The sequence below is a fragment of the uncultured Campylobacter sp. genome (assembly GCF_938045625.1).
Lineage (GTDB): Bacteria > Campylobacterota > Campylobacteria > Campylobacterales > Campylobacteraceae > Campylobacter_A.
Window position 1 is genome coordinate 1 of record NZ_CALIAV010000086.1, and the last position, 41,873, is coordinate 41,873.

The following is a 41,873-nucleotide window of genomic DNA, read 5'->3' on the forward strand; positions in this document are numbered from 1 at the left end:
TTAAGCCGACGAAGGCAAGACGAGGCGCTAAATTTAGGCTCGATTTTTTAGGCTTAAATTTAAAGATTAACATCTTTGTAAGTCATAGTTAAGTAAAATCGGCCTTTAAATTTAACTCGGGAAAGGGAAAAATGCAGGCGGATAAGTGGATATTTTACTCTTGCGTCGCGCTCATTGCTATAGGTATCGTTTTTTCACTATCCTTGCCCGTTTTTACCGTGCTTCTTTTTAACTACGAGCCTTATCATTTTTTTATCAGACAGCTTGTCGTGGGAGCGATCGGGATATTTTTGATGTGGGGTATTTCGCGGCTTGACCCTGATAAATCCATGGTCTGGATCGGCTTTTGTCTGTTTGGCTTTTGCGCTATCGCGATGGGAGCTATGCACGCGCTACCTAGTTCGCTGGTTACCGATGCGGGCGGAGCCAAGCGCTGGATACGCTTGCCGGGCTTTTCTCTAGCGCCTGTTGAGTTTTTTAAGATCGGTTTCGTTTACTTTTTGGCATGGAGTTTTGCACGCAAGATCGACGGTAGCAAAAAGAGCCTAAAGCAGGAATTTAAGCTCATTTTGCCTTATATGTTTTTGTTTTTGATAGCCGTTTATCTCATCGCCATCCTTCAAAACGACCTCGGCCAAGTCGTCGTTTTGGCGCTCACGCTCATCGTTATGATGCTTTTTGCCGGTACTAGCAAGCGGCTTTTCGTCATCGGTATGGCGGGTGCTTCAGTGCTTGCTTTTGTAGCTATTTTTACGTCAGAACACCGAATTTTACGTATAAAATCATGGTGGGGCACGGTGCAAAACATGGTTCTTTCGCTAATGCCGGAAAATATGGCAAATATGTTTCGCGTCGAGGGCGTACCTGAGCCATATCAGATCTCACATTCGCTAAATGCCATAAAGCACGGCGGATTTTTCGGCGAAGGACTTGGAGCGGGCGTTTTTAAGCTCGGATTTTTGAGCGAAGTGCACACGGACTTCGTACTTGCCGGTATAGCCGAGGAAGTCGGGGTGCTGGGGATACTTATTATCACGTCGCTTCTTTTGATTTTGCTTTTCCGCATCTTTCGCGTCTCCTCAAGGAGCGAAAACAAGGTCTATCACCTCTTTACGCTCGGCGTCGGACTTCTCATCTCGTTTTCGTTTATCATGAACTCATACGGCATCACCTCGATCACGCCCATAAAAGGCATCGCCGTACCGTTTCTAAGCTACGGCGGCAGCTCGATCCTAGCGCTTTGCATAGGGGTCGGCATGGTGCTGATGGTGAGTAAAAAAGTAAAAGATTGAGCTTAAATTTGACTTGCGGCATGATAAAGCAAATTTGAGCATTCCAAATTTAACGGCAAGGAGTAAAATTTGACGTCTGAAAATTTAAAAGACAAACAAATTTCGGCTGAAATTTCGCCGTCAAATTTGACTAGCGTCGAAGCTCAAAACAAAACCAAAAGCGGTGCTATCGTTATCTGCGGCGGCGGTACGGGCGGACATCTAGCCGTCGCAAAAGCTCTGAACGAGGAGCTGGTTTCGCGCGGATGTAGGACGATATTTGTAGGCTCAAGCAGCGGACAGGATAAGATGTGGTTTGAAAACGACGCCGCATTTAGCGAGAAATTTTTCTTGCCTAGCAGCGGAGTCGTAAACAAAAAGGGGCTAGGCAAGCTTTTTTCGCTTTTTAATATCCTAAATTTAGCCTTTAAATGCCGCAAAATTTTTAAGACCCAAGGCGTAAAAGCCGTCGTGAGCGTAGGCGGATACAGCGCGGCGCCTGCGGCATTTGCGGCGATTATATCGCGCATGCCGCTTTTTATCCATGAGCAAAACGCCGTGATCGGCAACCTAAACAAGCTCTTAAAACCGCTTGCAAAAGGCTTTTTTAGCTCGTATTTTAAGCCTGTTTTTAGCTATCCCGTCGCGGAGAGATTTTTTAGCGCGGCTAGGCTTCGCAGCGAGCTAAAAACGGTCATATTTTTAGGCGGTTCGCAGGGTGCGGCGGCGATAAATTCGTTAGCTTTAAAGCTGGCTCCCGTTTTTAAAGAAAAAGGCGTAAAAATCATCCATCAATGCGGCAAAAACGCGCTTGAGAGCTTGCAAGAGGAGTATAAAAAGCTTGCTCTTGGCAGCGATGAGCTTGAGCTTTTTGACTTTGATCCTAAAATAGAGCTTAAGATGAGCCGCGCCGATCTGGCGATAAGCCGCGCAGGGGCGGGTACGCTGTGGGAGCTCACGGCAAATGCGTTGCCTAGCGTATTCGTGCCTTATCCTTACGCCGCAAACAATCATCAAGTTTTTAACGCTAAATTCCTCGTGGATCAAAATTTGGCCAAATTTTGCTTTCAACAAGGCGGCGAAATCGATGCGAATGAGGTGCTAAATTTGATAAACGAGATAGATATAGCGCGAATTTCAAGTAAGCTTTCCAAGCAGATAGATAACGGCGGTGCACGGAAAATAGCGGATGAAATTTTAAAAGATATTTAAAATTTACGGCAGAGCGTTAATTTTAAATATCTTTGTACTTTGTAAATTTTAAAATTAGTTTATAAAATCGTCTTTATTCTCGCAGTTTGTAAACTAGATAATGATACACGAGTTCACTTGTCTTTAGGCTCTGATTGCTAAATATCGGCCCAATCATTGCTGCAATCTTATCGCAAACGCTGATTATCTCGGCTAAAAGTAGCTGATCGCCTCTGCTTTTTGCTAAAAAAACAGAGTAAAATAAAATTTATACGCCATCTTAAACTCGCCCAAAATCACATTTGAGATGATACTAGCCTGCATTTTTAGTAGCTTATCTAGTCTTGATTGCGCTTTGAGAAGTACCGCAAGCTGCGTTTTGACGGCACGCAGACGAGTAGCGCGTCATTATTAAAGAAGCTTCGTCTTTTGTATTTTTGCATGATGGCGCTTTGAGCTTGCAAAAGCTCGGTTATATCCTTGATATTTTTCGCAGCGACTTGGAGTTTGTGATTCGCCGCCGTGCTTATGCCGTTTTTCTCGCTTTTTAGCGATATCTCTAGCAGGATCTGCGAGAGATAGGCGCTGACGTTAGCATAATAATCCTCGTTGTCAAAAACGGCCGAAAAATATCCGCTAGCCTTTGTCCCTCGCTCTTTGACGGCGCTTGCTAGAGCGCTAAACTGCGCGGCGCTCATGATCGCTTCTTGCGGTTTGATGTCCATTTTTTCAAGCTCGTTAAGCTCGTTTTTTAGCTTAATTATATCGCCTGAGATAGGATGCTGCCTCATATCTGTCCTCGCTGAAGTTTATGTACCAACTCGTCGTAGCTGACGCCGGCGCCGGCTAAAATTTGTCCCAGTAGCTTGCCCGAAGCCTCCATGCCGCCGCCTTTTTCGGCCTCAAGTAGTTGCTTATATACGCCTTCGATAAATTTTACGCCATCCGGGTTTGGCTTGCGGCGAACGGAGTAGTAGCCGATGATCTCGCCGTTAGCATCTAGCGAAGCTGTAATGTTAGCAAATACCCAGTAAAAGCCGCCGTCAAAGCTCTTGTTTTTAACGAACGCAAATATCTCTTGTTTTGCCTTGATACGCTCCCACAGTAGCTTAAACACGATGCGCGGCATATCAGGGTGTCTGATGATGTTGTGTGGCTTGTGCAAAAGCTGATCTTGCGCCGCGCCGACGATCTTTAAAAACGGCTGATTGCAGTAGGTTATCTTGCCCTTGACGTCGGTTTTTGATACGATAAAATCTTCTTCTTTTACGAAATGTTCCTTACTTTCGCTCACTTTATACCTTAAATTTTTTGGTAATTATAACCAAATATTACGCAAATGTAGCTTACTCGTTTTTTCAGCTTAGATGGCAAACGTCTGCTAAATCAAATTTGACGCCGTAAATTTAAAGGATATGGCGAGTGGATTTTGGAGTGCAAATTTGAGCTTAAATTTAAAAAAGCTCGGCGACAAATTTAACTCAGCCGCCGAATCGAAAATAAAATTTAAGCCCCAAAAGGCTTAAATTTAGATCGCTTTTAGCAAGATTTTAGTTAGCTTTTTGCTAAATGCCGACGGATCGTCGATCGCGACGCCTTCGTTTAGCTTGGCCATATCTAAAAGTAGCTCGGCCGCATCGCAGATCATCGCCTCGTTTTGAGATAGCTTTTCAAAGAGCTCGTGCTTTGGGTTTATCTCCAGTATCGGCAAAATTTTGCCCGCATTGTGCCCCATCTGCTTTAGCATCATCTGCGTAGCGTAGTCGGGATCGTTTTTATCATAGACGATGACGGCGGCGCTTTCGCTTAGACGTGAGCTTAGCTTCACGTCCTTGACCTCGTCTTTTAGGATCTCTTTCATCTTGGCTAGCAGCGCGGCGAATTTACCCTCGTCGGCTTCGCTTTTTTCGGGCTTGATCTCTGCGTCGATATCGGTGTGATTTACCGCTTTTATCGGCGTTTTGTCGTAGTCTTGAACCATCGGCATAACGATAGAGTCTATCTCCTCGTCCATGATGAGCACTTCTATTCCTTCAGCCTTAAAGCTCTCTAAAAGCGGCGAATTTCTTAGCATCGTTTCGTTGTTTCCGCTGATGTAGTAGATCGATTTTTGTCCCTCTTTCATCGCCTCTTTGTACTCTTTTAGGCTGATTAGCCCGTCGCGTTTGCTTGATTTAAAGAGGCAAAGGTCTAAAATTTGCTCCTTTTCGCTGCTAAATCCGTAAAGCCCCTCTTTGATCACCTTGCCGAATATTTTATAAAATTTGATGTATTTTTCCCTATCTTTTTCTTTTAGCTTGGCTAGTTCGCCCAGGATTTTCTTGACGCTTTGCTCCTTGACGCTGCGCATTATGCTGTTTTCTTGCAGGATTTCGCGGCTGACGTTTAGCGGCAGATCCTCTACGTCGATGATACCTCGGACGAATCTAAGATAAGGCGGCAGCATCTCTTTGGCATCGTCGCTGATAAATACGCTTTTGACGTATAGCTTCACGCCGCTTTGATAATCCACGCGAAATAGATCAAACGGCTCGCTAGCCGGTACGAAAAATAGGGTAGTGTACTCGATCTTGCCCTCGGCTTTTGTGTGAACGTAGAGTAGCGGATCTTCGCTATCGTGCGAGATTTGCTTATAAAAGTCATTGTAGTCGGCCTCTTTTAGCGCGCTTTTGCTCATTTTCCAAAGCGCCGAGGCCTTATTTATCTGCACGTTTTTGGTCTCGTACGAGCCTTCTTTTTCGCCTTCTTTAGGCGCTACGTACTCTTCTTTATCCGCAAATATCGGATACGGAATGTGGTTGGAGTATTTTTTGACGATGTTTTCTATGCGGTAGGGCTCGGCAAACTCGTCATCTTTTAGATAAAGCGTGATCGAGGTGCCGTGACCTTCTTTTTGCGCAGAGGAGATTTCGTAAGTTTTAGCGTCCGAACTCCACATAAAGGCCTCTTCGCCAACCGCCTTTTTGCTCACGACCTCGATCTTATCCGCGACCATAAACGCCGAATAAAACCCGACGCCAAACTGTCCGATGAGCGCGCTATCTTTTTTAGCTTGACCGCTTAGTTTGTCCAAAAAGCCCTTCGTACCGCTTCTAGCGATGGTGCCGAGGTTATTTATCAGCTCATTTTTGTCCATGCCAATGCCGTTATCGCTGATCGTTAGCGTCTTTTTGTCCTTATCTATTTTGATATCGATTCGCGGAGAGTAGCTTAGACTTTTGTATGCGTCGTCCGTGAGGCATAAGTAGTTTAGCTTATCTAGCGCGTCGCTTGCGTTTGAGATGAGCTCGCGCAAAAATATCTCTTTGTTCGAGTAAAGCGAGTGTATCATCAAATTTAACAGCTCGTTTACTTCGGTTTGAAATTCAAATTTTTCGCTCATTTTTTCGTCCTTTGTTTTTAAAATTTTTAGCAGATTATAGCACAAGGTGCTAAGAATATCTTTAAACTTGATACGATTACTATCAACTAATCTAAAATTTGTTTCTCAAATTTGAGTGCTTTTTCTATCCGCTTAAAGTAGATTTTGCCCGTGTTGTACATTTTGGCGTTAAATATAAAAGGCTTAAAAAGTCGGTCGCAATACTCGCCCAGCTCGTCGTTTACGCGGCGCGGGTTTTGCCGTAAAAAATCTAAAATTTGTTTATCTGCTCGCTTGTGGCATTTTCGTCGTAGAAAATCCTAAAATCAGGCACGGATTTTGGTTGCCGGCAAACCTTGACCGCTTCATCTTGCTCTAGCGCAAAAAGCAGCACAAATAAAAAGAAGTAGGGCGAGCGGCAAAAATCGTAAAGAAATTTTCATCGTTTTTATCCTTTTGATTTACATCCGCCGCGATCAAATTTGAGCCTTTTAAAGCACAAATTTAAAATGGTTTCACACCACATGCTCGCCGCGCTATACTATTTAACTTCGTTTATCAGTCTTAGACTCTCTTTTGCGTCGTAATGCATCGCCTGTTTTTTGAGATTTTCGCACGAAGTTCGTAGCTTTTCATCTTTGCAAACGCCGTTTTTTAGCAGAAATTTAACCATATCCTCGCTGTCTAAGATCGCGGCTAGTTTTGTAAAAATTTCCAGCTCTTTGGTATCAAATTCGCTAAGCGGTTTAAATTTTAAAAGCTCCTCAAGGTAGCGCATTTTATCGCGGTAAAACTCTATAAATTTTGCGGTTTTTGTAAACTGCCTTATTTTTGGATCAAGTGGAGCGTTTGCGATCGGCGAAGCGCCGTTTTGACCCATAAAAATAGCTATCCCGCCAGCCACGCAAAGCATCGTTTCTTTGTCGCCGCGCGCGCCTTTGCTAAGAAGGTGGCTAAAAATCTCAAACGCTTCGGCACTGCAAGCCGTGCGCAAAAGTTCGGGCGAGCCAATATCCGCGCCGTTTGCCACGAGTAGGTCGATGAGGCGTATCGACTCTTTTTGATCAAATTTATATTTGCCGTCAGGGTTTATGCCAAGTGCAATAACCGCGTCAATAGGCGTGAAAATCATAAATTTGTAGTTTAGATCCGGCTTAAATTTGAGTGTCTTTTTTATACGTTCAAAGTCAAATTTGCCCGTTTTTATGATTTTTACGTTGTAGATAAACGGCGAAAAAAGACGGTCGTTAAATTCGCCAAATTCATCATTTACTCGGTGCGGGTTTTGCGATAAAAAATCTAAAATTTGATCGAGCCCTGCGTCTATTTGTTTGTTCGTAGCATTTTCATCGAAAAAGATCTCAATGTATGGCTCAGGCAAATTTGAAGCGAACAAAATTTGAGTTAAAAGCATAAAGATGGCGGCGAGCTTTTTCATAAATGCTCCTAAATTTACGGCTTTTACGAGGCGGTCAAATTTGGCTAGCGGATTTAAGGGCTAAATTTGCTAGCGGTAAATTTGACTCAATTTAAGGTTAAATTTACGCACGAGGCAAATTTGCGGTAAAAACAGGCGTTTTAGACCGCCGCTTTTTGCCTCTCGTTGTCGAGCGTTTCTTGCATTTTAGCTCTTGCGTTTTCTAGCCACTCAGGGTCGGCGGTGTCGATGATATCTAGGCAGATGATTTTGATTTTGCCGTTTTTAAAGCTAAAATTTTTCACGTCCATGATGTCTGAGCCCACGATCACGATGGGCTGGATTTTTAGATTTAGCTTGTCGGCGATGATTTTTGCGCCGCCTTTAAACGGCAAAAGTTCCTTTGAGTGCGAGCGCGTTCCCTCGGGGAAAATCGCCAGTACGCGCCCTTGTTCGACGCGGTCTTGTGCGTCTTTTACGAGCTTGATGAGGGAGCGTTTATTCTCGCGCTCGACCGAGATCATCTGCGGCACGTGGATGATTTGACCGATCACTGGTAGATCGGCGATCTCTTTTTTAGCGATCCAGCAGAGATTTTTAGGATAAATTTCTTCTAAAACGACGATATCTAGCATGCTTTGGTGATTCATGATGATCATATTCGCCCGCTCGTCGAAGTTGCCGACGACTTCGAGTGAATAAAAGCCAAAAAGCCGCTGGCTCCTACCCCAAATTTTTCTCACGCCGTGAATGTGCTTTTTAAAAAGCCACATAAAAAACACGACCAAAAGTATACTGATGAGAAACTCGACCGCGAAATACGCGGCCTTTATCCTAGAAAATATCATCTTTTTTTACCCAGCCTATCTTGCTGTCGTCTAGTAAAATTTTGACGTAGTCTCCGCGCTCGCCGAGGATCTCGATCTTTTCCTCCGCTTTTGAGGTATAAAATACGCTCGAGTTTTGCGTAGGCAAAATTTTTACGTTTATATTTTGCCTTAGCGTCGCGCCGCCAAACGGGTTATAGCTATAAAGGATATAAGCTCCAAGGCCGACCACGACGACGAGGAATATCGCGTCACGCTTAAACAAAAACGTAATCAAAAATATACCAAAAAGCGCGTAAACTCCGATATTTTTGTAAATTTCAAATTTGCTTTGCTTTGGATTTAATCCGATTTGCGTGCTGATCTCGTCATCCTCGACGACGACCGGGAGCGAAAAGCTCACGAAATCTTTTTTAGCGAGGCTAAAGTAGTTAAAATCTATCGAGGTTTTTTCAGGCGAAAATATCGCGAAATAATATCCGCTTTGTGCGTCAAATTCGCCGCTCGTGGAGTCCACGCCTTGCTTGATGATATCCTTATCCTCGATGAAAAAGTCCGCGATGTTGCCTTTTTGCGCGTTTACTTCGACGATCATGATGAGATTTTTATCGTCGAATTTATTGGTTTTATATTTTTTGACTTCGAGATTTTGAGCGACGACGTGATTGTATTTCTCGCCGCTTTTTAGCGCTACGATTTTAGGTAGCGAAAGCGTCAAATTTGCCGTCTGGAAAAACTCGCCGTTACGCTTTAAATTTACAGTGATTTTTGGACTTTTTACGGCCTCGGCGGAGGCCTCGGCGTAAATTTGAGCTTTATAAACCCCTTTGCCGTCGTTGTCCCAGCGTAAATTTGAGCTTAGCCATTTTAGATTTTCGGTTTCTGGCAAGATAGTTTGCAAATCAACCGCGATATTATCCTGGATATCGACCGAGAGCGTAAAGCTAAAAATTTGTCCGACGTAGACTTGCTTTGGCGCGTTTAGAGCCTTGATGATGATATCGTTTGGCTGCACGCGCTCGTAGAGCTGGCTGTCTTTTAAATTTAGCTCTGGCTCGTTGGTTGGCGCGATATTTTGCGGGATAGGTTGGCGTAGATGCGTGCCGCCTTGGTTGCTTACGGTTTGGCTTTGCGCTACGGGGGTTCTGTTTTGAGTAGCCGTACTTTGCGTCTGGCTTGGAGTTCTGTTTTGTGCGCTCGGCGCTCTGTTTTGTAAATTTGGCTTTTGTGTTGGCATTTGCGGAGCGGGCTTGATCACTTTTTGACTTTGCTCGTCGCCCATCATATCAAACACGCTAGGCTCAGTGGCCCCGCAAGCTAAAACAAATATAGTAAAAAAGGCTAAAAAGGGCTTTAGCAAACTAGCCCTTTTAGCATCTTTAGTCCATCATCCGTGCCTAAAAACTTCTCGCAGGCGCGCTCTGGGTGAGGCATGAGGCCGAATATCTTTTTGTTCTTATCGCAAATTCCGGCTACCTCGTCGACCGAACCGTTTGGATTTAGTTCTGCGCCGTTTGCGTCGCAGTATTTTAGCAGCACCTGATCGTTGTCGTAGAGGTCTTTTAGAGTCGCTTCGTCGGCGTAAAAGTTACCCTCGCCGTGAGCGATCGGGATATTTACGATCTCGCCGACGCTCAAATTTGATAGAAATTTATTTGCGTTTGAGATCACTTTTAGGTGGTGATATTTTGAGATGAAGCTTAAATTTTCGTTTCGTCTCATCGCGCCTGCAAGCAGTTTTAGCTCGCACAGCATCTGAAAGCCGTTGCAAATACCAAGCACGTATCCACCTTTTTGGGCGTGTTTTACGACCGCGTTCATCGCGGGGCTAAATTTAGCGATAGCTGCCGTGCGCAAGTAGTCGCCGTAGCTAAATCCGCCCGGAAGCACGATAAGATCGGCATTTATTTCGCTTTCTTTATGCCAGATTATCTGTGTCTGGCAACCCAAAAGCTCAAAGGCGTACTTTGTATCTTGCTCGCAGTTCGTGCCTGGAAACAAAACGATGGCGACTTTCATTTTGCGCTCTCGCATTTATCGTTCAAATTTATCTCGTAGTCCTCTATGACGGTGTTTGCGAGTAGCTCTTCGCACATTTTGGTGAGCTCTTTGCGCGCTTCGTCTTTGCTTGCGGCGTTTATATCAAGTACGATTTGTTTACCTATTCGCACGCCGCTTACGTTATTAAATCCAAGCGAGCCGAGTGCGTGTTCGACAGCCTTTCCTTGCGGGTCTAAAACGCCGTTTTTTAGGGATACGTTGATGATAGCTTTCATTTTAAACCTTAGATAAAATTCTTTTTAAAACTTCTTCGTAGGCGACTTTTACGTTGCCAAGATCCTGGCGAAATCTATCTTTGTCGAGCTTTTCATTCGTAGTAGCGTCCCAAAAGCGGCAACTATCTGGGCTGATCTCGTCTGCTAGCACGATATTTCCGTCTTTATCGATGCCAAATTCCACTTTAAAATCAACCAGTTTCAAATTTCTATCTGCGAAAAATTTAAACAAGATAGCGTTTATCTCGCGCCCCATGTGTTTTAGCCTATCAAGGTCGTTTTCGCTCTTGACTAAGCCCATGATTAGGCAGTGCTCGTCGTTTACGATCGGATCGTGTAGGTCGTCGTTTTTGTAGTAAAACTCCACTAAAGGAAACGGCAAAACCGTACCTTCTTTTATAGCTAGGCGTTTTGTTAGCGAGCCGGTGGCGATATTTCTCACGACCACTTCAAGAGGGATGATTTCGCATTTTTTCACGAGCTGCTCGGTGTCGCTTAGGGTTTCGACCAGGTGAGTTGGGATGCCTTTTCCTTTTAAAAGATGAAAAAGCTGCGTCGAAATTTTATTATTCAGCGCGCCTTTGCCCGCTTCATTACCTCTTTTTTGCGCATCAAAGGCGGTTAGATCGTCTTTAAATTCCGCTATGAGCAGGTCCGCATTGTCCGTTGCGAACATCTTTTTTCCCTTGCCTTCGTAGATCAGCTCTTTTTTTTGCATTTTTGTACTCCTTATTTTAGCTGTAAAATTTTGATCGCGTCAATCGCCGATTTTAGTTGTATATCGTCGTTTACGTTAGCCTCGGTTATTATAGCTTTATTATCTGTGATTTTTGTAGTGTTTTTGTCGCTATTTGCGTCTATTTTACTCAGTTCGTTGGTTAGGTGTTTTTTTAGTTCACTCTCTTTTATAGAAAACGCATTCTCGTCCTGCTGCGGTACCTTGCCTGGAAATACGACGATATCAGGCTCAACGCCCGTTGCTTGGATAGTGCGGCCGCTAGGCAGGTAGTAGCGAGCTATCGTTAGGCGGATAGCCTCTTTGTCATCGACTGGTAGGATGATTTGTACGCTGCCTTTACCAAATGTCTTTTCACCGATAACGACGGCTCGTTTATGGTCTTGCAACGAACCGCTTACGATCTCACTCGCGCTCGCGCTTCCGCCATTAACTAGTACCACAAGCGGTAAATTTGTGATTTTATTTGCTCTCGCGGCTTTAAATTCGCTGTTTTCGCTCTCGTTTCTGCCTTTTTGAGATACGATCACGCCGCTATCTATAAATAAATTCGTTAGCCCGACCGCTTGGTTTAAAAGTCCGCCCGGGTTATTTCGAAGGTCTAGTACGATACCTTCTGCTTTTGGATATTTTTTGATAAATTCCTCGGCCTTTTCGGTTACGTGCTTGTCAAAATTTGTCACGCGAAGATAGAGGATGTTGTCTTTTTCAATCATCTTTGCGTAAACAGACTCAACCGATATGATGTCGCGTACGAGCTTGACGTCAAACGGCTTTTGCTCGCCTTTTCTCACGATGGTTATCGTGATAGGCGTCTTTGGCTTACCGCGCATTTTATTTACAGCTTCATCTATAGTAGTGCCTAGAGTCGCGTTGCCGTCGATGCGCAGGATGATGTCGCCGCTTTTTATACCGGCTTTATCAGCAGGCGTATTTTCGATAGGCGAGATGACCGTTAGTGCGCCGTCTTTCATACCGACGGTTATACCAAGGCCGCCAAATTCGCCGTTTGTCTGCACTTGCATATCTTTAAACGCCTTTTCGTTTAAAAATCCCGAATGCGCGTCAAGGTTGTTTAAAAGCCCCTCTATGGCCTTATCCACGATCTCTTTAAACTGCAAATCATCAACATAATATTTTTCGATAGTAGAAATGGTTTTTGTAAGTTTTGAGAGCGATTGCAGTTTAGAATTTGATCCGTCCTCGGTGGCTTTAGCATTTAAATTTGCGCTAAAAACCGCTCCGAAAATCATCGCACCCGCAACGCTCGAAAACAAAAACGTCTTTTTTTTATTCAAAGTTAATCTCCTGCCTTTTGAGTGGGGGTATTTTAGTTAAATTTGCCTAAAAATAGGATAAAAGAATTAATAAAATTTAATTTTATTTTGTAAGTATTTATATTAAATAACTTAGATAACTTGACAATAATCGACTAAAGTTATATAATACGGTCAATATAAACTAAAGGAGAAAAAATGGCGAATTTAGGCGAAAATTTAACCGCACAAATGCAAGAGCTGGTAGAAAAGGGCGTCGCGCTAGCGATACACGCGAAAAATCCGCAAACCTTTCCGCTTCATTTGCTTTGGGCGCTAGTCGCAGATAGCGGCTCGCTACTAAACCAAGTCTTTAATAAAATGAACGTGAGCAAAGACGCGGTGGAGCTTGAAGTAAAAAGCAAAGCTGCACAGCTACCCACAAGCTCAAACGTCAGCAAAGAAAACGTGCAAATTTCAAAAGAGCTCATAAACTCGCTTGAAAGCGCAAAAGCCCTGATGGTGAGCCTGGGGGACAGCTATATCGCGGTGGATACGTGGATTATCTCGGCGCTTGAGTTGCCTGAGATCAAACAAATTTTAGGCAAATTTACAGATGTTTTAGAAATCCGCAAAAATTTAGAAAGCATAAGAGCAGGGCGCAAGATAGATAGTCAAACAGGCGACGAGACGCTAGACAGCTTGGAGAAGTACGGCATCGATCTCACCGCAAAGGCGCTAAATAAGGAGCTAGACCCAGTCATCGGGCGCGACGAAGAGATCACGCGCATGATGCAAATTTTAATAAGAAAAAGCAAAAATAATCCTATTTTATTAGGCGAGCCTGGCGTGGGTAAAACAGCTATCGTCGAGGGTCTCGCGCAAAAAATCGTGGCAAAAGACGTGCCTACAAGCCTGGCAAACAAGCGAGTGATCGCACTTGATATGAGCGCGCTGATCGCGGGCGCGAAATACCGCGGCGAGTTTGAGGACAGGTTAAAAGCCGTCATAAACGAGGTAAAAAGCGCGGGAAATATCATTCTTTTTATCGACGAGATCCACACTATCGTGGGTGCTGGAGCCAGCGAAGGCAGCATGGACGCGGCAAACATCCTAAAACCCGCGCTTGCTAGAGGCGAGTTGCATGCCGTGGGCGCAACGACGCTAAAAGAGTACCGCAAGTATTTCGAAAAGGACGCCGCGCTGCAACGCCGCTTTCAGCCAATCGACGTAAAAGAGCCTAGCGTAAACGAAGCGCTTCAAATTTTACGCGGTATAAAAGAGCGCCTCGAGGTGCACCACGGCGTGACGATCACCGATAGCGCGCTAGTTGCGGCGGCAAAGCTAAGCGACCGCTACATCTCAAACCGCTTTTTGCCCGATAAAGCCATCGATCTCATCGACGAGGCTGCAGCCGAGCTAAAAATGCAAATAGAAAGCGAGCCGTACGAGCTAGCCCGCATCAAGCGCGAGATCGTGACGCTGCAAGTCGAAAAAGAGGCGCTAAAAATGGAAGACGAGGCCAAAAACGCGGCTCGCCTAACCGAGATAGAAAAGCAAATCGCCGACCTAAACGAGCAAAAGCACGCCCTTGACGGCAAATTTGAAAATGAAAAGGCGGTTTTTGGCGGCATCTCAAAAGCAAAAAAAGAGATCGATAGTCTAAAAAGCGAGGCCGAGATAGCGCGTAGAAACGGCGATCTGCAGCGCGCGGCCGAGATAGAATACGGCAAAATTTTAGAAGCGGCCAACCGCCAAAAAGAGCTCGAAAAAAAATGGGACGAGATGAAAAAGGGCGGCGTGCTACTAAAAAATCAGGTCGATGAGGAGTTGGTGGCTGAAATTTTAAGCAAATGGACGGGAATTTCAGTAAGCAAAATGCTAACTAGCGAAAAACAAAAATACCTAATGATCGAGGAGCATTTGCGAGAAAGCGTCGTCGGTCAGGATGCCGCACTACACGCTCTAGCAAGAGCAATCAAGCGAAACAAAGCCGGCCTAAACGAGGGCGCGCGTCCGATCGGATCGTTTTTATTTTTGGGGCCTACGGGCGTTGGTAAAACGCAGTCGGCAAAGGCTTTGGCTAAATTTTTATTTGACGACGAGCGCGCGCTCATACGCTTTGATATGAGCGAATACATGGAAAAGCACAGCGTCTCTCGCCTGCTCGGAGCGCCTCCTGGATACGTGGGCTACGATGAAGGCGGACAGCTGACCGAAGCCGTGCGCAGACGTCCGTATAGTGTTATACTTTTTGACGAGATCGAAAAGGCTCACAAGGACGTGTTTAACGTGCTTCTAGGCATCCTAGACGACGGAAGGGCGACTGATAATAAGGGCGTGACGGTCGATTTTAAAAACACGATCATCATCCTCACGTCAAATATCGCGTCAAATTTTATCATGGATTTGCAAGGCTCGGAGCGCGAGCAAGCGGTCAAAAACGAGCTTAAAAACTACTTTAAACCCGAGTTTTTAAACCGCCTTGACGATATGATAATCTTTAATCCGCTCGATGAAGACGGGCTAATAAAAATCGTAGATATAATGTTTAAAGAGCTTGAAAAAACACTGCAAAATCGCGGTATAAAAGCAAGCCTAAGCGAAGAGGCTAAGAAATTTATCGCGGGTGCGGGCTTTGACATCGTTTACGGTGCTAGGCCGCTTCGCCGAGCGCTCTATGAGCTGGTCGAAGATCCGATAGCCGATATGATCCTACGCGACGAGCTTGAAAGCGGCGACGAGATCGTAGTCGGCAGCGATAAAGAAAAAATAACGATCTCTAAAATTTAACCCAAATTTGCGGTCGCGTTTTTAGCGCGGCCGTTTTTCGTCTCTCGTCAAATTTCTTAAATTTAACTGTGCGATCATCTCAACTCGCAAGCGGCGAGTAAATTTAGATAAATCTCAAATTTACCAAGCCTTTACCTTGCTAACCAGCAAATCAAATTTGCCAAAACCGCTCAAATTTAGCGCCTACTCTCCGCTTAGCTCCTCGGCTACCTGCGCAGCAAGCTTTAGCTTTTCGCTATCAAAATGCGTATAAATTCGCGAGGTGTTTAAGCTCGCATGCCCGAGCGCTTCCTGCACTAAAACGAGATCCTTTTGCTTTTTATAAAGCATCGTGGCAAAGGTATGACGCAGCATGTGAGCGCCGTTTTTTTCCTTACGGATGCCCGCTTTAAAGAGGATCTGCTCGACGATGCGGCTCACGTAGGCCTGCGTTAGGCGCGTGCCTTTTTTATTGATAAAAAGATAGCCTTCTTTATTTATATAGTTTATCGCGATCGCGTCCAGATGGGCTTCGATAAGGCGGCGCTTTATCATGACGACGCGGTATTTGTTTCCTTTGCCGTGGATTCTTATGACGTAGAGCTCGCCGTCCTCGGCTATATCTTTGCGCTTTAGATTTAGCGCCTCGCTCACGCGGATGCCGGTGAAAATGATAATTTTGATGATGAGCTTGTTGCGATTGGCGTTGCTTTTAAACTCCGCGTTTTCGATCGCTTCCAAAAATCTCTTGACCTCATCCTCGCTCATAAATTCAGGCAGTTTTTGCCCGCGCGCTCCGCCCACGCCGCCCCAGTTTTTTAGCCCGATGTCAAAGACGTGCGCCTTGCCGTCCTCTTCGTTTTGCTTATCCAAAAATGCGAAAAAATTTATCACGCTTATGCGGTAGTTTTTCTTACTCGCGTCGCTTAGCCCGCCCGTGACGCTAGCTAGCACCTCGCTTAGCAGCTCTTCGTCGATCTGCTTTAGGCTCTCTAGCTCGTAAAATTTGAGCGTCTCGAATATCTTTTTAAGCGGATTAAAATATGTATTTATACCCGTTAGTCCTGCGTTTCTAGCCGATTTTACGAGGCCGTCGAGCTGGTCGATATTTTTTATCTCACGGCTAAGGGCGAAATTTACGCTTGCTAGCGCCTTTGGGTCGCGAAGCTCTTTGTTTGAGAGCGAGCTAAGCTTAAATTTGACGTATCTAGTCAGCCAAAACATAAACGAGTTTTCAAAACTATCTTTGCAATCAAGCGCGTATTTCAAGATATTTTCCTTAAATTTATAAAAATTTGAAAAGCATTATAACCAAACGCTTCTAAAAAATAAATTTTTGGGTAATCTGAAAAATACTTTTAATCAAAATATTAATATTATCATTTAAGTTAAGTTATGATAAAGTTACGAAACCATTTTGATTCAAAGGAGAAAAAATGCAATCAACGCTAGGTTCGCGTCGTAGCTTTATCGCTGCGGCGGGTGTTTTTATCGCGGCGACCGCGCTTAGGGCCACTCCGAATACTTTTGAAAAAACCAAAGGTCCGCGCTACGGCATGGTCATCGACCTCACGCGCTGCGTCGGCTGCCAGTCGTGCACGATGAACTGCGCTATGGAAAATAACGTCCAAGCAGGCGCCTTTAGGACGATCGTTTCGGAGTACGAAGCTAGCGACAAAGACGGCAACCGCGCCGTTATCGCCTCGCTGCCGCGCCTTTGCAATCACTGTGAAAATCCAGCCTGTATCGACGTTTGTCCGACGGGCGCGAGCTACCAAAGAAACAACGGTATCGTCAAAGTAGATAGCGCCGAGTGCATCGGCTGCGCGCTTTGCGCCGAGGCCTGTCCATATCACGCCAGATACCTTAGTCTGCAGACCTACAAGGTCGATAAATGCACCTTTTGCGATCACAGACTGCGCGAGGGATTGCTGCCTGCGTGCGTGGAGACCTGTGTCGGCGGAAGCCGCATAATAGGCGATCTAAACGACGAAAACTCAAATATCAGAAAATTTTTAGCCGCTCACGAGACGATGGTGCTAGATAGTCCGAAAAACACGCATCCGCAGGTTTTTTACTACGGCGTGAGCGAAATTTTGGCTAAGAACGACAAGGAACTGGCGGCTAAAAAAGGCTACAAACAAGCGATCAGCTGGAGCGAAGAGATCGCGCTGTAAGGAGAAAATAATGCAAAGACGAGAATTTCTAAAAAATGCGGCGATGATCTCGGCCGTAGGCGCGACCGCTGCGGTAGCGGACGACGCTGCTAAAATAAAAGACGACTATAAACCGCAGGGTAGCTCGCTACAGCCCGAATTTAGCGTAAAAGACGGCAAAATTTCGATGAACGACGGCCATAGCGTGGTATTTTCTATGTGTCACGGCTGCGTGGCAAAGTGCGGACTGCGGCTACACGTGGACGAAAAAGCAGGCCGCGTACTAAGATGCACGGGCAACCCATACCATCCGCTATCAAACGTGCACTGGGCGAGCTTTGATACCTCGATAAACGACGCACTGCTAGCAACAACGGCTAGCGGCGAGGACGATCGGCGCGCTACTGTATGCGCTAGAGGCGCGGCGCTACCGGAGATGATAGCTTCGCCTATTAGGATTTTATCGCCGCTAAAGCGAGTAGGCAAAAGGGGCGAGGGTAAATGGAAAAAGATCAGTTTCGAACAGCTCATCGAGGAGGTCGTCGAGGGCGGGGATCTTTTCGGCGAGGGGCACGTGGACGGGCTTAGAGCCATACACTCAGACGAGCTCATCGACGAGGCAAATCCAGAATACGGCACCAAGCGCAACCAGCTTTTGAGCTTTTATCTCTACGACGGACGCTCTGATATCGTCGATCGCTTTATCAAAAAATCATTCGGCACTATAAATCACTATTCGCACGGCGGTATCTGCGGCGGCGGCTTTAGAGTCGGTGGCAAGATCGCGCACAACGCAAAGGGCTTTGCTCACACCAAACCCGACTACGAAAACTCCAAATTTACCATCTACTGGGGCACCTCGCCCGCAAACGGCGGAAATCCGTTCCAAAAGCAAGCCAAAATGGTCGCCCACGCAAGAAGTACAAACGATGACTTCAGCTATGCGGTGGTAGATCCGACGCTCACAAACGCCGTCAAATTCGCCTCCTCCGATAAAGGCCGCTGGATCGGTATAAAACCGGGCACCGACACTGCGCTTGCTATGGCGATGATACGCTGGATCATCGAAAATGAAAAATATGCCGCAAACTACCTCATGCAGCCAAATTTAGAGCAAGCAAAGCTAGCCGGCGAGATACACTGGTGCAACGCCACCCACCTAGTCATCACGCAAAAAGGCCACGCAGACTACGGCAAATTTGCGCTCGTGGGCGACGAGTGGCAGGTCTGCTCTCAAAGCGGCAAAATCCAAAGCTACAAGATAAACGAGCCGGCTAAGCTCTACTATAAGGGCAAAATTTTACTTAACGGCAAAAAAGTCGAGGTCAAAAGCTCGATGCAGCTACTAAAAGAATCAGCCTACAAACACAGCCTCAAAGAGTACTCTAAAATTTGCGGCGTGAGCGTAGACGATATCCTCTGGCTGTGCGAAAATTTCACCAAAAACGGCAGGCAAGTCAGCACCAACGTCCACGGCGGCATGATGCACACGCAAGCGGCGATGAGCACGTACGCGATATTTTGCCTAAATACACTCATGGGCACCTACGGCTACAAGGGCGGCAGCGTAAACGCAAGCGCGGGCACTCACGAGTTTTTAAAGGGTAGATACGATCTGGAGAGTTTCGAGGGCGCATACAAGCCAAACGGGTTAAATTTATCCCGCTCGGGCAAGTATTACGAAACGAGCTCGGAGTTTAAACGTAAAGTCGCGGCAGGCGGTAGCGGCTATCCTGCACAGCAGCCGTGGTATCCTATCTCGATGCCGCTAGTAAACGAAACTCTCACCAGTCACGCCGCGGGCTATCCGTATAAAGTAAAAGCATTTATAAACTACATGACGAACGTCGTCTACGGACAGGCGGGACTCGAGGTTGCGGTACTCGACGCGCTAAAAGATAGCAAAAATTTACCGCTTTTTATCGGTATCGACGCCTTTATGAACGAGACCAACGCCTACGCCGACTATATCGTACCAGACGGCGTAAATCTTGAAAACTGGGCGCTTCCAAACTCGCTTTGGGGCACGATAGCTAAAACCTCGGTCGTGCGCTACCCGGCCGTTACTGCCAAGCAAGACCGCGCCGCAGACGGCACGGTGATCGACGTGGAGGCCTTTTATATCGCGGCGGCAAAAAGGCTCGGGCTAAAAGGATTTGGCAAGGGCGCCTTTAAGGATAAAGACGGAAAACCGATGGATCTGGATACGAAGGAGCAGTATTACGCCGCGGCGCTGGCAAATTTGGCCTTTGACGGAGATGGCGTAAAAGATATCAGCAAAGAGGACTTGAAGCTTAGCAAAATTTCAAAAACCATGAAAAAGCTCGAGCCGTTTTTAAAAGACGAGGAAAAAGCAAAAGTCGCGCACGTGCTGGCAAAGGGCGGTAGATTTGACGATTACGAGGGCGCGTATGCGGGCGATAAAATGACGGTAAAAGTGCCCGCCGCTACGCCTGCCGCGATCTACTACGAGCCACTTGGCGGACACAGACACTCTATCACGGGCAAGTACATGCCGGGCACTCCGACTCTAGCTCTTGCGGTGGCTAGCGACGGCACTCCGCTAGAAAAGTTTTTCCCAAAATCGGAGTGGAAATACCTCGTAAGCTCGAGAAAATCAAATATCCAGCACTACTACACGATCGTTAGTCCAAAGCTACGCGCTATACATCCAAAAAATTTCGTAAGGATCGCCGAGGATATCGCGAGCGAGCAGGGCATCAAGACGGGCGACAAGGTCAAGATCACGACGCCGTACGGTTCGCAAACGGGCGAGGCCTTCGTAACAAACGGCGTTGCTAGCGGCGTCATCAGCCTCGAGCACGGTTTTGGGCACGATGAGTTCGGCGCTAGAGTGCATTTTATCGACGGCAAACCGGCCTTTTGGCTAGAAAGCGCGGAAAAGGGCGTAAATCACAACAAACTAGGCCTACTAGATCCGAAGCGAAAGGGCAAATTTAGCCTAAACGACTGGTTAGTGGGCACCTGCGCTAGACAGGCGCTACCTGCAAATATCCGTAAAATCGGCTAAATTTAACGCGGCGGCCCCGGCTTAGCTGGGTCGCCGTTAAATTTGACGTTTCGGCGGTAAATTTAAAGTAACGTAAAATTATCGCGGACGGCGTCAAATTTGCAGTATTTATAAGACAATCCGCGCAAATTTGACAGCAAAATTTATCGATAGATATCTAAGCTCAAATTTAGTTCATCGATGACGCTAAGCATCTGCCTGACGTATCTTTGCTCGCGGCGAGCCTCGGCGATGTCTAGTTTATCAAAAAGCCGCCCCTCGAAAAAATTTCTCCTACTAAAGCAAAATAGATAAAATTTGTTATCCATAAAGGCCATGCTGGGCGATTTTAGCGTGTTTTTGTAGGCTTTTAATATATTTAGCTTGCCCATAAACGCAGGCGTCAGCAGGTATCTAGCCTCTATCTTATCCGTCGTAAAAACTCTAAAATTTTCATTAAATTTGACGTCGTCGAGCAGCTCTTTGTCGCCTAAAAATTTAGTATTGAAATCCTTACTCACGGCGACCGTTTTGCCGCAAAATTTCTTATTAAATTCGCAAACTAGCACGCTACCTTTGAAGTCCGAATACTTGTCAAACGCATACTTTAGCAGGACGAACGCGGCGACGTATTTGTTATTTACGCGCGGGTATTCGCGCTCGTGATTGATGACCTCGCACAGGCTAAATTTGACGCCTTTATATACGCCGCGTACGCTATCTTCGCTATAAAATGTGCTCGGTCTATAAATCCCCGCCTCGTCAAATTCGCTCTGCGAGATGCCGCCGTAAGCGCTATACGTAAAGCTCTCGTCGATCTCGCCGATGAGCGCGCGGACAAAAACTTCTTTGTAAAATTCGTTGTATTCGTCCTGCGCTTTGCCTATGTTTTTTAGCTTTGCGGGCACCCAAAATAGCAAACAAAAGAACAATATCAATAAAACAAGGGCCGCTCCGCCGCCTAGATCAAAAATCTTAAGCGCCGCAAAAAGTAGAGCAAAAAAGCCGACGCAAAAGGTGATAAAACCAGGCGTTCCAGCCGCTGTAGCTCGACACTCTTTTTGTTTTTTTACGGTTAATAAAAACGCTTGCGAAAGGGTCATTTGGTCGCTTTTGATTAAATTTTACGTAAATTTTGACCGAGCGCGGCTTAAAATAAAGTGAATCAGGCGAGTAAATTTGTGCGAGTATTTTTAAATTTGAGAGATTTGGAGTCAAATTTGACTCGGCGCAAATTTTGAAATTTGCCGCCGTTTTTGAGCGTAAATTTGAGATCAAATTTGACGAGCCCCAGAAGCGACTCGTCAAATTTGCAGGCCACAAAGTTTGCTAAATCAAAGAGACCCGCCGAAAGCTTACTACCACGTGCAGGCCACACAGACAAAAGCTCAAATTTAGAGATTTTCTATCACCCGTTTTGTTTCTAGCGCGATTTCTAGCTCTTCGTTAGTAGGCACGACGAGAGTTTTTACCGCTGCGTCAGGGGCACTGAGATCTCGTATACCGCCGCTTGCGGCAAAATTTAGCTCGTGATCGATCTTTATACCCATGTGCGTGAGATCGTTGCAGATTTTCTCGCGACTATACGGAGCGTTTTCACCGATACCACCGGTGAAAACAACCGCATCCACTCTGCCCAAAACCGCGTAATACGCGCCGATATATTTTTTTATACGGTAGCAAAACATCTCAAATGCTAGATGTGCGCGCTCGTCGCCACCTTGCATCTTGACGACCACTTCGCGCATGTCGTTTGAGCCGCAGATGCCTAGCAGTCCGCTTTTTTTGTTTAAAAACGCGTCTATGCCCTCAGCCGTGAGCTCGCCTAAATTTAAAAGATAAGTAAGCACCGCAGGATCCATATCGCCGCTTCTAGTGCCCATTATCAGGCCTTCTAGCGGGCTTAAGCCCATCGAGGTATCGACGCTTTTACCCCCTTGCACGGCACAGGCGGAGGCTCCGTTGCCTAGGTGTAGCGAGATAGCGTTAAATTTCTCATACGGCACGCCTAGATGTTCGGCGGCTTTTTTGGTCACGTAGTGGTGCGAAGTGCCGTGAAAGCCGTATCTACGGATATGCAGCCTCTTACAAAGATCAAAGGGTAGGGCGTAGCGGTAGGCGTACTCGGGGATAGTTTGATGAAATACGGTATCAAAAACGACGATGTGAGGTACCTTTTTGCCACTCTCTTGCATCGCATTTCTTATGCCCGCTAGGTGGCCCGGGTTGTGAAGGGGTGCCAGCACGGAGTTTTGCTCGATTTTGGCGATCACGTCAGGGGTGACTAGAGCCGAGTCGCTAAAGCTCTCACCGCCGTGCACGATGCGGTGCCCGATGCCGTCTAGCTCGCTAAAATCATGCAGGATATTTGAGCTAGCAAACAGTCGCCTCATCGCCTCAAGCCCCTCGTGGTGGTCTTTTAGCGGCGCACGCTCCTCGTAAATTTTATCCGCGCTAACGTCTTTTAGTTTGGCATAGGAGCTTGCTTCGCCGATCTTTTCTACTAGGCCGCTAGCGATGACACGGTTATCCGCCATATCAAAAAGCTGAAATTTAACCGACGAGCTACCCGAGTTTAAAACCAAAATTTTCACTATTTTTCTCCTTCATTTGCGGCTTGTATCGCGCTGATTAGGACGGTATTTACGACGTCTCCCACGCCGCATCCGCGGCTTAGGTCGTTTACCGGTTTTTTTAGACCTTGTAGCACGGGCCCGACGGCGACACAGTTTGCGCTTCGTTGCGCGATTTTATAGCCGATATTGCCTGCGTTTAAATTTGGAAATATAAAAACGTTCGCGCGACCCGCTACGTCGCTGTTTGGTAGCTTTTTGCGCGCTACAGCCGGATCTATGGCCGCATCGTACTGTACGGGAGCTTCGATTTTTAGGGCTGGAGCTAGATCGTGTGCTATCTCGCCAGCGCTTCTAACCAGATCAATATCAGCGCCGCTGCCGCTATCTCCGCTAGAGTAGCTTAGCATCGCTACCAGCGGCTCCAGTCCAAAAGCACGCGCCGTATCCGCCGATGCTAGCGCGATTTGCGCTAGTTGCTGGGCATCCGGGTTTGGATTTATCGCGCAGTCCGCGTAGATCAGGATCTCCTCGTTAAAGCACATTATAAACGAGCTAGAAACTAGCGGGCTATCCGGGCGCGTTTTGATAATCTGAAGCGCTGGGCGGATGGTGTGCGCCGTGGTCGTGTTTGCGCCGCTCACCATGGCGTGGGCTAGCCCTTCTTGTACCATCATCGTAGCAAAATACGTCCTATCTCGCACAAGCTCGCGGGCTTGTTCTATGCTTACGCCCTTGCTTTTACGAGCCTCAAAAAGCGCGGCGGTTAGGCGATCTGCGTACTCGTTTTTTTCTAAATTTATAAATCTCGCGCCGCTTAAATTTACGCCTAGTTTTTCCGCTTCAAATTTAACCTCGTTTTCGTCGCCCAAAAGGATCAAATTTACCGCGCCGCTTTTTAGTAAAATTTCACTCGCTCTTAGTATCCGCTCGTCTTCGCTTTCTGGCAAAACGACGGTTTTTTTATCTTTTGCAGCTAGTTTAAATAGCGAGTTTTCAAAGCGCAAAGGCGTGATGATATCTTGTTTTGCATTTAAAATTTCATCTAAATTTCCGCTTACGATCAGCTTTGAGTTCCGCGTAAAAAAGCTCAAATTTTCACAGCAAAAAACCGGAATGTTTAAATTTCTAGCGATTTGTAAATTTAACTCTATTTCGCCGATATTTGCTATACTTTGCGCTGGTTTAACGAGTACAAAATCAGCGCTATCGACCAGGCGGTCAAATTCATTTATCGCGCTTTTAAAAAACTCACGCTCGCTGCCGTTTTCAAAGGCTTTTTTGGCATTTTCGAGTCCGCAAAAGTCATTGATGGGGTCAAAAACGGCTAAATTTTTAAATTTTGCTGATATAATTTCGTAAATTTCTTGAAAATTCGCGCCAAGCGCAAGGATAGAATCGGCCATAATTTTCCTTTTGGAACTTGATTTGCTTATTTTATCGTAAAATTTTCACTTTAAGGTAAAACGTGAGAAAAAATATTTACTTTTGCGCCCTTGCAGCAGCGTTTTTGAGCGGGTGTTTGCCTAGCGCCGATCCTCGCATAGACATGAAGCCGCCAGTTTACGTCGAGCAGCTCCCCGCCAAACAGGTTAATAACCAACCAAACGCGGGCAGTCTTTTTGGTCGCGGAGATAACCCGCTTTTTGCCGACCGCAAGGCGATGAACGTAAACGATATCGTAACCGTCGTCATCAGCGAGCGCGCTAACCAAAGCTCCAGCGGCAAGCACGATACGAGTAAAAATAGCACGATAAGCCTTGGCGGAGGGATATTTACCGCGGGTTCGGCACCACTATCGACGCTGGCTACCCAGCTAAACAAAGCCGGCGATATCGGCTTTAGCGCGGGCACGAAAAACGAATTTACGGGTGCAGGATCTAGCGTGCGCGCAGAGGCCTTTACGACTACGATCTCAGCGCGCATCATAAAGGTGCTAGAAAACGGCAACTACTTTATCGAGGGTTCGCGCGAGCTGCTCATAAACGGCGAAAAGCAGATCATGCAGCTTAGCGGCGTGATACGCCCGTACGACATCTCAAACGCCAACGAGATCGACTCGCGCTACATCGCCGACGCCAAGATCTTATATAAAACCGAAGGCGACGTGGATAGGGCGACGAGGAAGCCGTGGGGGACGAAGCTTATGGAGGCGATCTGGCCTTTTTAAGCTTTTTTATGCTTAGCTAGATGGCTTGTCTTTTGAGTGTCTTTGAATGAGTTTGAAATTTTCGCCCTGCGACAGACTATATGTCTAGTCTTGGGACGAAAATTTCCGCACAACATTCAAATCCATCTCAAAATACTTCGCCTTGGTTTTCCTATTCAAACTTGAAGTCAAATTTGTAAATTTCTGCTTTAAATTTTACCTACCGAGACCCGTATCTTGAAAATGTCAAATTTAAATTTGCGACGCTTTGCGTCAGCAAAGCTATGTCGCCACATCTCACGTGCAGTGGGGTTGGGAGAGGAAGGGGCGACGCTTCGTAAGTAGAACCCCTTCCTCTCCCAAAGAAAAAGAGAAAAGTAGACACAAAAGTGAGCTTTTTGCTCTGCTAGAGGCTATAAGCGCAATTCAAGCCCCTTCCCTCTTTTGTACAAAAAAATCATAATTTATAACGCCAAATTTAGCATCGTAAAGATACGGGTCTCGGCGCGTCAAATTTAATAGCCTATCCAAATTAGATTCTTTCTAAATTTAGCTCACAAATTTACTCAAATTTAAGCCCCTTTAAAGTACCGCCCAAATTCTAAGCCCGATTTTACGCGTTTTTAAACCTTAAAGTTGTATAATCGGGGTCAAATTTATCAAAAGGCGATACAGATGATAAAAGGCATTTCTGGTTCGCGCATGGTGATGGAAGCCTTGCGCGAGGAGGGCGTAGACACGGTTTTTGGTTACCCGGGCGGCGCAGCGCTAAACATCTACGACGAGACGTATAAGCAGAGTTATTTCAAGCACGTTTTGACGCGTCACGAGCAAGCCGCCGTGCACGCAGCAGACGGATACGCGCGCGCTAGCGGCAAGGTCGGAGTGGCGTTTGTAACGAGCGGCCCCGGCTTTACAAACGCGGTCACCGGCCTAGCCACTGCATACTCCGACAGCATTCCGCTTATATTAATCAGCGGCCAGGTTCCGACCTCGCTTATCGGCACGGACGCCTTTCAGGAGATCGACGCCGTAGGCATCTCTCGCCCGTGTGTGAAACACAACTACCTCGTACGCAGTATCGAGGAGCTACCCCGCATCCTAAAAGAGGCCTTTTATATCGCTCGCTCTGGACGTCCCGGCCCCGTTCACGTCGATATCCCAAAGGATATAACCGCAGCCGTGGGGGATTTTGATTACCCAACCGAGATAAAGATGCCGACGTACAAGCCGACCTACAAAGGCAACGCAAAACAGATCAAAAAGGCACTCGAAGTCATCGCCGAGGCCAAACGCCCGCTGCTCTATCTAGGAGGAGGCGTCGTAGCGGCGAACGCTAGCGATCTCGTGCGTAAATTTAGTGCAAAGACGGGCATCCCAGCAGTCGAAACGCTGATGGGCCTTGGCGTCCTAGCGCACGAGGATAAAAATCTACTCTCGATGGTCGGCATGCACGGCAGCTACGCGGCAAATATGGCGATGAGCGAGACCGATCTCATCATCGCGCTTGGCGTGCGATTTGACGACCGCGTGACGGGCAAGCTCAGCGAATTTGCCAAACACGCCAAAATCATCCACGTCGATATCGACCCTAGCTCGATCTCAAAGATCGTAAACGCGCACTTTCCGATCGTTGGTGATCTAAACTGCGTCCTAGAAGAGATGCTGGAAAAAGTAAGCGTAAACGAGCAAAATTTGACCGCGTGGCGCGAGATATTGGCTCGCTACGACGCGCTAAATCCGCTGGATTACAAAGACAGCGACGAGATCATAAAACCGCAGTGGGTCGTGCGCGAAACAGCTAAAATTTTAAAAGAATCAGGCAAAGACGCCGTGATCGCCACCGACGTCGGCCAGCACCAGATGTGGGTCGCGCAGTTTTATCCGTTTGATAGGCCGCGCCAGCTGATAACTAGCGGAGGCCAGGGGACTATGGGTTACGGCCTACCCGCAGCCGTCGGAGCAAAGATAGCAAAACCCGAAGATATCGTCGTAAATTTCACCGGCGATGGCTCGATCCTCATGAATATCCAAGAGCTGATGACCGCCACCGAGATCGGCAAACCCGTCATCAACATCATCTTAAATAACAATTTCCTAGGCATGGTGCGCCAGTGGCAGACCTTTTTCTACGGCGAGCGCTACTCCTCGACCGACCTTAGCTTGCAGCCTGATTTTGCAAAGATCGCAGAGGGCTTTGGCGGAACGGGCTTTGTATGCCGCACAAAGGATGAGTTTCGCTCAGCGCTAAAAGAGGCGATGGCCTGCGGCAAAACGGCGGTGCTAGACGTACGCGTGGACAGATTTGAGGACGTACTGCCGATGGTTCCTGCGGGCGCTGCGATATACAATATGATCTTAAAAAGCAAGGAATAAAAATGAGCATAAGAAGAGTGATTTCAGTCATCGTGCTAAACGAGCACGGCGTTTTATCGCGCATTTCCGGGCTTTTTGCGGGGCGCGGATACAACATCGACACGCTCACGGTCGCACCGATCCCAGGCACCGAGCTTTCTCGTATCAGCATCGTCACTAGCGGCGACGAGCGCGTACTTGAGCAGATCGTAAAGCAGCTGCACAAGCTAATACCGACCTACAAAGTCATCGAAAGCGGCGAATTCGTCGAAAAAGAGATGGCGCTCGTTAAAATCCCGCTAAGCGAAAATTTCGGCGGACTAGACGCGATACTAAAGGCATACAACGGCATCGTAGCCAACACCAACGAAAACTACATCGTCGTCATGGTCAGCGACGACGCGAGCAGGATAGAAAATTTCCTCAAAGCTATCAAAAAATTTAACCCGACAGACGTCGTGCGCGGCGGCTCGGTACTAATGGATCTATGATGAAACTAAGCGAAATTTATAAAATTTTAGGACTGGAATTTAGCGGCGAGGAGCTAGAGATCACGGCTCTAAATTCGCTCTCAAACGCTGGGGCTAGCGAGCTTGGCTACTGCGACAGCGAAAAAAACGCTAAATTTATTGAAGGCTCAAAGGCGGGCGCGATTTTAGTCGCGTCAAATTTAAAAGAGCTCGTCGGCGCGCAAAGCAGGGCAATAGTGGTAGAAAACCCGCACCTTGCCTTTGCTATTTTGAGCGAATATTTTGCCAGAGAGCTTTTAGCGTCCCAGCCACAGCCGGCGCAAATTTCGCCAAGCGCAAAGATAATGCCAAACGTTTATGTGGGCTCTGGCGCAGTTATCGGCGATAACACGCTCGTGATGGCTGGCGCCTACGTCGGCGACAACGTAAAAATCGGCGCAAACTGCGTCATCCACCCAAACGTCGTCATCTATAACGACACGGTTATCGGCAACGACTGCCGCATCAACGCAAACGCCGTCATCGGCAGCGACGGCTTTGGCTACGCGCACACGAAAACGGGCGAACACGTGAAAATTTACCACAACGGCAACGTCGTTTTAGAGGACTTCGTTGAGATCGGTGCATGCACGACGATAGATCGCGGCGTGTTTGAAAGCACGGTCGTAAAAGCATACGCCAAGATCGATAACCTCGTGCAAATCGGCCACAACTGCGAGATAGGCTACGGCTCGATACTAGTCTCGCAGGTGGGGCTAGCGGGCTCAACCAAACTAGGACGTAACGTCGTGATGGGCGGACAAAGCGGCTCGGCGGGGCATTTAAAAGTCGGCGATTTTGCCCAGATAGCAGCGCGCGGCGGCGTGTCAAAAGATATCGCCGGCGGCAAAAAATACGCGGGCGCATATCCGATAATGGAGCTAGCCGATTTTTTCAAACTGCAAGCTAAGATCGCTAGGTTTTTTAAAAAGAACTAAAAATTTGACAGCTTTGCATAATCGCCGTCAAATTTGACTATCAAAGGCGTAAATTTGAACGCAAAATCCACAGAAAAAAGCAAAAGAAAAGAAATTTTAAAAGCTATAAAAGAAAAAGAACTAGCCGAATTTAGGCAAAATTTGCCTATGTCAGAGGATAAATTTATACAGCTTTTTGAGCTTTTGGATACCCAGCTTCACGCGCGCGGCTGCGATCACGACCTAAAACTCACCGAGCAAATTCTCTCAAATTTAGGCGTAAAAGACGTTTTGAGCGTGCTTGCGTGGCTCAAAGAGCAGGGCGGATACTGCGACTGCGAAGTGATGGTGAACGTTGAGCAGAAATTTGAGTATTTGGATTAAAGCTGCGATTTAAATTTGACGCTTGAGTTATCAAAAAAGACTAAAGAAGTTAAATTTACAAAAACCGAAATTTGACGCTGCAAATTTACTCGCCGCGTCAAATTTGAGTCAAATTTTAATTATCTTTTATAGCCTTTTACGAATTCGCCGATCCTTGCGATACCTTTTCTGATACTCTCTAAATCGGTCGCAAAAGACAGCCTAAAGTATCCGTCCATACCAAATCCCACGCCAGGCACCACGGCAACTTTCGCCTTTTCTAGCAGCTCTTTGCAAAACTTCATGCTATCAGGCTCAACCTCGGAGCAGTTTATGAAAAGATAAAACGCACCGTCAGGCTTAAGCACGCTAAGTCCAGGTATAGCGTTTATCATCTCTACGCCTAGGTCGCGGCGCTTTTTAAACTCGCCCTTCATATACGCGATGTCCTCGTCGGCCTTGCCGAGCAACGCAGGGATGGCGCCCGCTTGCGTTAGGGAGTTTATGTTGCTCGTGCTTTGGCTTTGTAGCTTGTTTACCGCGGCGTTTAGCTCTTTAAACGGGCTAGCCATGTAGCCAAATCTCCAACCCGGCATCGCGCCGCATTTGCTTAGGCCGTTTATCGTGATCGTGCGGTTAAACATATCCTCGCTCACCGCCGCGGTCGCGACGAATTCGCCCTCATAGTTTAGCTTTTCGTACATTTCGTCGCTAGCTACGATGATTTTCGTATCTTTTAGCACTTCGCCCAGCGCCTCCAGCTCTTTGCGGCTATATATCGCGCCCGTCGGGTTGCAAGGGCTGTTTAACACTAAAATTTTAGTTCTAGGAGTGATCGCCGCCTTTAGCTGATCGGGAGTGATTTTAAAGCCGGTCTTTTCGCTAGTTTCGATAAAAATGGGCTTACCGCCGCTAAATTTGACCATCTCCGGATAGCTCACCCAGTACGGACTCGGCACGATGACCTCGTCGCCCTCGTCGATTAGCGCCTGAAATACGTTAAAAAGCGAGTGCTTGGCGCCGACGTTGGTTATTATTTGATTTGGCGCGTAGTTTAGGCCGTTGTCGCGCTTTAGCTTTGCGGCGACTGCCTCTCTAACCTCGGGCGTACCCGCTACGGCGGTGTATTTGCCACAACCTTTATCTAGGGCAGCTTTTACTTCGTTTTTGATGATCTCGGGCGTGTCAAAGTCCGGTTCGCCCGCGCCAAAACTAATTACGTCCTCGCCGCGGGCTTTCATCTCTTTTGCCTTGGTGCTGATTTCGATGGTTAGGCTCTCGCCTAGCACCTGAACTCTTTTTGATAGCATTTTTACTCCTTTTTGTAAATTTAAGATATAGTTTTTAGATAGCCATTATCGTTTAAAAACAGATACATTTCGCCTAAAATTTGCTTGCGCTGCGAGTCGGTTACGAGTTTTGACTTTTCGATGCGCTCGTTTAGGATGTCCTGGATCTCGTAGATGTCATAGTCCAGATCCTCCATGATATCAAGGATAGACTGGCTTTCTAGTAGGTGCGAAACCTTAAATCCCTCGGCGTCTATCTCGATAGTAGCTTCGGTAGGGTGAGTAAAGAGATTGTGTTTCATGCCCAGCACCTCCTGATACGCTCCGACTAGGAAAAATCCTAAAAAGTACTCCTCTTGCTCCACATCTACGTCGTGTAAAAACAGAGGATTTTCCTCGTCATCAAAGCCTATTTCGCCGTCACTATCGCACGTGATATCCCACAGCGACGCCGAGCGGGTAGGGCGCACGTCTAGGCGGTCAAGCGGCATGATAGGGAAATTTTGCTTTAAGCCCCAAAAATCAGGCAACGACTGAAAGAGCGAGAAGTTTACGAGATAGCGTTCCTGCGCTTCTTCTTGCAGCTTTAAAAGCTCGGCGTTGTGCTGCTTGGTGCCGAGGATTTTAGCCGCTTTTTTTATGATTAGGTGGGTTAAAATTTCAGCATTCGAGCGATCCTGCAAATCGACGTAGCCCAGATCAAACAGCGTGAGTATACTCTCCATATGATCGATGCTATCGTGCAGATACTCTATCGCGTTTGACGGTTTTATCGTGCTTAGCAGGTCGTTTAGCTCGGTGATTAGCTGAGGATTTTTCTTTTTTAACACAAGCTTTTCCTCGGTGTAGTCCTGGCTAAAGAGCTCCAAAACGGGCGCGACCAGCACGGCATGCGAAGCCGAGACGAAGCGGCCGCTCTCGATAAAGATATCGGGCTCCACCTCGTTTCGCTGCGTCGCCATCGTTTTTAGCAGATAGACCACATCGTTGGCATATTCGCTAAGCGTATAGTTTCGGCTCGAGTTTTCTTTAAACTGCGAGTACTCTATGGCTAGGCCGCCGCCTAAATTTATGGCTTTTAGGTTTTTCGCGCCCATTTTTCGCAGCTCGGCGTAGATGTTTCCTGCTTCGATTAGCGCCTTTTTTAGCGGGTGGATTTCGGTGATTTGCGAACCGATATGAAAGTGGATCATATTAAATCGATCGAGCAAATTTGCCTCTTTTAGTAAATTTACCGCTTCGATTAGCTCGGTTGCCGTTAGGCCAAATTTGGAGTTTATACCGCCGCTTTTAGCCCAGATACCAGATCCGCTGCTATGTAGCCTGATGCGCAGACCGATGTTTGGCTTTGGCGCGAAACGCTCTTTTGCGATGGCGATGATAGCCTCAAGCTCGTTTAGCCCCTCGATCGTTAGCGTGATGTTGTGCCCCATTTCGGCCGCGATAAAACCGATATTTATCATCTCTTTATCTTTAAAGCCGTTTACGGTGATCGGCGCGCCTTCGTTATTATACGCCATCACCAGCAGTAGCTCCGCCTTTGAGCCCGCCTCCAGCCCGTAGCCGTACTTTTGGCCGTGACGGACTAGGTTTTTTACAAAGCCCGGATATTGGTTTACTTTTAGCGGATAGACGGCGTTAAAACTACCTTTGTAGCCAAATTCGTTTTTCGCGCTCTCGAAGCTTTTGTAAATTTGCGAAATTTGCTTGTGTATGAGGTGAGGGAAGCGCAGCAATAGCGGGCCTCGGTAGCCTTCGCTCCTGATGCTTTTTACGATGTCGATGATGGCGGGTTTTGAGCCGGTATTGACGCAAATTTTACCGTTTTCGACGATGAAGTTATTATTTCCCCACAAATTTAAACCGTAATCATACATTTAAAATCCTTTTAAGTTCCGTCTCCAAATCAACCAAATCAAGCGTTTTTTCAGCCTTCTCGCTTAGATCTTTTAGCCAAATTTTGCCAGATTTTAGCTCGTCCTCGCCGACGCAAAGGCAAATCCTAGCATTAGCGTTATCTGCGGCGTTTAGGTGTTTTTGTAGTTTTTTTGGCTCGTAGCTCACGATGACTGGGAGGTTTTTTCTTAAATTTATCGCTACTTTATAGACCGCATCCACGCCATCGGCATCCATCGCGCCGATATATACGCCGCTTCTTTTACTCTCGCTCTCGCGGCCGCCTAGGATTTCCATTATGCGCTCGATACCCATCGCAAAGCCCACGCCGTAGCTAGCCTTGCCGCCTAGGTACTCGACTAGTCTGTCGTAGCGTCCGCCGCCCGCGACCGCGCTTTGCGCGCCGATCTCGTTTGAAACGAACTCAAACGCCGTTTTGCAGTAGTAATCAAGCCCGCGCACGAGTTTTGGATCTATCTCAAACTCCACGCCGTTGCCGCTTAAAATTTCTTGTAACTTTTTAAACTCGGCTGCACATTCGTCGTTTAGGCTACCGATTATCAGCGGCGCGTTTTCGTAGATTTTTTGGCAGCTTTCTACCTTGCAATCTAGCACGCGGATAGGGTTTGTGAGCTTTCTGCGCTTGCAGTCCTCGCAAATTTGCCCTTCGTGCGAGTCCAAAAATTTAACCAACTTTTCGCGGTAGGCGCCCATGCTAGCGGCGTCTCCGAGCGAATTTATAAGTAGCTTGGTTTTGATGCCAAGGCGAGAGAAAATCTCATTTATCATCAAAATAACGCTCGCATCCTCATAAACGCTAGGTTCATTGAAGCACTCGCAGCCAAACTGATGAAACTCGCGCAAGCGTCCTTTTTGCGGGCGTTCATAGCGAAACATCGAACCGTGGTAAAAGTACCGTCTCACGCCGCCCGCGCGGTCAAATTTAGCCTCGATAAAGGCGCGCACGACGCCGGCCGTACCCTCCGGACGCAGACAAACGTCGTTGCCGCCCTTGTCCTCAAACTGATACATCTCCTTGCCCACGATGTCGCTGCTCTCTCCGACGCTGCGGCGAAAAAGCGCCGTCTGCTCCAAGTGCGGAGCTAATACGAACTCGTATCCGTAGTTTTTCGCGACCTCTTCGCAGATTTTGATTATCCTCTCGTAAAGTCCCGACTGGGGCGGCAAAACGTCCTTCATCCCCCTTAATGCGCTAATCATTTATAAACTCCTTTATCAAATTCGTTATTTTTTCTTCGTCCCAGGCGGCGTCGATCGTGACGTAACGGGCGTCTAGTTTTTGTAAAATTTCCTCCATCGCGTCCTGAACTTTTAGCAAATAACCAAAGCCGCGAGCCTCTATGCCGTCCATCTGCGCGCGAGAGTTTAGGCGCGATCTTAGCGTGCTTTCGTCTGCTTTAAAAAATACTATTTTTTGCGGGAAATTTCCTTGCAAGGCGAATTTATTTAAGCTTAAAAGCTCTTCAAAGCTAAAATTTCCACCCGCCAGCGCGTAGGCCATGCCGGAAACAAAGCCCCTGTCGCTTAAAATCATTTTATCTAAATTTGGCTTTATTATTTTGCCGAAGTGCTCGGCTCTGTCGGCCAAAAATAGCAAAATTTCGGCCCTTTTATCCAGATAGTTTTCTTTTAGTAAAATCTCGCGTAAATTTTCGCCAAGCTTCGTGCCACCCGGTTCTTTGGTTACGATCGCTTGCGGGTAAGCCGCCGCCAGCCGCGCTATCTGCGTGCTTTTGCCCGCGCCGTCGATACCTTCAAATAAAATATACAAATTTAGCCTTTCAAAGTTTCTAAAATTTCGCCCGGAACTAGCTTGCTAACGTCGCCGTCGTGGCTAAGAACGGAGCGCACGATCGAGCTTGAGATAAAGGCGTTTTGCAGGCTCGGCATCAGATAAACGGTCTCAAGCTCCTCCCAAAGCACGGCGTTTGCGTAGCCGATTTGCAGCTCGTACTCAAAGTCGCTGACCGCGCGAAGTCCGCGGATCACGACGTTTACGCCGCAGCTTTTAGCAAAATCTACGAGCAGGTTATCAAAACCGACGACCTCGACGTTTTTTAGATCCGTCGTTGAGATTTTTACCATTTCTACGCGTCTAGCCAAACTAAAATAGGGCTGTTTGCTCTCACTAGCCGCAACCGCGACGATGACTTTATCGAAAATTTTGGCCGCGCGCTTGATGACGTCCAGATGGCCGTTTGTGACGGGATCAAAGGTGCCGGGATAGATACAAGCTTTCATTTTTCGCCTTTAAATTTTAGAGGATGATTTTACTATTTTATGCCTAAAACAGGACTTTATCTTGCGGCTAGTGCAGCTGTTTTTAGCTCCATCTTTTGTAAATTTGATGCTCTAACCCGAGCAGGTCAAGCCACTTGCCGATGATGAAATTTTCCATATCCCAAAGGCTGTTTTGACCAGAATAATAGCCCAAAATAGGCGGAGCAATAACGGTGCCAAGAGCGGAGAGCTTGGCCGCGTGCTCGAGCGCTAGCGTAGAAAACGGCATCTCTCTAACACCCAAAACCAGCCTTTTTCGCTCCTTTAGCGCGACTGCGGCGGCGCGGGTTATCAGAGTGTCGGCAAAGCCTGCGTGGATTTTAGCTAGGGTACTAATAGAGCAGGGCGCAACGATAGTAGCGTCTATGCCAAACGAGCCCGAGCTAGGAGCCGCAGCAAGATCGGAGTCATCGTGGATAACGGCGCGATTTTGCAAATCTTGCCAAATTTGATAAATTTCCTCTTTTTGAGCGCGGTTTTTATCAAATTCGCTCTTGTTTTGAAATTTACCGCCGTCAAATTTACAAATTTGCTCGTTTGTGTCGTCAAGAGCGCAGTTATCCAAAGCGTCAAATTTTATAACATTACCGCCCAAATCTTGCGCATTATCCGTAAATTTGTCGCTTTGGTTTTGCGATCTTTCGTCTCCGCCTACAAAGTCCAGCTCGCCTTGTGCGGAGCAAAAATTTACGCTTTTTTCGTCTTCGTCGCGGCGCGACTGCGAGTCGTTTTCTCTATTTTGCGCCGAAATTTGAAAATTTACGGCCGTAGCGTTTCTACCGCCGTGATTTTCGTCAAATTTAGCAGCTGCGTCGTTTTTATAAAAAATATCCGTCAAATTTAGCTCTTTTTCCAGCACGTTCATCGCGTTTTTACTCACGCACAGATGCAGCTCGCTTCTTTTTGCTATCTCACGGGCAAGCTTTAGCCCCAGATTTACGCCGCTTGCGCCGCTAATGCCTAGAAAAATTTTCATCTTATCATCACCTGTTTTTTTGAGATGATTTGAGCGCTAAAGACCTTTTTATCGTTGTTTTTGACCTTGATGGTCTCGCCTAGATTTCCGTTTTCTAGCGCCGTGACCTCGACGATGATGCTGAGCGCACCGTCGCTAAGCACGGCGTTAACGCGCTCGCCTTTTTTGATGAGCGGCAACGGCGTAAACTGCCGCAGTCGCAACACTTCGCCGCTTTTTATGTTTTGCTTCGTCGCTAGCCTCGCGTTTGGCGCATCACTCATCATGTCGGGGCTAAACTCGCCAAGCTCGACCCAATCTTTTGCAAAGTCGTCTATACCTAGCATCTGGCGCGTCGTAAGTGGCTTAGTAGCCCGCAAAACCGGCATTTTTGCGCTAACTTCGTATCTAAAAAAAACGCTTGGCTGCGAGCCGTTTGGCGTGATAAAACTAGCTCTAAAGCTACCTTTTGGATTGATTTTATTTACGTAAATTTTGTCAAATTTGTATTCGTGGAAATTTTTAGGAAGTTCATTTTGAGGCTCGATGAGCGGAAATTTTACAAATTGCAGCCCCTTAAACTCGCCCGCAACCTCTTGTAAAAAGGCGCGCTGCACAAGAGCCAATGCGTCGCAGTTTTTCACAAATATCGTCTCTCCGCCGCTTTTATCCTCAAGACTGACACCGTGTTTTTTTAAAATTTCAGCTAAGTCTCGCGAATTTATTTTTGCAGCTTTGTTTTCGCCCAAATTTAAAATCTCATCGTTTTTACCCGCAAAACCCAAGTCCGCAAGCGTTATTTTGCCATTTGAAACGCAATACATCGGCCAAAGCGCTAAATCTGAAGAAAATAAAAAAATGGGAAAAAATAGTAAGAAAAAAATGGAGCGGGAAACGAGATTCGAACTCGCGACCCCAACCTTGGCAAGGTTGTGCTCTACCCCTGAGCTATTCCCGCACCGTTTGAGAAGTCGCAATTTTAGCAAAAACGTTTTCATTTGTCAAGAAAATTTCAAAATTTTTACGATTTCGCCCGCTTTTAGCTCGCCAAGACTCTCGTTTGTTACCAAAACGGCGTTACTTTTGATGAGCGGAGTTATCATGCCAGATCCGAATTTATTATTATCCGTCACGCTAAATTTGCCTTCGCAAAAGCTGCCTAGTACGATATTTTGGCGTCCAGATTTTATTTTTACGTCTTGATTTAAAACGGCGTCAAATTTTTCAAGCTGTGCGCCCTTTAAAAAAGGAACGACTAGCAAAAAGCACATCAAAAACGCAGCCATCGGATTTCCAGGTAGTATAAAAACGATTTTTTTACCTTTTATAAATGCCTTGCTCGGTCGTCCCGGGCGGATATTTACGCCGTCAAAAAGCTCGCTAAAGCCCAAATTTAAAAGCGCCGTTTTCATAAAATCAGCCTCACCCTTGCTCGCTCCACCGCTTGTGATAATAACGTCAAATTCGGCCGTCCTAAGCGCGCGCGTCGTGCTTTCCAAGTCGTCTTTTATGATGCCCGCATACGAGCTAGCAAAGCCGAAGCTTTGAAGCAGTGACGAGATGCCTGCGCCGTTTGCGTTGTAAATTTGCTCCTCGCTCGCGTTTTGCCACGGCTCGACCACTTCATCACCGCTTGAAAATATACCGATCTTTATCTCGCGCTCTACGCAGACGCAGTAGATGCCCTGCGCGGCTAGCATCATCACCCTTGCAGGCGTTAAAATTTCGCCTTTTTTTAGCAAAATTTCACCCGCTTTGACCTCTTCGCCTTTGTATCTTAGGGCGTTAAATTTTTTAACTTTACTTTGCGGCGAGAGCTTGCCGTCTAGCAAAACCGCATCCTCAAAAGGCACGACCGTGTCGGCATTTATAGGCATTTTTGCGCCGGTCATTATCTTTACGCATTTGCCTTTTTTTAGCGCGATCTCGGCCTCGTCGCCTGCTAGCACGGTTGCTGCGATACTCAAAGGCTCGTCAAAATCGTCAAATTTGAGCGCGTAGCCGTCCATCGCAGCGTTATCGAAAGAGGGCAAATTTTTAACCGCAATTACATCCTGGGCTAAAACTTTACCCGTCGCGCGCTCAAGGCTTACAAGCTCGCCGCAGCCGTCAAATTTGGCTTTTTCTAGGATTAAATTTTGAGCAAGCTCTAGCGTCATTTTACTCCTCCAACCTGCGTATTTTTGCACCCAGAGCCGCTAGCTTGCGCTCTAGCCCCTCATAGCCTCTATCTAGGTGGTAAATTCTGTGCACGCGGCTAGTTCCGTTTGCGGCAAGGGCCGCTAGCACTAGGGCCGAGCTTGCGCGCAGATCGGTAGCCATCACGTCTGCGGCGTTTATCTCGCCTCCGCCGTAGATCGTCGCAATGTGGCCGTTTAGGCGGATGTCCGCACCCATACGCGTGAGCTCGCTAACGTGCATAAATCGGTTCTCAAAAAGCCTCTCGTCGATCGTGCTGACGCCGTTTGCTACGAGCGAGAGTGCCATAAACTGCGCCTGCATATCGGTCGGAAATCCCGGAAACTCAGTCGTCACGATCTCGACGGGATTTACGTTTTTAGTCGGCATTATCGTGATTTTATGGCCGTCCACGACGGTTTCAAGGCCCATTTGGTTAAATTTAGTAAGCACGGCTCGTAGATGCGCGGCATTGGCGTTTGTGATGGTGACTTGCGAGTTCGTGATCGCTCCGGCGCAAAGATACGTCCCGGCCTCGATCCTATCGGGGATAACCGTAATCTCGCTCACATCCAGCAAGCGCCTATCCGTACCCTCGATCACCAGCTCATCCGTGCCGATCCCCTCGATCTTCACGCCACCTGCGGCCAAAACCTCGCAAAGCTGCACCACCTCGGGCTCTTTAGCGACGTTGATTAGACGCGTCGTGCCGTGAGCGAGCGCGGCGGCCATTATGATGTTTTCGCTGCCCGTTACCGTGATCTTGTCAAACACGATCTGCGCGCCCTTTAGCCCGTCTGGCGCCGTGGCTACGACGTAGCCTTGTTTTATCTCGATGTTTGCGCCCATTTTTTCTAGCGCGCTTAGGTGTAGATCTATCGGCCTTTGTCCGATCGCGCAGCCGCCGGGCAGGCTCACCTCGCAGTGGCCAAACCTAGCTAGTAGCGGGCCAAGAACCAAGATAGAGGCGCGCATTTTACGCACGATGTCGTAGTTGGCCTTTGTGGAGCTAACGTAATTTGAGTTGATTTTTAACGTATGTTCGTCCGTAAATTCGCATTTTGCGCCCAAATTTACTAGCAGAGTAGCTAATGTTTTTATATCCGCGACGTTTGGCATATTTTTTAGCGTCACGTCGTTTTTTATGATTAGAGCCGCGGCTATGAGGGGCAGGGCGGCGTTTTTCGCACCACTTATGGCGACCTCGCCGCCTAGTTTCGCGTTTCCTTCGATTTCTAGATAATACATATTCTTAAATCCTTAAATAAAACCCAAAGTATAGTGAAATTTAGCTTATAAATTTAAATTTATGCCGATATTTACCGATTTATTTATATAATCTTGCTTCTAGGTGGCTCGTTTATTGTGCTTAAATTTACCGCAAAACGCTGTCTTAAATATAAAATAGGATGATTTAAATGAAATTTACCATTTTTTTACGGCTTTCGCCGATTGCGGCTTTGATTTTTAGCGGATGCGCGAACGATGCGCCCAAAATTTATCCGACAGATCAAAGCGGACAGATCTTAAATGCGAGATTTTTAAACTCGCAGCAAGACGTATTTAACGATCTAGGCGGCATCGCGCTTTCAAATTTTATGCAAGGCTTTTTAGGCAAAAAAGACGGCGGAGACTGCTCGGGTTTCGTCTCTCTCGTAAATAAAAACATAAACAACGTTTACTTTTCCGAGACAAATTTGCTCAAATTTTACGGAGAAAGCGGATCAAAATCGCAAGCCATTTATAATTTTTATAAAAAGCGAAATTTGGTCTCGCAAACAAGCCCAAAGCTCGGAGATTTGGTGTTTTTTAACAACACTACGAGTCAAACTAAAGGCAAAAACAAGCAAATCATAACCCACCTTGGCATCATAGACCGCATAGAGGACGACGGAACTATAAGATTTATGCATAATACCAGAGGCAAAAACAAAAGCGGATTTATAAATCTATTTCAAAAAAATAGCCACAAAATAGGCGGCAAAGAGGTAAACTCCTACATCGTAGCGTGCAAAGGCGGCGACGCTACTTGCCTAACGTCAAACAGATTCGCCGGCTTTGGCAAGGTTAATTTTTAGCTAAATTTATGTCTAAATTTTATATGATAAAGCCTTTAAAAAGGAGCCGTTTTTGAAAGCTACGATATCGCTCATCGCGTTAAATTGTCTAGTATATTTTGCCGTTTACTGCGGCATTTGCGGTAGTAACGTGACGCTTGGGCTAAATATGTTTTTCACAGACGGACTTTACGTTTGGCAGCCCGCTACCTCGATGTTTATGCACGCAAATTTGGCCCATCTGCTGATGAATATGGCGGTTTTGTATCAGTTTGGATCGCTTCTTGAGCGGTACTACGGCAGCGAAAAATTTGCCGTTATTTACTGCATAGGAGGCGTTTTGACCTCGCTGCTTAGTTTTGTTTATATTTATGTTATGTTTAAAACCAACGGAACTTTTATAAATTTAGTCGGAGCTAGCGGCGCAATTAGCCTACTGCTCGGTATTTTGGCGTTTTTGGACGCCAGTAGCCGAAAGGGGCTCATCATCGCGATCTTACTAATGAGCTTCGCGCCCGTAGCTATAGGCGTAAACGTCGCCTGGTACGCGCATATTATCGGCTTTGCGCTAGGATATTTCGGAGTAAAATTTAAGGTGATAAAATGAGATTTTTCGATCAAATTTGGGAAATTTTAGAGTGCGGCGACAAGGAGCTTAAATTTGATAAATTTAGACGATTTTACGCCGAGTATAAGGCAGGTAAATTTGACGCACAGATAGAAGAGGGCGGTAAATTTGACGAGATAAAACAGCTTAAGCGCCCGAGCTACGCGGTATTTTGCGAGGTAGTAGCCATGAGGGAAATCGGCGGCAAAAAGCAAGCGGACAAGCAAAAAGCCTTCCTTCACTCGATCGCTCACATCGAATACAGCGCCGTGGATATCGCGCTAGATGCGGCGTATCGCTTCCGCGCGCTACCAAAGGCCTACTATGACGACTGGCTCGAGGTCGCCAAGGATGAGATCAGACACTTTAAGATGATCGAGGAGCACATGGCTAAATTTAGCGTGAAATACGGCGATTTTACCGTGCACGACGGGCTTTTTATCGCCCTGCAAAACACCTCCGCGTCGCTGCTCGAGCGCATGGCCGTGCTACCTAGATATATGGAGGCAAACGGCCTTGACGCAAATGCGTTTATGCTAAAAAAACTGGAAATCGAGCGCGAAAAAGACGAAAACAAGGCGCAGCTTTGCGAAATTTTGCAAGTTATCTTAGACGAGGAGATCTCGCACGTCTCAAAGGGCGATCGGTGGTTTAAATTTGCCTGCGAAAAAGAAGGCGTAAGCCCTGAAATCTACGCGCAAATCGTGCAAAAAATCTATCCCAAAGCCTTTTTGCAATCCCGCGAGCTAAACGTAAGCGCACGCCTAAAATCAGGCTTTAGCGAGGCGGAAATCGAGCACATAAAAAATATAGCGAAAGCCGGAAAGGCGGAATAAAATGAAAAAAATCTACTTTATCAGGCACGCAAAAGCCGTAGATGAGGGTGAGGGTAGCGACTTTGAGCGCGATCTAAGCGAGCGAGGCAAAAAGGATCTGGCGCTGATGTGCGAACGACTAAAAAAGCACGAGGTGGGAGCAGATGCGATATTTTCAAGTCCAGCTAAACGCTGCGCCAAAACGGCTCAAAAGCTAGCCGAAGCAATTAAATTTAAGAAGAAAATCAAATTTAAAGACGGGCTATATGGAGCGCAGACGCACGAGCTTTTAGCCTTTATAAGAGAGTTTGACGACAAATTTCAAAGCGTATTTATCATCGGACACAACGACGCAATAACTGAAATTTGCGAGCTTTTAAGCGACGGCGCTATCGGAAATATCCCGACTTGCGGCATCTTTTGCATCGAATTTGACGGCAGCTTCAAGGAGTTAAAAGAACACGGCGCAAAAGCTCTGTTTTTTGACTATCCTAAAAAACATAAAAAATAGGGCTAATTAAAAGCTCTATTTTATTCTTACATTTTTTATTAATCCAATTTACTTCATTAAAATTTTCTCAAAAAACATACAATAGCAAGCAAAATATTTAGCAAAATAAGCATAAAAATTATCCG

Annotated in this window: 38 protein-coding genes and 1 tRNA gene; 14 read left to right on the plus strand and 25 right to left on the minus strand. The window is 46.7% G+C overall.

Translation table 11 applies throughout. The features are described 5' to 3' along the window. Nucleotides 1-131: 131 nt before the first annotated feature. Nucleotides 132-1,292, plus strand: a complete 1,161-nt coding sequence (locus Q0386_RS08085; protein ID WP_299029561.1) for an FtsW/RodA/SpoVE family cell cycle protein — start codon at nt 132-134, stop codon at nt 1,290-1,292. Nucleotides 1,293-1,460: 168 nt separating this feature from the next. Next, the gene (locus Q0386_RS08090) at nt 1,461-2,483 is read left to right on the plus strand and encodes a UDP-N-acetylglucosamine--N-acetylmuramyl-(pentapeptide) pyrophosphoryl-undecaprenol N-acetylglucosamine transferase (protein ID WP_299029656.1); all 1,023 of its coding nucleotides are present in this window, start codon (nt 1,461-1,463) and stop codon (nt 2,481-2,483) included. Nucleotides 2,484-2,800: 317 nt separating this feature from the next. Here Q0386_RS08090 and Q0386_RS08095 read toward each other — a convergent pair whose 3' ends face one another. The 10 genes from Q0386_RS08095 to Q0386_RS08140 form a co-directional block, all read right to left on the minus strand. Further along, nucleotides 2,801-3,253, minus strand: coding sequence for a hypothetical protein (locus Q0386_RS08095; RefSeq protein WP_299029564.1), 453 nt, complete (start codon nt 3,251-3,253; stop codon nt 2,801-2,803). Further along, nucleotides 3,250-3,756: a PAS domain-containing protein gene (locus Q0386_RS08100; protein ID WP_299029567.1), complete on the minus strand. Its 507-nt coding sequence runs from the start codon at nt 3,754-3,756 to the stop codon at nt 3,250-3,252. The genes Q0386_RS08095 and Q0386_RS08100 overlap by 4 nt, the downstream gene beginning before the upstream one ends. A gap of 234 nt (nt 3,757-3,990) precedes the next feature. After that, nucleotides 3,991-5,844, minus strand: a complete 1,854-nt coding sequence (gene htpG / locus Q0386_RS08105) for a molecular chaperone HtpG (RefSeq protein ID WP_299029570.1) — start codon at nt 5,842-5,844, stop codon at nt 3,991-3,993. 520 nt (nt 5,845-6,364) lie between these two features. Next, nucleotides 6,365-7,261 (minus strand): hypothetical protein, encoded by an 897-nt coding sequence (locus tag Q0386_RS08110; RefSeq protein WP_299029572.1) that lies wholly within the window; start codon nt 7,259-7,261, stop codon nt 6,365-6,367. Between the two features lie 140 nt (nt 7,262-7,401). Continuing rightward, the gene (locus Q0386_RS08115) at nt 7,402-8,088 is read right to left on the minus strand and encodes a 1-acyl-sn-glycerol-3-phosphate acyltransferase (protein ID WP_299029575.1); all 687 of its coding nucleotides are present in this window, start codon (nt 8,086-8,088) and stop codon (nt 7,402-7,404) included. Beyond that, nucleotides 8,075-9,427, minus strand: a complete 1,353-nt coding sequence (locus Q0386_RS08120; protein ID WP_299029578.1) for an SH3 domain-containing protein — start codon at nt 9,425-9,427, stop codon at nt 8,075-8,077. The genes Q0386_RS08115 and Q0386_RS08120 overlap by 14 nt, the downstream gene beginning before the upstream one ends. Continuing rightward, nucleotides 9,421-10,086 (minus strand): phosphoribosylformylglycinamidine synthase subunit PurQ, encoded by a 666-nt coding sequence (gene purQ / locus Q0386_RS08125; protein ID WP_299029582.1) that lies wholly within the window; start codon nt 10,084-10,086, stop codon nt 9,421-9,423. The genes Q0386_RS08120 and purQ overlap by 7 nt, the downstream gene beginning before the upstream one ends. Then, the gene (purS, locus tag Q0386_RS08130; protein WP_295146912.1) at nt 10,083-10,343 is read right to left on the minus strand and encodes a phosphoribosylformylglycinamidine synthase subunit PurS; all 261 of its coding nucleotides are present in this window, start codon (nt 10,341-10,343) and stop codon (nt 10,083-10,085) included. Before purS ends, purQ begins: the two co-directional genes overlap by 4 nt. 1 nt (nt 10,344) lies before the next feature. Continuing rightward, nucleotides 10,345-11,061, minus strand: a complete 717-nt coding sequence (purC, locus tag Q0386_RS08135; RefSeq protein WP_299029585.1) for a phosphoribosylaminoimidazolesuccinocarboxamide synthase — start codon at nt 11,059-11,061, stop codon at nt 10,345-10,347. Nucleotides 11,062-11,072: 11 nt separating this feature from the next. Continuing rightward, nucleotides 11,073-12,377 carry a S41 family peptidase gene (locus Q0386_RS08140; protein ID WP_299029588.1) on the minus strand — a complete coding sequence of 435 codons (1,305 nt, stop codon included), beginning with the start codon at nt 12,375-12,377 and terminating at the stop codon, nt 11,073-11,075. Between the two features lie 177 nt (nt 12,378-12,554). Between Q0386_RS08140 and Q0386_RS08145 the strand changes: the two genes are divergently transcribed. After that, complete coding sequence (locus tag Q0386_RS08145) at nt 12,555-15,128, plus strand: AAA family ATPase (protein WP_299029591.1); 2,574 nt, start codon at nt 12,555-12,557, stop codon at nt 15,126-15,128. A gap of 183 nt (nt 15,129-15,311) precedes the next feature. Here Q0386_RS08145 and Q0386_RS08150 read toward each other — a convergent pair whose 3' ends face one another. Then, the gene (locus Q0386_RS08150) at nt 15,312-16,376 is read right to left on the minus strand and encodes a tyrosine-type recombinase/integrase (protein ID WP_299029594.1); all 1,065 of its coding nucleotides are present in this window, start codon (nt 16,374-16,376) and stop codon (nt 15,312-15,314) included. A gap of 167 nt (nt 16,377-16,543) precedes the next feature. Between Q0386_RS08150 and dsrO the strand changes: the two genes are divergently transcribed. Continuing rightward, on the plus strand, nt 16,544-17,284 hold the full coding sequence (gene dsrO, locus Q0386_RS08155; protein WP_299029597.1) for a sulfate reduction electron transfer complex DsrMKJOP subunit DsrO: 741 nt from the start codon (nt 16,544-16,546) through the stop codon (nt 17,282-17,284). A gap of 10 nt (nt 17,285-17,294) precedes the next feature. Beyond that, entirely contained in the window at nt 17,295-20,294 is a 3,000-nt protein-coding gene (locus Q0386_RS08160; RefSeq protein ID WP_299029600.1) for a molybdopterin-dependent oxidoreductase, read from the plus strand. 143 nt (nt 20,295-20,437) lie between these two features. Here the strand turns inward: Q0386_RS08160 and Q0386_RS08165 are convergent, their stop codons facing one another. The 4 genes from Q0386_RS08165 to pta form a co-directional block, all read right to left on the minus strand. Beyond that, complete coding sequence (locus Q0386_RS08165; protein ID WP_299029603.1) at nt 20,438-21,376, minus strand: DUF3137 domain-containing protein; 939 nt, start codon at nt 21,374-21,376, stop codon at nt 20,438-20,440. A 62-nt stretch (nt 21,377-21,438) separates the two neighbouring features. Continuing rightward, complete coding sequence (locus Q0386_RS08170; RefSeq protein ID WP_299029605.1) at nt 21,439-21,594, minus strand: hypothetical protein; 156 nt, start codon at nt 21,592-21,594, stop codon at nt 21,439-21,441. Nucleotides 21,595-21,667: 73 nt separating this feature from the next. Next, entirely contained in the window at nt 21,668-22,867 is a 1,200-nt protein-coding gene (locus Q0386_RS08175) for an acetate kinase (RefSeq protein WP_299029609.1), read from the minus strand. Next, entirely contained in the window at nt 22,867-24,252 is a 1,386-nt protein-coding gene (gene pta, locus Q0386_RS08180; protein WP_299029611.1) for a phosphate acetyltransferase, read from the minus strand. Before pta ends, Q0386_RS08175 begins: the two co-directional genes overlap by 1 nt. A gap of 62 nt (nt 24,253-24,314) precedes the next feature. On the opposite strand from pta, the gene flgH reads away from it, so the two are divergent. The 5 genes from flgH (at nt 24,315) to Q0386_RS08205 (ending at nt 29,160) form a co-directional block, all read left to right on the plus strand. Then, complete coding sequence (gene flgH / locus Q0386_RS08185) at nt 24,315-25,016, plus strand: flagellar basal body L-ring protein FlgH (protein WP_122873899.1); 702 nt, start codon at nt 24,315-24,317, stop codon at nt 25,014-25,016. Nucleotides 25,017-25,673: 657 nt separating this feature from the next. Continuing rightward, complete coding sequence (locus tag Q0386_RS08190; protein ID WP_299029659.1) at nt 25,674-27,371, plus strand: acetolactate synthase large subunit; 1,698 nt, start codon at nt 25,674-25,676, stop codon at nt 27,369-27,371. 8 nt (nt 27,372-27,379) lie between these two features. Beyond that, the gene (ilvN, locus tag Q0386_RS08195; RefSeq protein ID WP_163026421.1) at nt 27,380-27,841 is read left to right on the plus strand and encodes an acetolactate synthase small subunit; all 462 of its coding nucleotides are present in this window, start codon (nt 27,380-27,382) and stop codon (nt 27,839-27,841) included. After that, nucleotides 27,841-28,797, plus strand: coding sequence for a UDP-3-O-(3-hydroxymyristoyl)glucosamine N-acyltransferase (lpxD, locus tag Q0386_RS08200; protein WP_299029616.1), 957 nt, complete (start codon nt 27,841-27,843; stop codon nt 28,795-28,797). Before ilvN ends, lpxD begins: the two co-directional genes overlap by 1 nt. Nucleotides 28,798-28,851: 54 nt before the next feature. Further along, a complete protein-coding gene (locus tag Q0386_RS08205) occupies nt 28,852-29,160 on the plus strand; it encodes a DUF2695 domain-containing protein (protein WP_299029617.1) in 309 nt (102 codons plus the stop codon). A 119-nt stretch (nt 29,161-29,279) separates the two neighbouring features. Here the strand turns inward: Q0386_RS08205 and Q0386_RS08210 are convergent, their stop codons facing one another. From Q0386_RS08210 to murA, 10 genes are all read right to left on the minus strand, one after another. After that, on the minus strand, nt 29,280-30,449 hold the full coding sequence (locus Q0386_RS08210; protein WP_299029618.1) for a pyridoxal phosphate-dependent aminotransferase: 1,170 nt from the start codon (nt 30,447-30,449) through the stop codon (nt 29,280-29,282). A gap of 20 nt (nt 30,450-30,469) precedes the next feature. Further along, nucleotides 30,470-32,305, minus strand: a complete 1,836-nt coding sequence (speA, locus tag Q0386_RS08215) for a biosynthetic arginine decarboxylase (protein WP_122873894.1) — start codon at nt 32,303-32,305, stop codon at nt 30,470-30,472. Beyond that, on the minus strand, nt 32,298-33,545 hold the full coding sequence (gene hisS, locus Q0386_RS08220) for a histidine--tRNA ligase (protein ID WP_299029622.1): 1,248 nt from the start codon (nt 33,543-33,545) through the stop codon (nt 32,298-32,300). The genes speA and hisS overlap by 8 nt, the downstream gene beginning before the upstream one ends. Beyond that, the gene (tmk, locus tag Q0386_RS08225; protein ID WP_299029625.1) at nt 33,538-34,116 is read right to left on the minus strand and encodes a dTMP kinase; all 579 of its coding nucleotides are present in this window, start codon (nt 34,114-34,116) and stop codon (nt 33,538-33,540) included. The genes hisS and tmk overlap by 8 nt, the downstream gene beginning before the upstream one ends. Before the next feature lie 2 nt (nt 34,117-34,118). After that, complete coding sequence (gene coaD / locus Q0386_RS08230; RefSeq protein ID WP_299029628.1) at nt 34,119-34,586, minus strand: pantetheine-phosphate adenylyltransferase; 468 nt, start codon at nt 34,584-34,586, stop codon at nt 34,119-34,121. Between the two features lie 82 nt (nt 34,587-34,668). Next, nucleotides 34,669-35,601, minus strand: coding sequence for a UbiX family flavin prenyltransferase (locus Q0386_RS08235; protein WP_299029631.1), 933 nt, complete (start codon nt 35,599-35,601; stop codon nt 34,669-34,671). Continuing rightward, complete coding sequence (flgA, locus tag Q0386_RS08240) at nt 35,598-36,404, minus strand: flagellar basal body P-ring formation chaperone FlgA (protein WP_299029634.1); 807 nt, start codon at nt 36,402-36,404, stop codon at nt 35,598-35,600. Before flgA ends, Q0386_RS08235 begins: the two co-directional genes overlap by 4 nt. Before the next feature lie 59 nt (nt 36,405-36,463). Beyond that, nucleotides 36,464-36,538, minus strand: a tRNA-Gly gene (locus Q0386_RS08245). A gap of 43 nt (nt 36,539-36,581) precedes the next feature. Continuing rightward, complete coding sequence (locus Q0386_RS08250) at nt 36,582-37,739, minus strand: molybdopterin molybdotransferase MoeA (RefSeq protein ID WP_299029637.1); 1,158 nt, start codon at nt 37,737-37,739, stop codon at nt 36,582-36,584. A 1-nt stretch (nt 37,740) separates the two neighbouring features. Beyond that, the gene (murA, locus tag Q0386_RS08255; protein WP_299029640.1) at nt 37,741-39,006 is read right to left on the minus strand and encodes a UDP-N-acetylglucosamine 1-carboxyvinyltransferase; all 1,266 of its coding nucleotides are present in this window, start codon (nt 39,004-39,006) and stop codon (nt 37,741-37,743) included. A 170-nt stretch (nt 39,007-39,176) separates the two neighbouring features. On the opposite strand from murA, the gene Q0386_RS08260 reads away from it, so the two are divergent. From Q0386_RS08260 to Q0386_RS08275, 4 genes are read left to right on the plus strand one after another with little or no spacing between them, the layout of a single operon-like run. Continuing rightward, complete coding sequence (locus Q0386_RS08260) at nt 39,177-39,836, plus strand: NlpC/P60 family protein (protein ID WP_299029643.1); 660 nt, start codon at nt 39,177-39,179, stop codon at nt 39,834-39,836. Nucleotides 39,837-39,888: 52 nt separating this feature from the next. After that, nucleotides 39,889-40,422 (plus strand): rhomboid family intramembrane serine protease, encoded by a 534-nt coding sequence (locus Q0386_RS08265; protein ID WP_299029646.1) that lies wholly within the window; start codon nt 39,889-39,891, stop codon nt 40,420-40,422. Beyond that, the gene (locus Q0386_RS08270) at nt 40,419-41,258 is read left to right on the plus strand and encodes a ferritin-like domain-containing protein (protein WP_299029649.1); all 840 of its coding nucleotides are present in this window, start codon (nt 40,419-40,421) and stop codon (nt 41,256-41,258) included. The genes Q0386_RS08265 and Q0386_RS08270 overlap by 4 nt, the downstream gene beginning before the upstream one ends. 1 nt (nt 41,259) lies before the next feature. Beyond that, complete coding sequence (locus tag Q0386_RS08275; RefSeq protein ID WP_299029653.1) at nt 41,260-41,748, plus strand: histidine phosphatase family protein; 489 nt, start codon at nt 41,260-41,262, stop codon at nt 41,746-41,748. Nucleotides 41,749-41,873 lie beyond the last annotated feature (125 nt).

What these genes read in the sequence shown, in the direction of transcription:
- purS (WP_295146912.1), bottom strand. Translation starts at nt 10,343, where the DNA reads ATGAAAGCTATCATCAACGTATCCCTAAAAAACGGCGTTTTAGACCCG.
- coaD (WP_299029628.1), bottom strand. Translation starts at nt 34,586, where the DNA reads ATGAAAGCTTGTATCTATCCCGGCACCTTTGATCCCGTCACAAACGGC.
- Q0386_RS08165 (WP_299029603.1), bottom strand. Translation starts at nt 21,376, where the DNA reads ATGACCCTTTCGCAAGCGTTTTTATTAACCGTAAAAAAACAAAAAGAG.
- lpxD (WP_299029616.1), top strand. Translation starts at nt 27,841, where the DNA reads ATGAAACTAAGCGAAATTTATAAAATTTTAGGACTGGAATTTAGCGGC.
- Q0386_RS08115 (WP_299029575.1), bottom strand. Translation starts at nt 8,088, where the DNA reads ATGATATTTTCTAGGATAAAGGCCGCGTATTTCGCGGTCGAGTTTCTC.
- htpG (WP_299029570.1), bottom strand. Translation starts at nt 5,844, where the DNA reads ATGAGCGAAAAATTTGAATTTCAAACCGAAGTAAACGAGCTGTTAAAT.
- hisS (WP_299029622.1), bottom strand. Translation starts at nt 33,545, where the DNA reads ATGATTAGCGCATTAAGGGGGATGAAGGACGTTTTGCCGCCCCAGTCG.
- Q0386_RS08110 (WP_299029572.1), bottom strand. Translation starts at nt 7,261, where the DNA reads ATGAAAAAGCTCGCCGCCATCTTTATGCTTTTAACTCAAATTTTGTTC.
- murA (WP_299029640.1), bottom strand. Translation starts at nt 39,006, where the DNA reads ATGTATTATCTAGAAATCGAAGGAAACGCGAAACTAGGCGGCGAGGTC.
- Q0386_RS08275 (WP_299029653.1), top strand. Translation starts at nt 41,260, where the DNA reads ATGAAAAAAATCTACTTTATCAGGCACGCAAAAGCCGTAGATGAGGGT.
- Q0386_RS08085 (WP_299029561.1), top strand. Translation starts at nt 132, where the DNA reads ATGCAGGCGGATAAGTGGATATTTTACTCTTGCGTCGCGCTCATTGCT.
- dsrO (WP_299029597.1), top strand. Translation starts at nt 16,544, where the DNA reads ATGCAATCAACGCTAGGTTCGCGTCGTAGCTTTATCGCTGCGGCGGGT.
- Q0386_RS08095 (WP_299029564.1), bottom strand. Translation starts at nt 3,253, where the DNA reads ATGAGGCAGCATCCTATCTCAGGCGATATAATTAAGCTAAAAAACGAG.
- speA (WP_122873894.1), bottom strand. Translation starts at nt 32,305, where the DNA reads ATGTATGATTACGGTTTAAATTTGTGGGGAAATAATAACTTCATCGTC.
- flgA (WP_299029634.1), bottom strand. Translation starts at nt 36,404, where the DNA reads ATGTATTGCGTTTCAAATGGCAAAATAACGCTTGCGGACTTGGGTTTT.
- Q0386_RS08270 (WP_299029649.1), top strand. Translation starts at nt 40,419, where the DNA reads ATGAGATTTTTCGATCAAATTTGGGAAATTTTAGAGTGCGGCGACAAG.
- Q0386_RS08145 (WP_299029591.1), top strand. Translation starts at nt 12,555, where the DNA reads ATGGCGAATTTAGGCGAAAATTTAACCGCACAAATGCAAGAGCTGGTA.
- Q0386_RS08210 (WP_299029618.1), bottom strand. Translation starts at nt 30,449, where the DNA reads ATGCTATCAAAAAGAGTTCAGGTGCTAGGCGAGAGCCTAACCATCGAA.
- pta (WP_299029611.1), bottom strand. Translation starts at nt 24,252, where the DNA reads ATGGCCGATTCTATCCTTGCGCTTGGCGCGAATTTTCAAGAAATTTAC.
- Q0386_RS08260 (WP_299029643.1), top strand. Translation starts at nt 39,177, where the DNA reads ATGAAATTTACCATTTTTTTACGGCTTTCGCCGATTGCGGCTTTGATT.
- Q0386_RS08160 (WP_299029600.1), top strand. Translation starts at nt 17,295, where the DNA reads ATGCAAAGACGAGAATTTCTAAAAAATGCGGCGATGATCTCGGCCGTA.
- Q0386_RS08235 (WP_299029631.1), bottom strand. Translation starts at nt 35,601, where the DNA reads ATGAAAATTTTTCTAGGCATTAGCGGCGCAAGCGGCGTAAATCTGGGG.
- Q0386_RS08250 (WP_299029637.1), bottom strand. Translation starts at nt 37,739, where the DNA reads ATGACGCTAGAGCTTGCTCAAAATTTAATCCTAGAAAAAGCCAAATTT.
- purQ (WP_299029582.1), bottom strand. Translation starts at nt 10,086, where the DNA reads ATGAAAGTCGCCATCGTTTTGTTTCCAGGCACGAACTGCGAGCAAGAT.
- purC (WP_299029585.1), bottom strand. Translation starts at nt 11,061, where the DNA reads ATGCAAAAAAAAGAGCTGATCTACGAAGGCAAGGGAAAAAAGATGTTC.